Source organism: Roseofilum reptotaenium CS-1145 (genome assembly GCF_028330985.1).
Taxonomy (GTDB): domain Bacteria; phylum Cyanobacteriota; class Cyanobacteriia; order Cyanobacteriales; family Desertifilaceae; genus Roseofilum; species Roseofilum reptotaenium.
Window position 1 is genome coordinate 1 of record NZ_JAQMUE010000030.1, and the last position, 57,671, is coordinate 57,671.

Genomic DNA, 57,671 nt, shown 5'->3' on the forward strand with positions numbered 1-57,671 from the left:
CCTAAAGAAAACCACGTTTGATAGCGGACACGGTGTCCGAGGTTTATGCAACATCAATCGAAGCGTTTCCAACCTTGCCGTTTCAGATGCCGACGAACGTCGTGCCAAGAGTAAAAACTGGCGTGATAAATGTTCGGCTGATGAAACCGCCAAGATTGTCGTCGGAAACATGGTACACAAAAAGGCTGTTTCAGCAAGCCGCTAGAAAATCGGGAGAACCCATCCCCACAAGCGTGAAGCTCTTCAATTTCCAGGATTACTGTGAAGAGCAAATGAAGCTGGCTTTTAATTTGCAAGATGACGAAGCAACCATGAAAGAACTGGGCAAACGAGCCATCTTAGAAGCTCACTTGGCTCGTCAAGAAGGGGCGATCGCCCGAAAAAGTTTGGACGCAATTATTGAATGGCTGGGAATGGCATATAAGGAGAAAATGCATCTCCTTAGAGCTAATTTCAATATTCCTGGTATTGCTGACGAACTAGGTATTCCTGGGGCACTAAGCATAAGCGCTTGGGACAACATCATCGGTGACGAGAAAGACAAGGAATTCGAGAAATTTCTAGAGATTTCAGACATTCCCATCAAGACGAAGGAAGTTGACCGGTCTAAACCAGACTTAGCTTCATCTTTATTGCTTCTGCGAAAAATGTCCTCAATAATTCAACATGCGCACACCGTCTCTCTCGATTACAAAAACATTGAGGAAAATATTGACAAATACCTCAAAGATTTTGACACCAAAGCCAATAGAGGGGCTAGTGCCACTCGTGAATTGCTAAAAAAACAGGGCAAGAAAGTTAAAGGAGATGAAGCGGACACTAACGATAAAGACCCGGAACGTCTAAACAACCTGGAAAAATGGGTAGAATATGCGGAAGAGGGATATGTAGGCGACGATCCCAGTTTCAAAGAAGACAGGAGAATTTCGTCACGTCAAGAGAAGGAACCCTTTGGACGTACTTACCCCGAACGTCCCAAAATTGTAATTAAGAAAAATTCAAACACGGACACGGATAACAAATGACACAAAGACCAGGAACGGGGGTAATGCACTTCATACGGTGGTATACCCCGATCCAATATCAAAACCTCAAACTCTTAACAGGAGAATATAAGAAAGCAAAATTACTATTTCAAAAATTACAAAGGGAGGAAGGACTGATGGATGACAAAGAAGAAATGACGTTGCTTAAAGCGATCCTAGAATCACTGATGAAGCAGTTGCCTGTTGCAATAACTGAAGTGCAGCAAGCAGAAGGAGTGGAAAGGAGACTTCATCACAACCTTGAAAGCCTTTCCAATATAGTCAACGTATTTAAGCGAGACATCCTTAAAGAAGTAAATGAAAACAAAAGTTATATAAGAGGTCTAGTACAAGGAAATCAAAGTAAAATAAATTCTTTAGGTACTGACAATCAAAAATTATTAAATAAAGTAAACGAGCTGTCAGGACAGTTTGGGATATTTGAGACAGAAATAAAAACTAGAATTGACACTCTAATTAAAGTTGGAGATCTACTAGGGGGACTGATCAGCCTAGCCATTGCAGCCTTAGCTCTAATGAAATAGTAGGCTCCTTACCCCTCACTCTAAATTTAAGTCTAAAATTTAGACTTAATTTAAGTCTAAAATCCAGGGGTGGGGTAGAGGAGGGATAGAAGGTCTCATTTACTCACCCAGCACTTTTTGAATATTTTGGCTGAAACCAAGTCCCTGCAAGGCTTTAGCTGACCTAGGACTTCCCCGAAACATTTTTGTCACCCTCTAATATTGATTCTCTCGTAACGATTTAGCGATCGCCTCTGGTAATTCTCATGAACCCTCAGCTTGGGACATAAAATCTAACAGAGTCTGCAAAGCCTCAAATTTGGGCTGTAACGCCACAGAACAGTCCAACCATCCCTTCCCCTTAGATCCTTCCCAAAGCGTAAGAAGAGCGCAACATGCCTTGGCTAACTGAATGAACCGATTGTCTTGTCCTGGAGTCAACAAGAATACTCAATTACCGATCGCAAGGGAAGACAGCCACATAAAATTAATTTTTCCATCACTCTATTGACATATTACTATATATATATTAAACTGTGGGTGGCGGTGGGGTAGGGATGGTATATATAATATAATTAATCTTTGATAAACCCATGTTTATCAAAGTCTCTATAATAATTACTTTATTAATACTATTTTTTACAACTATTAAAGTTAAGTGAGTAAGTGAGATCGAAACAATCACTAAGACAACCCTGGGAGATTAAGCTTAAGCCTTGCGCTCAGTCAGTCAAGGGTTCCCTCCTGCGTCGGCACTTTGTGCCCCTGACAGCCTTCACTTGCAAGGCTTTCGCTAGAGTTGCCAGGGTTGTTTCAGGGGGATTGTGTGTGAAGAGAAACGCTATCGCTATTATCAATTAAATTAATAAAAATATTATATTAACGGTTAAGGTGTCTTTTCGTTAATAACGCTATTATTCTAGCGATAAATAAAATTATTTTCACTATCACTGTGAATGACATTATCCCTATTATTTTGATTATATTATCTGTTATACTTTTTATTTATTGGTTTATAATAATTTATTTGATGATTATAATTAAAGAAATAGAGTTCAAGTGCAATAGAATTTTATCCTTCCCTGAAATACCTGTTCTCCTTGTCATCCCATATGCCTCTTTCTTCAAATTGTTTAATCAAGGAGATTGCTACGTTTTTAGCGGATTTCACAGAATCCCTAGCCTCACTGTTTTTAGCTTGTAGACAAAATTTATTGCTACAACTGCTGTACATATGAAAACTAAATTTTCTTCCAATAGGATAGATGACTATTCTATAGTGTTTGTATTCAACAATAGTTCTTGTTGTAGACATGGCATTGTTGTATTATTAAAACTCCCCAGACTGGAATCGAACCAGTGACCTATCGGTTAACAGTCGATCGCTCTACCACTGAGCTACTGGGGAAAGTACTATCTTTTTCTATAAATTGTCATCAATGGGTTGAGCGATTACAATCAGTGTCTCTGAAGAAGAATCTTTGGGTGGATCTTCCATAAAGATATCTACAGAAGGAGCCTCAGTTGGAGGTCTCTTTTTTGATGAGGGGTTAGAGTTTTGCGGTTTGTTTTCTTGCATCTCCAATCACAAAGAAATGGGGGAATGTTCGATAGCCTCAAGTAGGTAGGATACTTACCCTCTTCTCGTAATTAAGTCTAAATTTTAGACTTAAATTTAGACTTAAATAGAAAGACCCCAATAGGGGTCATGGTTCTAGGGGTTGTGTGTGCTTCCTAATTATATTTCGCTACCGAATCTATTCTAGCCACTTCTTGGTAATTTGTCACTATATAATAAAAGCAGAAGATAATCCTAGTGGTTGAATAATATGATGAAGTTAAAATTAGAAGAAGCAATTAATGTTGCCAGAAATCGTCTTAATAAACTTGCTTTGTGGGAAGGAAGAGAGATAGAGGATATTAGGTTAGAAGAGCTTGAGTTTAGAGATATATGGAATAACTGGACTGTCACCTTAAGTTATCAACATGAGGTAACTGTGCGTCCCAATCCTTTACTACCCAATCATCCTGCTATTAAACTTGAAAGGTCTTATAAGCGATTTACTATTAATAGTATTGGAGAGGTGACAGCAATTAAGAATCCTTTCCTTCAAGAGAGAGAGAAGTAAAATGATTGTCCAGACAAAAGATTACGCGATTCGGTTGTCAAAGAATTGTAAACTTGAGGTTCGACGGCATGGATATAATCTTGCAACAGGTGAAGTGGATTATAGGGTTGTAGTCTACTTTTTTAAGAAGGGAGAAAAGATTCATGAAGAAGAAATCGCTCGTTACAATTCAGAAGAGGAGGCTCGGAAACTATTTTCCGAATTGGTAACAGCTTGGGCATCTGGAGAGAAGCTTTTTTCTGTCCCTGATATCGATTATGTAAACTAAGGGTTTGATTAAAAGTGAAGTTGGCAAGGTGGTGGCGGTAGCCGTCTTTTTTATAAACATTCCCCCTGCCGAACCACCCGTTAACGGAGCAATAATCGCTTCTAGCGAAAGGAGTCAAGGGCACGAAGTGCCGACGCAGGAGGGAACCCTTGACGGATGGAGCGAAGTGATTAGGGTGAAGTCCCAGGGTGGTGAGGTTGGATATGCTGAACTTTGACTGGTGTCTCTCTCCTACCCCTTGGAATTAAGTCTAAACTTTAGACTTAATTTTAGACTTAAATACAGATTGCAGAGTTTTATCAAGGCTATTGACCAATCCTAGGTAGATCGTCATTGCCACCAAGAAGTTCATTGAGTCTGGCATTTTCTCTCTTCAGAAAAAGGATGGTTTCTTCAAGAGAGTCAATCTTGGAATAGGCTTGAGTAAGTTTTTCTTTAAGCTGTTGGTTCTCTGATTTCTCGGAGATATCAGCCATCAGGAGATTAACTTGGTTCCTAGTCGTTTGGTGCTTGTCATAGCGATCGTTCATGGTTTGGGAGTGCCCCAATGATAGAGCGCGTTGATCGCGAGTCAAACCAGCAAGTTTGCCGTGATGGTTAGCCAGATGACGTAAGGCGTGAGTTTGGGTAAAGCCTATTCCTACTTGGTCAATGTAGCTAATAAGCATTTTTGCCATAGTACGGCTATAAATACTTTTCTTTGATTGGTCGTTACTTGATGCTCTTGGAGTGCAGTGAGGCATCTTTGTGGCACTATCTTTGATCTCTAGTAATTCAACCAAATTAGGATAATCAGGATGTACCATAGGACGTGCAATTCGCTTGCCTGTTTTGGTTGTAATCCAATGTTTTTGACCACTAGTATCAGTGACCCAAAACCCTTCATCAATTACCAAAATATTCTCATGATTACCTGGGTCATGGAGCGCCTTAAATACATAGCCATCAATGGTTACAGGTTCATCAAGATTAAGGATAGCCTTGAATTCGGAAGCACGAAAACCATAGAGTAAATTAATGCAAATTGCTTTCATCCAAGATTTGCGAGAACTTATATTATTCCATTGGTTTGCAGTTAATTCATAACCATTAAGCCCTAAAACTCTAGCTCTAAAGTCTAAAAAGGTCTCAAGGTCAATGGATTGCATTTTGGTTTTTTTAACTATTTTCAAGACTCCAAAATGATTAGTTACCTGTTCTAATTCTAAAAATAGTTTTGTATCCCTAAGAAGTTTTGTGACTCCTGTATAGGCATTCTTGAACCCCTTAGAACAAAGGGTTTGATTACCAGAAATAGAAAATAATTGAGACCAATTGCGAATAAGTTCAGAAATTATATTCTTTCCAGTAAGCTTAAGTTTTGGATTGAGTTTTTTGAAGTGCTTTCCATAAGTAGAGTGATAATTAGCTAAAGTATTTATTCTGGTTTTATCCTCACTCCTCTCTCTGCCACATTTATCATAGCCACCAAGGTAATTGTTTTTTACAATTTCAATGGCATTTTCAATGGTTATGATGTCATTTTCAAGGGAAACAGTGCCCTTTATTTGTGTCTCGTACCATACCCAAAACTCACTTTCTGTCTCACATTCATTGAGTTTGTGAGCCACAAACAGAGCCTTAGCCAGAGCATTGACGCAACCATCACGAGTGAAGCTCTCATTGCAAGAGTTATTAACCGTTGCTGGTTTGGTGGCTGTCTTGAACCGGAGATACAACCGGTTACCGCTACTGACAATCCGAATACCCTTGGGGGTACTCCTCTGAGAAGCCTTGAGGTAAGTCCTCGCCAATTCGTGGTCTACCTGCTTGGATGGGTCAATGGAGTTAGAGTGAAAATACTCATTCACTAAAAGCCATGCCTGTTTTATGTAGTTATCCACAACACATTTCCAACACATTTCTAAGGTTTAATGCGTTGAATGTATGCATGGTCAGGCTTTTAGCCTTTGAAGGGCGTTAGCCATCAAACAGGAATGCGGTTCGATTCCCCCTACCCGCTTGATCATATGAGTCTTATAGGTAAAGGGACTCTCATTAATAGCTTGGAAGGCTATACTCTACCTAAAATCATCCTACACCACTCCAAAACAGTGCAGGGCAAATAGCTCATAAAAATAGAGAAAACTTATTAATGGAAGCATTGCCATAGACTTTCACTAATAACCCAATCACATGACCATCACATAAGCACTATCTATGGATGAGTAGAGAACCATAAGGTGTGATAGAAAAGTATATACTTTTTGTCACCCCATGCCCCACAGGGTTGCTTCGATAAAATCGCTGATTGCTCTTATTAACAGATTGCGGCTGCCGAAGCTAAACCGCTAAGGGTGTATACACTATATACACCCTTTTGATAATCTCCTAGACTCTAATTTGCTCTTTTTTTCTGGCTGGTCGTCGCAAATTGGAGTGAGTTCATCTTCATGCAACAATCATCTTCATGGCGAGCCGAATCGTGATATCAAAAGCTAAAGGCTTCCCCACAATGACGTAACATTGGGTCAATCTTTACCCAATAAGAATACTCCTTTTTATCAGGACAGTAGTCTATCAGTTCAATGAGGTGAGTATGTTCTACATCTGCCGTAAAATGTTCCTCACTCTTGTGGCTTACTAATACGAAGTCATCACAGAATCGGACTTTATCGCCAATATTAAACCGGTTCAGTCCAGGTACTTCAGACTCTTCAAAATATTTGTAGTATTGCCCATCGTCAGAGTCAGACACTGTGCCTATATAGACGGGGACTAAAACCTGTGCCATTATAATTTTGCTCCAATTGTACTTGGTCTACAGTTGGGGAAGTCTTGGGAGAGTGCTGCTAACACTTTCTCAAGGCGTTAATATTCTTTCACTGATGAATAAAGCATAATCGGGGCGATCGCCCAAGGCAAGAGATAATCCATAGAAAGTTTCCATAGACAAGATAGGGAGCGATCGGAGGTTTTCTATTCAAGAGCGAAGAAGAACTCTTCCATTCTCTCTAGCTCTGGGGTCATAAAAAAATATGACCCTTCCATTCAGCATTGACTGGGTTACCTCTAACTGAAGGGCTGTGAAACCAATTCCCTGCAAAGCTTTTAGAGTTTTTCCATCCCTTCTGAAGGCTTGTTAGAGCAATAGCGTTCTTTTTCCCCACAATGGGCTTCAGGTATTGATCGGTACAGCGAAGAGCTAGCTCTCATGAACAGCCATCTAACGGGACTTAAACAAATATTAGCGCCAAACCCAACCTAAAGTCGCTTGGTGAGCAGTGAATACGTCCCGATTTTTCTCCAGGCAACCACACAAACGAAAAGAGATTGTTGTAGGAAAGGCCGACAAAGCTTCTGTAAATGTGTTTAATGGTCGGTTGGCCCATTGTCTTCGTAGCCCACCCGTTAACTTATGGTATTGATTATATAATAGTCAATGTCTGTTGCTTCTGAGACGTTCCTTGCATTCATGACGATCGCAAACCTTCTCGCTTCTTCCTGATTTAGTGCCTGAGCTGAAACTCGCTCCATCAATAGCTTGCCAAGCTATTACTTGCACCTGAATTACCCCCATATTGATCGCTTGATGGCCGCCTCCCCCCCCTCTTTTTACCCCTTGAGGTGTTGACCAAAGAGGTATACGGGGAGAGTGCCTGGATAATATACATAATCTCAGATTGGCTTGTCGTCATCCTCTCCTGAAATTAGCCCTTTCCCAGAATTGAGATTACGTTCTTCTAAACTCGATACCAATTGCTTGACGGTGTGTAGCTTCAGCCCTTCCTTGGAGATACCTTGACTCAATTGCATTCCTAAAGCAAGAATCAGCCGCTCTCTGCTGCTGAACTGATGGACTCCAGTCATTGCTGTCTCTAGGGAGGATAAAACACGCTTGAGTTCTGCTTCTTCTTCTACTGTTAATTGCTGATGGTCTTCTTGATGCTCTCTAGAAGTTGCTAACCCAGCGACAAAGCCACCTATAATCAGGCCTACCCACGCACCTGTAGTACTGCCTTGCAACCAAGCACTTGGCCCTGCCCAAAGTTGACACACTTTGCTAAATCCCCAAGAATGGTCTTGGCAAGCTTGCATTTTAGATTGAAATTGCAAGTTTCCACCCACAGCAAAACCAAAGCCACTACAGGCTAGGGCCATTAGGGTACACATTAAAATACGCTTGTTTTGACTCAACTGAAGTTATAGCGCTTTGCGCTGGTAATAGGGAATGGTCAAAAGTGAAGGCTGTAAGCTAGGGAGAGGTCATAGGCAAAACCGAGTTTGACTCGTTGCTGATCAAACAGTTTAGCAAAATTTTTTAGCGGTTTCAATCCAATCGAGCAACTCTTGAAACTGAAAGTTCTCCACCAAAGGTTGCAAATATTGGGCTATTTCTTCTTGTTCATAACTTAATTGTTTAATAGATTTATAGATTTCATCCTGCATTCCGATAATGACAGTTTGTTCAAATTCATCTAGCCAGATTAATGAGAGCTTTTTCAAGTCTTTTTCAGTCAATATATCAGGTGTAAATAGGGAGGTTTCTTGGGCGGTATTTAGGAAGGAAGCGAGTAAGAGTCCGTTAGCTGAATGATCGTCAACAACTAAACTGTGGTCAGTGGGTTGATCGTCAGCTAAGGCGATCGCCTGTTGGTCGCGCCTGAAGTCGTCATTTTGAGCATCTATCCCTTCCTGGGATTCTTCAATGTTGAGTTCAAACTGAAACTGAGTGCCCTTACCCAGCTCACTTTTCACCCTCAAGGTAGAGCCGAGCATCTGCACAAACTTTTGACTGATCGCTAGCCCTAAACCGGTTCCTTCTTGAGTGTGATGGGCATTTTCTGTGTGTGCAAAGGGTTGAAAGAGATGTTTCAATTCTTCTGGTGCAATTCCCTCACCAGTATCGGTTACCGTGAATTGTATGTGTTTATAGGCAAGCTGTTTTACTTCTAACATGACTTCCCCCAAGGATGTGAAGTTTAAGGCATTATTGAGCAGATTGCTTAAAATTTGTCGTAATTTTACACCGTCAGTTTGCATCAACTCGGGGACATCAGAGGCCAGGTCAATTGTTAAGGTAATTCCCTTGGCAGCGGTCTTCAAGTGGAATGATTGATTGATCTCTTCGAGTAAATACCGAAGATTAATCCAGCTTAAGTTAAGAGCTAAATGACCCGCTTCAATTTTAGAGAAATCGAGAATTTGATTAATTAAACTGAGTAAATAGGTTCCACTCTGGTTAATCAGATGCACATAGTGGCGCTCTTCTACACACAGATGAAGACTCTGTTCCAATAGGGTAGGATAACCGAGAATGGCATTGAGGGGAGTACGCAGTTCATGGCTCATATTAGCGATAAATTCGCTTTTGGCTTGATTGGCAATTTCGGCTGCATCTTTGGCTTTCGCGAGTTCGATATTGGTTTGATGCAGTTCTTGGGTATGTTCAATGACTTGTTGTTCGAGAGTCTGATTGTAGTTTTTGAGTAGAGCTTCGGCTTCTTTGCGATCGCTGATATCTTGAAAGAGATGAATGGCATAAATCACTTCTCCCTCTAGATTGCGAACAGGAGTGGCGTACACTTCTAGGGGAATTCACTGATCTTCTACCTGAAGTTCCAAGGCATCAGTGTAGGCCTGTTCTCCCTGGATAGCACAGACTAGAGGCAGTTGGTCTGAACGGTAGAGTGTTGAGGTTCCTGCTTGATACACTGGGTAGACTTGGCTGATTTGATCGAGCATACTCTCCGAAGTATGTCCTCTCAAGAGTTCTTCGGCTTTGGGGCTTACTAAAATCAGTTTACCCTGGGGATCGAACACCATAACCCCCAGGGGCAAACTGGAAATAATCAGGGTAAGTTCATGTTCTTTCTCGGCAATGGTTTGGAAAGAAGTTTGCAGTTGTACCTGCATCTGACTAAAGGTACAGCTTAAGTCGTGAACAATATCGATCCCACTGATGGTTACAGGAGTATTAAGATTACCAGAAGCGATTGCTTGGGCACTGTTCTTTAGGCGTACTAGGGGTTTAGAGATCCATTGAACGATGAGACCACCGATGAGACTCGAAGTGATTAAAGTCAGAAGACAGAGGGCGACTGTGCCTCGGACATTGGCTTGAATCTGGCTCATAAACTCCGATTGGGGAACTAAAATCGCCAGCTTCCAGCCTTCTGGAAATGCTGAAATAGAAGGGTGACCTTGAATGTGTAGATCTTTCTCGGAGACAGTTAGTTCTTCACAGTACAAACTATAGTGTTCTGTTTTACCGGTCTGTTCTTGAATGGCTAATTGAAAATACACGGGAGAATTGACTTCAATCTTGGGTTGTTCCTCTTCTAAGTAACGTCCTGTGGCAGCCACAATCGGATCTTGACTCCCCCTGGGAGGGATCTGTTTAAAACTTCTGGGAATAACCTGTCCTTGGGAGTCAAAGGCTAATGTAAATGGGGGATCTTCGGTAGAACTAGCAACCATTTGTCCTTGGCGATCAATAATCGCAATCCGACAGCCTTCACACAGATTCAGGGATTGCAGAAACATTTGGATACGTTTTAAATCCAAATTCACTGAAAAAATACCCTTAAGTTGTTGGTTTTGATCGTAGAACAGAGCATAAGTATTAATAGCTAATAAAGGTTCTCTGCCAATTTGAAAGGGTTCTGACCAACCCGGGGCGCGATCGCGCTCTGCTGCTTTGTACCACGGTCGCTCCTTAACGATAAAAGGAGAAATCACCCTCGAATGTACCTGGAATTTCCCCTCCTCATCCACAAAATCAATGGTGAGTTTATCTTCTTTGCTCAAACTGTAAGTCTTTTCAATTTGTCCAGGTATATAGCCACTCCGGTGCATAACCCGAAAGGTTCCGTCGGGCAAGGCCAACATCACACTCGTTGACGATTTAAAGAGTTTGAGTTGTCCCAACAGATGGCGATCAATTTCTTCTAGGTTATCCAAATTCAGTTGCCCTTGTTGCACGACCTGGATATTAATTTGGTTAATTTGTAAGAGGTTAGAAAATTCACTAATTAAGTAGAGTTTGACTCTTGCGGATCGTTCCTCTATAAAGTGTTGCGCTAAATCATTAATGCTCTTTTTCCCACTCTGATAGGAGAAGTAGCCTACCAAACCCACCGTACCTACCAGTTGTAGGACAAAAGGGACAATTAAAACGGTTCGTAAAGGCAGATATTTGAGGAGTCTCTTCCAATTGGATAACAGTGATTTCATTGATGCAAACTCATGGTTTTATCACAAAAGAAACGAGAGGGACTAATTCTCCACTATTTTAGCAATAACTTTTAGCTTCTTCAACCCAATCCAGAATCTTTTGAAAATCAAAGTTATCCACTAACTCTTGCAAATAGTTAGCGATTTTCTGCTGTTCATTTCCTAATTGGTTGATTGCTTCATCCATCTCATCAGGCATCCCCATCATTACTGCATATTCTAACTTTTCCAGCCATTGGATCGAAAGGGTGGCTACATCTTGCTTGGTTAAAACATCTGGATGATATGGGATGAATTCTTGTGGTTCCTGATAAATGAATTGAACGCCCAAATACTGTTCTAAAATTTTGCTAATCTCAACAGGCAGGAACGGTTTAGCAATGATATGATCGCAGCCAGCAACCAGGACCGCTTCTCTCTGATGATCGAAGGCACTAGCCGTGATGGCAACGATCAGAGGAGGATTATCTTGTGCCTGTTCTTTAATAACCTTGGTCGCTTGTTCTCCGTTCATATTGGGCATCCGAATATCCATAAAAATGAGATGAGGTTGCCAAGTTTTCCATCGGTTTATTGCATCTTCTCCATCCAGAGCTTCCTGTACTTCAAACCCCCAATCTTCTAGGAGAGAAACTAACAAAAGTCGATTGCTTTGATGATCATCAGCGACTAAAATCCGGAATTTAGACTGATCGGCAGCTAACTGTATAACCTGCGTTGAGGAGAGGGAATCAGGCGTTGGCAGATCGACTATGTCCTGAAGATTGAGTTCAAACTGAAACTGAGCGCCCTTACCGAGATCGCTTTCAACTGTTAACGTTGAGCCAAGCATCTGTACAAATTTTTGACTGAGGGCTAACCCTAAACCTGTTCCTTCTTGACTATGACGACCACTTTCTGTTTGCACAAAGGGTTGAAACAGGTGTTCGAGTTCCTCAGGGGCAATTCCCACGCCTGTATCAGTAACGGTGAATTGAATTTGTTGAGCAGAGATTTTGTTTACGGTCAAACTCACTAACCCCATAGAAGTGAATTTGATGGCATTATTGAGCAGATTCACTAAAATTTGCTTTAATTTTATCCCATCCGTTTGAATCACTACAGGAACATCGGGGGCTAGATTAATAGAGAAGTGTAAGTTTTTGGATGTGGCTTTCAAGTCAAACAGAATACGGATTTCTTCAATGAGGTGATGAAGATTGACAGAACTCATGTCTAAGGTTAAACGTCCAGCTTCAATTTTGGAGAAATCGAGAATTTGATTAATCAGACTGAGTAAATAGGTTCCACTTTGGTTAATCAGGTGCAGATAGTGGCGGTCTTCTTTGCTGAGGTGGGGGCTATTTTGTAAGAGGGCAGGATAACCAAGAATGGCGTTGAGGGGGGTACGCAATTCGTGACTCATATTGGCAATGAATTCACTTTTGGCTTGGTTTGCTTTTTCGGCTGCTTGTTTGGCGTTTTCGAGTTCTTTATTGGTGTGATGGAGTTCTCTGGTGCGATCGCTCACTTGTTGTTCTAGGATTTGGTTATAATGTTTGAGCAGGTCTTCGGCTTGTTTGCGATCGCTGATATCTTGAAAGAGGTTAATCGCATAGATCACCTCTCCCTCTAGGTTATGAATGGGAGCAGCGTGGACTTCTAGGGGAACTCTCACCCCATCGATTCTCAATTCTAGGTCGTCGGCGTGGGCTTGTTCTCCCTGAATGGCAAGCACTAGAGGCAGTTGCTCTAAAGGATAGAGCATTGAGGTTCCTACTTGATAAACCTGGTAGGCTTGGTTGATCTGATCGAGGGAAGCCTCTGGAGTCTTTCCTCGTAAAATCTCTTCGCCTTTGGGATTAATTAAAATCAGTTTTCCTTGGGGATTAAAGACCACCACACCCAAGGGTAAGCTGTTAATAATCAGGGTAAGTTCATGTTCTTTTTCAGCAATAGTACGAAAAGAAGTTTTCAGTTGCTGCTGCATCTGACTAAAGCTATCCGTCAAGCGATGAACTACACCAATACCTGTTATCATCACAGGAGTCTCTAGATTTCCGGAGGCAATTTGTTGGCTACTGTTGTGTAAGCGAACGAGAGGATAGATAATCCAATGGGCGGTGACTAAACCGAAACCAACGGATAGAACGAGAGCTAAGATACATAGGGCAATAGTTCGGTTAATATTCGCTTGAATTTGGCCCATAAATTCAGTTTCAGGCACAATCATCCCAAACTGCCAATCCTTGGGCAGTTCGAGACTAAAGAGATTACCTTGAATATTTTTCTCTTGCTCTGAAATCGTCAGTTCTGCGAGGTAAACGATATACTTTTGTGGGTTTTCTCCTGATGGGGTGAGGGTTAAGTGACGATAGATAGACTGTCCCGGCTGAATCGGACTATGCTGTTCCAAATCTGCTCCCACAGCCGCTACAATCGGATCGCTACTCTGGCTGGGAGCGACTCGCTTAAAGATTTGCGTCGGTTTTGATTCGGTCGTATCTACGGTGACTTGAAAGGGGGGATCGGGGGTGGAACTGGCGATCAGATTTCCTTGGCGATCAAGGATGATCATCCGACACCCCTCACAGATGGGTAGAGATTGAAGAAATTGTTGCAGGCCTTTTAAACTTAAGTTAACGGAAAATACACCCCTGAGTGCTTGGTTTTCGCTGTAGAAGGGGGCATAAGCATTAATGGCAAGTACGGGATCTTTTCCGATCTGAAAGGGTTCTGTCCAACCGGGGGCGCGATCGCTCTGTGCTGCTTTGTACCACGGTCGCTCCTGTACAGGGAAAGGATACAATACTTCTAGGTTTTCTTGGCGATCGCCTTCCTCACTAATAAAATCGACAATAAATTCATTCAGTTTCTCTGGGTTAGAATATCCCAATTCCACCCTTCCTGGTTGAATCGTGCTGCGGTGAACCACACGAAACTGTCCTTCGGGTAACCCTAACATTAAGGTGGTGACTGAGGGAAATTGGTTTAATTGCACCAAGAAGTGTTGCACAATCTCTTCTAGGTTATCGAGATCGAGTTGATTGTGCTTGAGAGCATCTCTATTGATTCGGTTAATTTGGAATAAGGTCGAGAGTTCACTTAAGAGATAGAGCTTAACTTTAGAGGCTCGATCTTCCATTAATTCTTCAGCCAGATGATCGATACTCTTTTGGGCACTCTGATAGGATAAATAACCCACTAATCCAACGGTAACTACCAATTGCAGAACAAACGGCAAAATTAACACCGCTCGTAAAGGCAGCCGTTGCAGCAATTGAGACCAGCGATTATACGGGAACATCATAAACTAAGGTTAGATATTTTGCTATCAATGCAGATGAGTAAGCTGGTAATCTATATCGACCAATATACAGACAGATAACCTAGCTTCCTATCTGCAATCGATGTAATTATCTTATCATTTCGTCCTAGAGCTATTGGAGAACTTTTCTTAAAGCTTCTTTCGGATTTGGATGTTGAAATTTAAACCCAGAATCTAAGGTTTTTTTCGGCAATACCTTTTGTCCTTCTAGTACTACTTGTGCCCCATCTCCCAAGAGAGCATCTAAAACAAAACTGGGTACAGGTAACCAACTGGGTCGATTCAGGATATTGCCCATGATTGAGGCCAGATCGTTCATACGGACTGGGTTGGGAGCAGTGGCATTAAATGTACCTTGCATTTGCGGTTGACGCAGGGCAAACAGGATTAAATTAACCAGATCGTCAATATGTATCCACGAGAACCACTGTTGGCCGCTACCAATGGGCCCCCCCGCAAACATTTTAAAGGGGGGAATCATTTTGGCGATCGCCCCCCCATCTCCCATCACAATCCCAAATCGTAAGATGACAGACCTTACTCCATACTCACTTACCGCTTGGGCACTCTGTTCCCATTCCACACACAATTGTGCTAAAAAATCATCTCCAGCAGGGGAACTTTCATCAAACTCGGCGGTTTCACTCGTTCCGTAATATCCGATTGCTGAAGTATTCACCAATACTTGAGGTTTCGGGTCAGCCGCAGCGATCGCTTCGATAATTTTTTCAGTTCCCAGAATCCGACTATCGCGCAAGATTTGCTTACGTTCTGCTGTCCATCGTTCTTCAGCAATGGGTGCGCCGGCTAAATTAACGACTCCATTACATCCAGAGATTTGATGCTGCCATTCTCCCCCTGTGGTCACAGAATAACCGACGATTTCAACCCCAGAGGGCCATATGCGTTTTGCCTTATCCGGATTACGAGTCACAACTAAAACTTGCTCTTTTTCGGCAATTAACTGTTGTACTAAGGCTCGACCAACAAATCCGGTTGCCCCTGTAACTGCTATTTTCATGGGATTGAATGTACACTTAATAACATTTGATGATGTTCCAGTTTAGTTATTGTAGTTCAATCCGCGCGATTCTTGAAGGCATAGGCAGAATAAAGACCCCTAAAATTAAGTGATTTTCAGGCGATCAATTTAGGGATAAAGCGCTTGACGATGTTATGGAGTACAGTGTTGAATCCTCAAAGCCATGTACGACAACCCTATTCCCTATTCCCTATTCCCTATTCCCTAGCGCGAAGCGCTATAAGTTGGAAAGGCGGGCAAAAAGTTTGGGACTAAATTTAAAGAAGAGACAAAGTTGAGCAAAGGTTGAAAACCGTAAAATAGCGGAAGACAGAGGTACATCTAGCGCTTAAAATAGGTATTATTCAATCTAAATTCCTGAATCAATTTCAGTCAATTTCAGTTTGTACGAGAGGAGTGAGATATCAAAAATCTACAAATGCAGGGGACTCAACCTTATGAACTCTACACTTAAAATTCATCCAATTTCGATTTTATGTTTATTAACGGCGATCGCCGGACTCTGCTGGCTTGTGCCCATCGATCCGCCAGCAGTAGAGTCTAATTCTTCTTCTACTCCCATAACCTATTTATCATGGGGCCAGTGAGCTGGGGATAGGGAGATGGGGAGATACGGAGACACGGAGAAGCTTATTCCCTATTCCCTATTCCCTATTTTCCCTAAGCAGAGGCAACCTGACTAGAGGTAATGGCGCTCATCTGTCCAGCATCAACCAAAGCTTGATAAATCATGGCTGCGGTTTCAGCGCGGGTTGCTTCATCATTGGGTCGCAAGCGATTGACATTGGGATAATTCACCACTAATAGCTTTTGTAAGGCTCTGGAGATTGCCCCTTGTGCATAGCTAGGAATCTGATCGTGATCTTCAAAAATACCCAACATATTCGAGTCAGCAACTCCCAAATCTAAACCATTCACCAGAGAAACCAACACATCCGAGCGCTTAATGTTAGCGCTCGGATTAAACGTATCGGCAGAAACTCCCGATAAAAAGCCCGCTCGATAGGCCTGTTGAATGGCATCAGCAGCCCAAAAATCCGCTGGCACATCCTTAAAATTGACTCGATCGCGTTTGGGTTGGGGATTAAACACTTTCACCAATAAAGCTGCATATTGAGCGCGATTAATGGAACTATCGGGCCGGAATGTACCATCTTGAAATCCGCTAATTAAATCTTGCTCTAATAACCCGGTAACAAAAGGCCCTGACCAATGACCGACCAAATCGGCAAAGGCATCGGAGGTATTGGACGGACTGGCTGTTCCAGGAACGATATAACGAGAATTAATGGGATCGGCATCTCCAGTCGCCACTAAAGACTGATAGAGAATAGCTGCCATTTCTGCACGGGTGATATCTCGTCGAGGATTCAGTAATCCCAGATCGGGATAATTGACAATCATCCCTTTCACCGTCGCAGTGGTCACTTTGGTGATGGCATAATTGGGAATAGAGGTGCGATCGCGGAAAACGAACAAAGCGCTACTATCGCCACCGGTTAACTCTAAGCCACTAATTAACGCTACGATCGCTTCTGTGCGGGTTAAATTCCGGCTTGGCCGAAATGTACCATCCGGATAACCCGATAAAAAGCCCATTTGGGAGGTTTTGGCGATCGCTGCTGCCCCCCAAAACCGACTGGAAATATCCAAAAACCCGATCGCTGGTCGTTTCAAGGGCACATTAAATGCTTTCGCCAATAAAGCCGCATACTCTGCTCGAGTCAGATTATTATTGGGGCGGAATGTACCATCCGGGAATCCACTAATCACCCCTTTACTGACTAACGTTTCGATAAACTCTTGTGCCCAATGTCCCGCCACATCCCGTAGTTGTACGGGTGTAGGAGTCGGGGTGGGTGTAGGAGTCGGGGTGGGTGTTGGAGTCGGCCCGGGTGTTGGAGTAGGAGTAGGAGTCGGGGTCGGGGTAGGAGTTGGGGTCGGGCTTGGGGTCGGTGGCGGTGTAATCACCTCACTGGCAATAAAGTCAATTAACCCTTTCACCCGATTGGGATTGAGTTGATTTCCGGCAGAAACCAACGTCGTTGTTGTGGCATTTTGCACATCATATCCCCCATTCCCCTGAAAGGTATTACCCCCAGGATCTTGAGCGCTACCCAAATCAGGAACGGATTGGGAAATCACCGTTAAACCATCTTCACTATTATTTTCAATCACGTTTTGCCGCAAAACCGGACGCGATCGATTAGATGCTACAATCCCCGCCCGATTATTACTGAGGCGATTACTAATAATTACGGGGGCTGCATCATCACTGACCGCAATTCCATAACCCGTTTGGTCGCAGACATTACTGCGAATTTCTCCCTTAGAATTTTTTGCCATGGAAATGCCATTAGCATCATTCAATTGGAATACATTACCCTCAATTAAGGGGTTCGCGCTCCCTGTCGCAAAAACACCTTCGCGCTTAGAGCGAGTAAAGGTATTATTGGCAATAACTGGAGCGGCTGATTCAATCCACACAGCAGTCCCACGGCTAAGGGGATTCGTTACCGTCACCCCTCGTAATTGGGAATTGGTATTGAGTCTCAGGGTAATATTTTGTCCAGCAAATGTGGGGCTAATATAACTGCCGCCACCATCAATCGTCATTCCTTGCCCTTTATTGCTTTCACTACCAACAATAGTCACGCCAGAAGGAACAGTCAGAGGAAAAACTTCGCCACTCGATGTATTGTAAGTCCCCGTAGCCAGTTGAATCGTGGTGCCAGAGGGTACATTTTGCAGAGCGCGACTAATGGTTTTGAATGGAGCAGCAGTCGATGCACCAGAATTGCCATCATTGCCCGTTGCGGGATTGACATACAGAATGCTCATGGTGTCAGGTAAAAGAGTAGAGTTAAGGGATACAGACCACCCTATCCAGGGATGATCTAGGGTTAACATGGCCATTCTACAGGGGCGATCGCGCTTTAGGGTTGGGGAATGGCAATCCTAAAGCCAGTTGATGAATGTGAACCATCTAAACTGAAATTCAACATGGTAACTACCGTTATTTGTTTCAATTTACTGATTTCTGCTTTTTGTCTGTGGTTGGCTTGGCGCATTGGGCGACTGAGGAAGCGATTGGCGCGGATTGCGGATGTTTTGGTTATGGCAGAAAAGCGCACCGATCGCGTTCTCTTTCATGCCCCCAATCAAATTATCCGAGGACAACAGGGAAGTCGGTGGGTACGACAACGTTATGCTCTGGTTGCCCAACAATGGGCGCAGGTGGAAAAACTGTTAGCCATTTTAAGTTTAGTTCTAGGAGTTTGGCGAAGACGCTCTAGACATCAGCGCTAGTTTCGGTAAGATATGGGGTAAGAATGAGCATAACTCGGGCTTGCATCCCAAGTTATGCACAGTAATAGCTCGTGGAAAGCGGTGTAGTCTGATGAGGATACTGGCAAGGATATGTCTAAAAATCAATCAGGACAGTTTATTGGGGGTTTGTTGTTGGGAACAGCAGTGGGAGTTGTGACGGGAATTTTAATGGCTCCCCGTAGCGGACAACAGACTCGGAAGATTTTGAAAAAGTCGGTCGCGGCATTACCCGATTTAGCGGAGGATATCTCTACAAGCGTTCAATTTCAAGCGGATCGCCTAGGGGCATCGACTAAAGATACCTGGGAGGATACTCTGACTCGAGTGCGAGAGGCGATCGCTGCTGGAGTCGAAGCGGGTTTGCGCGAGCAAGAAAATCCCTCAATGGCTTCTCGTCCTTTGCACAGTGAAGAACAGAGTGTAGATCCCGATACAGATCAGTCTTTGACTGAGGAGTTTAATTCTTCAGAAGGCTCAACTTATAATAATTCTCTGGATTTACAATAGGTTGAGATTGATTTAAGTTGTTGTATAACAACCGCCAAGGGTAACACCTGGTGTTCTTCCATTGCCTGTTGCCTATCCCCTATTCCCTTTTGCTTTTTTTCTTTCATTCTCTATTCCCTTTTGCTTTTTTTTATTCGTGATCGACCCCCTATTTTGGTTAGGATTATCTATTCTTTTGGTCGCGGTTAGCTTAACCGCCGTGTTGGTTGTGCTAGTTCCCACAGTTAAAGAATTAGCTAGAGCCGCCCGTTCTGCGGAAAAATTGTTTGATACCCTGAGCCGGGAACTCCCACCAACCTTAGAATCCATCCGCTTAACCGGGATAGAAATTAGTGACCTGACGGATGATGTGTCCCAGGGCGTTCAACGAGCTTCACAAGTCGCGAAACAACTTGATCAGAGTATAGAGACCGCCCGCGAACAAGCTAAGGGGGTACAAGTTACGACCAAAAGTGTATTCACTGGCCTAAGAGTGGCTTGGAAACGATTTCAACAACCCAAAAGCTCTAGTAAAACAGATGCGATCGCTAACTCAGATCGCCCCTCTCTTCCCGTAACAGACAATCAACACTACGGAAGCACTCGACGCAAACTCCCCCGACGATCAGTCTCTCCTCTCATGCCCACAGACAAAGACAATTAACAATTAATAATTATTCTCATCTTCCTATCTCCTAGTCCCCTCACTCCCCACTCCTTTCTAAGATAAAAATCTAGTCAAAAATGTAAAGATTTGTTAAGATAATCTCACAAAACGTTCGGCTATTCCCACAACTGACCATTGCACGAGGGGTTAAGGATGAAAAAAACACATAAAAAAACATATTGGCAAACCTGTTTAGCTGGAATTCTAGCGCTTTTGGTTTGGGCGATCGCTCCAGCCGCCCATGCCTACAACAACCCAGAACTCTTACCCGACCTACCCACACCTATCATTGACCTAGGCCGCAACCTCACCGACACCCAAGAAAGCAACCTAGCTGACGACCTCACCCAATTTGAACAACAAACCGGCTGGAAACTGAGAGTCTTAACCCAATTCGATCAAACCCCTGGCCGCGCCGTCAAAGACTTCTGGGGACTCAACGATAAAAGCGTTCTCCTAATCGCCGATGCCAGAGGAGGAAACATCCTCAACTTCAGCGTTGGTGACGATGTCTATAGCCTGCTGCCCCGCACCTTCTGGATTGAACTCCAAACCCGCTACGGTAACCAATTCTTCGTCCGCGACAACGGCTCCGACCAATCCATCATTCAATCCCTCGAATCGATCAAAACCTGCCTTGTCCAAGGCGGATGCAACGTCGTTCCTGGACTTCCCAGAGAACAATGGATTCTCACCCTGATCACCTCCCTCGTTGGTGGAGTAATCTTTGGCTTTGCTGCCATTCCTCGCCAAAATGGGCAAATCTTTGCCTGGCAATGGGCCCTAATCTTCTCTCCCCTGTGGGGCATTCTATTTATTGCCTTCGGTATTGGCCCCGTTGTTTCTCGCACCAGTGAATGGTTACCCCTAGTTCGCAACATCATTGGATTTGCCCTAGGGGCCTTAGTTGCCTACCTCTCTCCCAGCTTTAACCAATCCGAAATCTCAGAAACCTAAACCAGAGTTGCCCAAACTGGTAAGCTAATACCGTAAGCATTCAGTGGTCAGTTCAGGGTAAACTCTACCCTACCCCTCTGAATACTCACTAGCTCACCTAAATCTTGGCTTGCTACTCGAATATGGAATGGCACATCACAGACGCTCTCAGTTTAGGAATCATTGACCGTGAAGTGGGTTCTCACCCTTTTTCACCAGCAGAATACGAAATTGTCCGTCGAGTGATCTACTCCACTGCCGATTTTGAGTACAAGTCCCTAATTCGCTTTTCTGACCAATCTCTTCAATCTGGGGCAGCGGCTTTAGCTGCCCGCACTACAATTGTGGTTGATGTTCCCATGGTACAAGTGGGCATTGCCAAATTAATTCAGGAGACTTTTGCCAATCCAGTCTATTGCAGCATGGAGACCCTCACCCGTCCCCAAAAGGAAAAAACCCAAGTGGCTTGGGGCGTGGAAACCTTAGCGAGACGATACCCAGAAGGGATATTTGTAATTGGTGAATCTCACACAGCTCTGGCTGCCTTAGTGGAATTAGTGGAAACAGAAGTGATTAAACCCGCTTTAATTGTGGGCGCACCAGCAGGTTTTGTGGAAGCAGATGTTACGAAGGGCCGCTTAAACGATTCTCAAGTTCCCCATATTCGCATTGAGGGACGTAAAGGGAGCGCGGTAGTTGCTTCAGCAATTATGAATGGGCTAGTAGACTTGGCGTGGCAAGCCTACGGGCAAGAGGTATAGTTGTTTTAATTTTGCGATTTGTTCTCGTCCAAGTTAATGTAGAGTCGGGCGGGTATAGATTTATTAAGTTGAAGATTTTTTATCAAGATCTAAACATTGTTATTGACATTTGAAAAGAAGGATTCACAGTGATCGCCACCTGTACAGATTAACAAAAGTTGCCAAGACCCACATTATGCTCTGAGATTTTAAGAGTTTTAGCAGATGTCTACTGAAAATAGAGCTAAAATGGAATGTTAAGGCGTGCCCTGACTCTTACAGCTTACATACTTCAGTACGAGAGGAACAGTAACACTGCCATGCAGTGGGTGGACAGGGAACCAGGATGCGAAGAACCCGACAGGTGGACATTAAAAGTAGTCATCCTTTAAAGAGTGTGTAATAACTCATCGGCGGAGTCCCTGGTGTCCCTGAGCAAACACATTATGCTGTAAGTAACTTGCACGCCTTTCACGATCGCAGGGTATGATAACGAAGATTTAACTCTTGTTGCTTCTCAACCATGCCGATTGATTTCCGTAATCTCAATATGCTCGCTGCTTCGATTTTGGTGGAAACCTTAGAGCGTTTGGGCTTAACTACGGTCATCATTTGTCCGGGATCTCGTTCAACTCCCTTAACGGTTGCGTTTGCTGCTCAAACTGGGATCGAAGCAATACCCATATTAGATGAGCGTTCGGCAGCGTTCTTTGCCTTGGGACAGGGGAAAAAATCAGGATTACCGACAGCTTTAGTCTGTACTTCGGGGACAGCAGCAGCTAATTTTTATCCGGCTGTCATTGAAGCAGCAGAAAGTCGAGTCCCTCTACTGTTGTTCACCAGCGATCGCCCTCCGGAATTGCGTCAAACCCATGCCGGGCAGACCATTGACCAAGTGAAGCTCTACGGAAATTATCCCACTTGGCAAACCGAATTGTGTTTACCACATGTGGATCATTTAACTTATCTGCGCCAGGCGATCGCCTATGGATGGGAACGTACCTTAAGTCCGATTCCTGGCCCCGTCCATGTTAATATTCCCTTTCGAGAACCCTTAGCGCCTACTCTGCAACTGGATTTAGGTATTCGTGAAGAACAATTCGATCGCGATAGCTTCTTTGGGTTTTTAAATCCCCATTCTCCCTCGGTATCGAGTATCGAAATCATGCCAGAAGTGGTGAAAACTTGGTGTAATTCTTTGTGCTCTTCCCGTGGCATCATTATTGCAGGAGTCGCTGCCCCCCACAAACCAGAAGCTTATGTAGAGGCGATCGCCCATTTAGCCAAAACCCTCAACTTTCCTGTCCTGGCAGAAGGATTATCCCCCGTTCGCAATTATGCCCATCTGAATCCTTATATTATCTCCACCTACGATCTGATACTACGCAATCCTGAAATTGCCCAAGAATTAGCCCCCGATGTGGTGATTCAAATTGGCGATTTCCCAACCAGTAAAGCATTAAGAAAATGGCTCAAGGGATGTAATCCGCGTCAGTGGATTATCGATCCAAGCTATCAGAATCTCGATCCGCTGCACAACAAAACTCAATTTTGGCGCTGTTCTATTGAACAATTATCCCATTTTCTGCCAGAGCAACCCTCTGAAGCAAACCCCTATTTAGAGCGCTGGTGTGCCTTAGAGCATTGGGGGCGATCGCACTTAGATCGACTCTTAGACAATATTGAAGATTTATTTGAACCCAAAGCCGCTTGGTTACTTTCTCAAATTCTGCCCGAACAGACTCCTATTTTCATTTCTAACAGTATGCCGGTGCGAGATGTGGAATGGTTTTGGACTCCCAACTCCTTAAAAGGGCATCCCTATTTTAATCGTGGAGCCAATGGCATTGATGGCATTCTCTCCACTGCCTTAGGAATTGCCCATCGCCATCAGCAACCCAGCGTTTTACTCACAGGAGATTTAGCCCTCTTGCATGATACCAATGGCTTCCTGGTGCGTCGCCATTTCCAAGGTCATTTAACGATTATTGTCATGAACAACAATGGGGGCGGAATTTTTGAGAATTTACCGATTTCCCAATATAATCCCCCCTTTGAAGAATTCTTTGGTACGCCTCAATCCATTAACTTTGCCCACTTATGCCAGACTTACGAGATTGAGCATCATCGAGTTGAAACTTGGGATGGGTTTGAGTATTATGTATCCCGATTACCAGCTCAGGGCATTCGTGTCTTGGAAATTGCTTGCGATCGCCATTTGGATGCTCAATGGCGTAAGCAAATATTCACAGATTTACACCTTCAAGCTTAGGGGAAACTCAAAACTGGGTTTTTTAAATATTGCGATCGCTCTATTCCTCTACAGGCAGTTTAAACTTAGAGTATTGATCCACCCAATTTCAGCTCCTAGAGTAGACCTGAACGCATACAGGGTCTAAACCATTAGCTTCCCTTCAACAAGATTATGCTCAATCGGAATTCTTCATCTCCCAAGGTTTATCATAATGTGATCGAATTATTAGTCACTGAAGAGGTTCAAGAACAACTCAAGAAAGTTCCTCATAATTTGCAGCCCTACATTGAGCCAGTTGAGGTGGCAACTTATGCTCTCAATCGTTTACCTGCATTATACGCTTCGAGTGAAGAGGGCCAAAAGCGGCAATTAAAATATGCTCGCCAACAGTTACAGGAGCAAATTACCCTCGCTGTGCGCCAAGGTATTATGGCGGTTCAACGCGATCCGATTAGGAATTCTACCCCCCTTTCTTGGATCAGTGACGATCGCTTGGAAGCGGCTCAACGGGCATTGGAGGCGTTACGATTAGTTTTAAATCGCCCTGATTTGTCTTGGGAGACCTTAGTTCCTGTCGTGCGTCAGGCTTTGTATAAGGCGGCTCGGAAACAGAAACACTAATGGGTTAGAAAAAAATGGGGGAGAGGTGCAAAAGCGAGATTAGGGTATGGAGAGATCGCTGAAGCGATCGGTTCGATTATCGCCCTGGGTCACACTCAGGTTAAGATCGGTTTGGCTCAAAAGTAGCAAATCATGACTGAACAACAAACGGTTCCTTACGGCTATTATGCGGCGAAGGAAGCCTACAGTACCTTAGACTGGCGACTGGGCAATGTTCTTGAAGAGGTTCCCGTTGCTCCTTCGACCTTTTGGGATCGCCAAATTCAATATAATCAGCTCGATCTGCATCCGATGTCCTGCACTCTATTTGCGGCCACTGGGGCAATTTCGGATTTAACCGGGTATCGATTTAGTCTGGCTGAGTTTGGGCAATTGATTCAAGAAGCCCGACGCTACGGGTTTTCGGATACTCAGGGATGGTATATTAATCAGGCGGTGGACTTGTTGCGTCGATGGTGGAATAACCGTCGAGAAGCCCTTGTTTCTTATCGAGTCGATATGACCGGCGTGCAACTGGGTTCAGTTCTGGGTAAAGGCTATAGTGTGGTCACTGGTTATCGAGGGAGTGCCCAATATAATGCGGATTTTAATGCCGATGGATTTTTGGATCAAACCTCATTTAGCGATCGCACCTATGGCCATGCAGTGCGGATGACCCAAGACCGCAAAAATCCCAGTTATGCCAGGGTGATGATCGATAATTATTATGGAGTCCAACGGTTTAATAACTATCGTGTCAGAGTTGCCGATATCGGCCCTCTGGTAGAAAACGGTGTGTTTTATTATTCTGGCTATATGTTTGCAACGGAGAAGAAGCGTATGTTTAGAGATGTATTTCCGGATGGTAGAAGTCGATGGTACTATGACGCTTTGGAATGGGCAGTCAAAGAAAACCTGATTAGTGGTTACCAAGATGGAACCTTTCGACCCAATCAATTGGTCACCCGAGCAGAAATGGTGGTGATGCTCAAGCGACTCTATGACAAAATTTCCAGAGAGCAATAGACGCACTGGTCAAAAGCCAAAAGGCAATGGAAGACAACCCAGTTAATCCATGAACCTGATGCTAGTCATTTCTATACCTAGAACCAAAATTCTTAAAATAAGCTGAAGCTAGGGTTTGAAGATCGAACCCTTTTTTGATCCAGAAAGAAATAGTATTATTGCCAACGTTTATCGCGAAAAAAACTACGGAAAGACATTAAAAAAAAACGGGGATCATTGCCAGGATAGGGTTTGCAGTTTTTGAAAAAATCGGTTATGGTGTCAACAATGGAACCCAATTTAGCTAGAGTCTGTAGGACTTAAACCTGTTATGGCAGAAGTCTTGACCAATTGTGAGGAGATATAATGCATATTTTTTGGAGAGCTATTCAAATAACGGGTATAAGTCTGACTACTGTCCTAGTCATAGTGGGCTTACTCCAGTGGGAGAAGTGGGCATGGTCTGCCAGCGACACAAAAACCATGGCCCAACATCAACCCCAAGAAGAAGATCGAGCTTCCAGTTATACAACTTCCAGTAATATAAGTAGTTCAGTAGAGTCTAAATCAACAGCGAATTGGGTAGCTACCAACACCAATCCCCAAACGGGGTCGCTCCTTCCTCCCCATTTACATGAAAACTGGAGTGAGGTAGCGTTAAATCCCTCTAAGGAAACTCAAGTTCGAGACTTGGAATACTGTGTGATTAGTATGGCCCAATTGTCTACAAACAAGTCTCCATTATATGTGCTATCTAGTCCAAGAAAAGATGGGGCGATCGTGGGAGAATTAGAAACCGGAAGATGGCTCAGTATTATGAATGCGACTGACCAATGGTTTGAAATTATTGATCCCACCAAAGGCTGGGTACACCGATCGGATGTTGATAGTAGTTGTAATGAAAAAGTAGAGCGGGTAAACCTAGGGTCACATCAATCTTCAATACGGATTAAAGACCGTATGGTTGGAGTAGGAGTCCACCGCTATATCGTCCATCTGCCCCCTGGAAAAACTTTAAATTTGAAAAACTTAGAAGGGACGATCCCCAGAGTAGTCGATCCTCGTGGGGAACTTTTGACTCAATCATGGGAGACCTCTGAGGAGGGTTTTCCAGAGTGGATCGTACAGCCGATGGAATCGGCAGACTACACGATCGAAGTGGTCTCCCATGATTCTGAGTTAGAGTATTCCTTCTCGGTGGAAATCACTCCCCTTCAGGAATATGCTCAGATACTCAGTCGTTGATAGACTTGATCCAGGTTTCTCAGATGCTGATGGGGGTCGAAGCAAGCGTTAATCTCTTCTGGAGAAAGGGATTGAGTGACCTGGGGATGTTGACTAATCAGAGTCCGAAAGTCTCCCTCTGGATTATTCCAGGCTTGGTGGGCACTTTCTTGGACAATTTTATAGGCTTCTTCGCGCTGTAGACCTTTTTCTACGAGGGCTAAGAGGACTCGTTGGGAGAAGATCACCCCGCCATAAACGTTCATGTTACGCTTCATGTTTTCAGGGTAGACTAAGAGACCTTTCACCAGGTTGATGATTTCACGCATCATAAAGTGAGTCAAAATACAAGCATCTGGGAGAACAACTCGCTCTACGGAACTGTGGGAAATATCGCGCTCGTGCCACAGGGCCACGTTTTCTAAGCTGGCGATCGCATGGCCTCGGATAATTCTGGCTAAACCGGTGAGCCGTTCTGAGCGAATGGGATTGCGTTTATGGGGCATGGCAGAAGACCCCTTTTGCCCTTTCGCAAAGTATTCTTCTACTTCTAGAACATCGGTGCGCTGGAGGTTGCGAATTTCGACGGCAAACCGTTCAATGGAGGCGGTCAGCAGGGCCAGGGTTTGCAGATATTCCGCATGGCGATCGCGGGAAATGACTTGAGTTGAGGCACAATCGGGTTGTAATCCCAACTTTTGACACGCTAACTCTTCTACTTTGGGGTCAATATTGGCATAAGTTCCCACTGCGCCAGAAATTTTACCAACGGCAATTTGGGACTGGAGACGACAAAGGCGATCGCGATGACGCAGAACTTCCGCTAACCATCCCGCTAACTTAAAGCCAAATGTCATGGGTTCGGCATGAATTCCATGCGATCGCCCCACCATTACCGTATCTCGATGTTGGCCGGCTTGATAGCGAATTGCTTGCACCAATTCTTCTACCTGATGTTGGATCAAATCCAAACTAGCCACCATTTGCAGGGCCAAAGCCGTATCCAAGACATCTGAACTGGTTAATCCCAAATGGATATAGCGCCCAGCATCCCCTACATACTCATTGACATTGGTCAAAAAGGCAATCACATCATGACGGACTTCGGCTTCTATTTCTAGCACTCTGTTGAGATCAAATTTGGCTTTCGCTTTGATCTCTTCCACGGCCTGGGCTGGAATATAACCGAGTTCAGCTTGCGCTTCGCAGACCGCAATTTCAACTTGTAACCAAGTCTTTAGCTTAAAGTCATCCGTCCAAATTTCGCCCATTTCGGGCAGAGTATAACGCTCAATCACAGCTTGTGTAGCAGAAGTACAACCGACCTATTTTACCCTTGAAGGGCCGTTTGTGATGATCCGGTTGAATGGATGTGCTAACTTTAAGGACAAGATTGATCCATCTGTCAACCTTGTGGCTTTATTTCTCCTTCTCTACTTCTCCCCAATCCTCTAAATGGTTTGGCAAGCAACGTCTCAATATCTCAAACGCCTTCCCTTACGCCTGGTTTTAGTCGTTCCTTTTGTCGTGCAAATCTGTGCCACTGTGGGATTAGTCGGTTATCTGTCCTATCGCACTGGACAAGAAGCGGTACAAGATTTAGCCGATCAATTAATGACGGAAATTGGCGATCGCGTCGATAGTCATTTGCGCGTCCATCTTGAGTTACCCCATCTGATCAATCAAACCAATGCCGAAGCCATTCGTTTAAACATTCTCAATCTCAATTTCCCCAGACTCCTAGAACGGCAATTTTGGCAACAAACTCAAGTCTTTAATTCCGTCACTTTTATCTATTTTGGCAATCCTAGAGGCGGTCTAATCTTTTCCGGGAAAGGAGACAATGGTCAGTCGATTATCCGCGTAACCGAAAACTTGGTTAGCGGGAATTATTATAAATATTCTGTCGATAGCAAAGGCGATCGAAAAGAACTTTTAGAGACCACAACTTATGATGCTAGAGAGCGTCCTTGGTTTAAGGCTGCACAACTGGCTAAAGAGCCAGTTTGGAGTGACATTTATCTGTTTTTCTCGACCCAAAGTTTAGGGTTAACAGCCAGTCAGCCGGTTTATGATAACCAAGGTGACTTTCAAGGCGTTTTAGGCGTTGATTTATCCTTATCTACTATTAGTCAATTCCTGCAAGACTTAAATATCGGTCAATCGGGGCAAATTTTTATCATGGAGCGCAATGGAGAATTGGTCGCTTCGTCCAATCCAGGGCAAGTCCTTTTCGTCTCCCAATCTAAAGAACAAATTAGAGCCAAGGAAAGTGAGGACATAATCATCAAAAATACCGCACTTTTTCTGGAAGAGGAATTTGGCAATCTTTACAACATTGACCGGCCTCAGAAGCTCGAATTCGATCGAGACAATAATCCCAAATTTCTACAGGTTTCCCCCCTTAAAGATGCCTATGGCTTAGATTGGCTGATTGTAGTCGTTGTGCCAGAATCTGATTTCATGGGCCAGATTCACGACAATACAAAAAATACGGTTGTTTTATGCGCGATCGCTTTACTGATAGCCGTTATTATTGGCATATTAACTGCTCGCTGGGTCACCTATCCCATTTTTGCCTTAAATCGTTCCGCCCAAGCCCTTGCTGCTGGCAATTGGGACTCTCCAGAATTACCCGATCGCTCTGATGAATTAGGACAACTCGCTCTTTCTTTTCATACCATGGCTGAGGAGCTAATTAAAACCTTCTCTATTCTAGACCAAAGTAATAAGGAATTAGAACAGCGTGTTGAAGAAAGAACGGTATCATTAACCACCGCCGAAGCCGAGTTAAGAGGCTTATTTGAAGCGATGACTGAACTTATTTTAGTCTTTAATCGCCAGGGAGATTATGAAAAAATAATTTCCGGCAGTGATGATTTTTTGATACATAGTAGGGAGGTTTTACTCAACCAAAATATTCGGGAGTTTATGGAGCCAGAATTAGTCAATTGGCACTTAGAAAAAATTTCTAAAGTCCTGGAAACAGGAAAAACCCATCGAGTGGAATATCAGATGGTCGTTCGAGGAAAGCAACGCTGGTTTGCGGCTAATGTTTCTCCAGTTTCCGATCAATCTGTGATCTGGGTTGTTCGAGACATAACTCCCCAAAAAGAAGCTCAAGTAGCCTTGGAAAATGCTCTAGCTTTGCAGAAAGCAGTCTTAGAATCTATTGCTGATGGCGTGATAGCGGTTGATCAGTCGGATCGAATTATTGCTTATAATAATCAATTTATCAAAATGTGGAAAATCCCCCCGGAACTTTTAGCCTCTCAAAATGTGCAAGAACAACGCAATTTTTTGGCGCAGCAAGTGGAAGATCCGGTGGCATTCCTCAAACGTCAACGAGAAATGGTTGAGAATCCAAAAGCCGAAGGTACGGGCATTATTCCGTTTAAGGATGGTCGAGTTTTTGAGCAATTTTCTCGTCCTCAGAAAGTTGGCAATCAAATTATGGGACGGGTGTGGGGGTTTCGAGATGTTACGGAGCGCAAGCAAGCAGAAGAAGCCCTCAGACAGGAAAAAGAGCGGTCAGAAAAGCTACTATTGAATATTTTACCCGAGGCGATCGCCGATCAGTTAAAACAAGATCAAAGCTCTTTAGCGGAAGATTTTGAATCGGTGACGATTTTATTTGCTGATATTGTTGGATTTACACCTTTAGCTGCTCAAGTTCAACCCATTCAACTGGTGGATATGCTCAATCAAGTCTTTTCAACTTTTGACCAACTGACGGAAACCTATGGGCTGGAAAAAATTAAAACCATTGGTGATGCGTATATGGTAGCGGGAGGATTGCCCGATCCCATGCCCAATCACTTGGATGTTATGGCTAGGATGGCCTTATCCATGCAAGCGTATATGGGTCAATTTTACACGCCCATGGGGGATAATTTCCAAATCCGGATTGGGATGCATACGGGTTCGGTGATTGCGGGGGTGATTGGGAAAAAGAAATTTATCTATGATTTATGGGGAGATACGGTGAATGTGGCTTCCCGTATGGAGTCGTCTGGAGAACCTGGTAAAATCCAAGTGACTGAAGTGGTTTATGAAGTTTTAAAAGAGCAATATATTTTAGAGAAACGGGGTAAAATCCGGGTTAAAGGAAAAGGGGAAATGGATACTTACTGGTTGGTTTCGCGTAAACCGACGTTCAGATAATGAAGTCGTACTCTTAAGAAAAGCGTCTCATTCCCTTTGTAAAATAGGCTAAACAAAAAGTAGTGAGTCCAGCCATCCCCATAACGTTGAAGGGTCTATTCAATAATAAAAGGATCATGCCGAGTAGTAGAATGCTACTGAATATATATCGACGTTTGAGGAACATGGTTAAACTCACCTTAATTTAATGGACTAACCGAGTAAAGCATCAAATTCAGCTTTTAAGGCTTTGACATCCGCTAGTCTAGCTACCAGTAGGTTATCATTGCCTGCCCGATCTAAGCGCTCTTTCCAATGCTGAATCCCTTCCGCGTTGTTCATCCAGTAATGGATAACGGTATCGACAACTTCATCCAATTCCCAACCCCTAGAGGGAGGAACGGGTTCGACAGATTGCAGAAATGCGTCCAGGGTACATTCATAAGTGGCAACATACTCAGCGCCTTTGCGAGGATCTTCTATAGCTCTCTCTTGTTGATGATTGAAGAAATGTAAGATGGGTGAAACCCCCAAAATGTTAAAGGTATAATTCACCGACTCTCCTCCTGAATCTTAGGGTGCGATCGCGCTTCAATAGCGGATAGACTTGACTATAATCGGCGATCGCCTGCTTTTAAGTAACTAATTGTACGAATTTTGGATCGATCTTGCCACTTTATGTTAAGATCCATAAAATGTAACCTTTGGAGAGGTGGCAGAGTGGTTGAATGCGGCACACTCGAAATGTGTTAACAGTTAATAGCTGTTCGGGGGTTCGAATCCCTTCCTCTCCGTCTTCTTTCTCATAACCATTGTCGATCCCTTAGAGCTAGGCGCTATGATTGGTTCGTTACTTTATGAACTGAATCCTTCCCGTGTCGTCAAAATTGACACACAATTCAAGCAGAGCTAAACGCTCCAACGAGTCTGTTGTTTGCTCTCCTTATCTCCCCATAACAGGCTTGGCGCTGTAAAACGCACCCCACATCAGAAAAACTAACTCACAGCAAATCCATTATAGGGACGCATAGACGGTGCATGATAAGCCAAAACAATGCGATCTTTTCGGATTCCCCGTTCTGTCAGTTCATTGGCAACTCCCACTTCAGTTCCATCATACTCAATCCAAATTTTTCCATCTTTAATATCAATATGAATCAAAGCACCATAAACGCGCCGTTTGTTCATCCATCCCGTCCGCACGACTTGATAGCGATCGCGCTCTAGATCAAAGACAACGCCAATTTCTACCTCCCCAAAGATCGGTTGAACTTGACTATGACAAAGTAAAATCTCTTGAACAATTTGACGATAGGTTTCTATTTTATCCATTGCAGAATACCTGTATTTTCAACATCGTAAATGAGCAAATGTAGTTGATATTCCCGGACTCCTTCTTCAATAAATCTGAGACGAAAGAATTCATCATAGGTTTGATGGGGTACGGCCAAATACAGGGTACGTGATGGATCTTGTACTCTCAGAGCGCGTCGATAATTGAGATATTGACCGACGGCTGTGTGAAATTCAGAAATGGCAGAGGGGTTAATGAAACTCTTCACCTCTACAGCAATTTTCTCGCGATCTCGTTCAGCCGCCAAGAGGAGTTCAGCACCCAAGTCAATTTGCATTTGTACCTCTCCATAATCAAGAGGAAATGGATCGTGGGTAATCAGCCACCCTTGAGCAACCAAGGCATCTTTGACCACAGAGTGGAAAATATCTCTAGCCATAGCATGATACAAGCCTTATTCTTGGAGCTTCCTCTATTTTAGAGTGATTTGCCCTAAATCGAGCCGCTCACTTCATCCAATGAAGTCCATTCCAGGGTATCCCCCAATTGTTCCCCCGTGTGGTAGGCAGCCAGGAGAATTTCTGAAGTTTTTCCCCAAGCAATTTGACCAGTTTTATCAATACCGATCGCACCTAAATCCCGTTTATTAGCTTTGGATTCGGTCATGGTTTTTTCAAAAGCAGCCCCTAAAGACAGTCCATCAGTGACGCGCACTACAATGCGAGCCGCAATACATTCATTAATAATATCTTCGCCAATACCTGTACAACTAATTCCAGCATCAGAGGTGGCATAATTGCCGGCAGGCATGGCAGAATCACTAACACGCCCAATATATTCAAATCCTTTGCCACCGGTGGAGGTTCCAGCGGCAATTTTTCCTTGGTTATCGAGGGCAACTACACCAATCGTTCCAGTCCCCGGAGCAGGACTAGCCAGCACATTCGCCATACTACGGCTAAAGTTATCTTTACGGTCTTGTAACCATTCATTTAAGCGCAAATCCGTTAGGGGATTATGAATGGGGAGTTGTAATTCTCGCACCAATTCCATGGCTCCGACATCGGAGAGAATGCGATCGCTTTTGTCTTGCAGAACTTTAGCTAAATCAACGGGATTTTTGACCCGCGAAACGTTGATTACACCGCTAAAGGTTTGCGTTTCTCCCTCCATCAGGGAGGCACTCATGCGAATTTGACCATCTGATTGCAAGACGGAACCCGTTCCAGCATTGTAACGAGGATCGTCTTCGAGCAGACGACAACCTTGAATCACGGCTTCTAAGGCAGGCGTGCCCGCTTCTAAAGTGGCGTATACTTGTTTGAGAATTTCATAAAGGGATTGGCGGACGGCTTCAACGCCTCCTTTTCCTTGTAGGGAACTGCCTGCACCTCCATGAATGATCAGTTTGGGTTGGTGAGTGGAATTAGTCATAAGTCAATGAGGATAGTATAGGGAGATAGAGGGATGGGGAGATAGGGGGATGGGGAAATAGGGGGAATAACATTCAGAGTTCTTTAATTTTGTCCGTCCCCGCTTCTGTGTGTCTCCGCGTCTGGAGCATTTCTCCATTCCCCACTCTACCGCTTAACACTCTGGCGATCGCGGCGACAGCGTTCGGAACAGTATTTGACCTCATCCCAACATTTAGCCCATTTCTTGCGCCAAGTAAAGGGGCGATGACAAACTGGGCAGATTTTGGTTGGCAGATCGGATTTTAATCGTTGGCGAGCCATGGTAAGTTGACAGTAAAGTTTTTTTTATTCATTGTAGGGATAACTTAGCCTTGTGTATTAACGGATGAACGATCGCCCCAAGCTCTCAGCGATTAAAATTGTTTTAGTCGAGCCATCTGGCCCCTTAAATGTGGGATCGATCGCCCGTATCATGAAAAATATGGGCTTAAGTCAATTGGTATTAGTTAATCCTCAATGCGATCTTCAGAGTCCAGAAGCCAAACAAATGGCAGTTCATGCTCAGGAAATCTTGAGTTCTGCCCAGGTGGTGGATTCTCTACCCGAAGCCTTGCAGAATTGTCAAAAAGTAGCAGCGACGATGGGACGCACCATCAGTTTACCAACAGCACTGGAAACCCCCAATACTTTAGTTCCTTGGCTTCTTAGTGGTGAAAGCGCCCTCATATTTGGCCGAGAAGACCGGGGGTTAACGAATGAAGAGCTGAATTTAGCACAACGTTTTGTGCAAATTCCCTCTCATCCCGTCTATCCTTCTCTGAATTTAGCTCAATCGGTCGCCATTTGCTGCTATGAACTGTATCGGTGTACCCTGGAAACGCAGACAGAAGAGGTTAATTCTAGCGCGTCCAATCTTGCCTCACGGCAGGTTCTAGAAGCCTATTACGATCACTTAGAATCTCTGTTATTGGAGATTGGTTATTTGTATCCCCATACCGCTAATCGACGGATGGAAAAACTGAAACGGTTTTATAATCGTGCTTATCCGACAGAAGCAGACGTGGCGATGCTCCGGGGAATACTCTCTCAGGTACAATGGGCGATCTCCAACGCTTCCCCATCCAAGGGTTCATCGTAGAATAATCAAAGCACAGAAATCTTGCGATCGGAGGCGAAACTAACCCACTCGATGCGAGGTCTGAGTCAGTAAAGTCTGCAACAATCTAATGGATATTTTGGTGGGTTCATTTACAGTTATGATCCGTGTGATAAGGAGTCGTTGATGGCGAAATCAGGAGCAAGAAAGGGAGTGGACCGCACTCAACGTCTCGGATCTGGTCAAGGGAAAACTCATTTACCAAAACAGGGATCGAGTCGGTATCACGGGAGAATGTCTTTGCCAAAGCAAGGAAAACCGACGTTGAAACGGAGGCGGCGATCGCCACTGCAACAGGTACTGTTATCGGTATTAGATAAAATTTTACCCGGAGGCAAGCGTGATTCTACTGCTCCAGTGAAGCGTTCGAGGGAAACAGGGCGATCGCCACAATCCCATGCTGCACAACCGATTCCCCCCTTGAAAGTCGAGAGCGATCCCTTAATCTCCCCTGTGCGTTGGGGTTCCCAGAAACCGCAACGGAAATCGCCCCTGAGAAAGGGAGAAGCCTCTTCAGCCCAGATCCCCAAGGCTCTTTCTCGTCAGCGTTCGCCCGATCCCAAAAGTTTGAGTGGGATCAAGGCAGAGCAAGGTAAGAAGGATAAGGTGCGATCGCACCGCAACCGTCGGAATCGCACCTTAAACCGCCCAAAACCTACTCCAGTCTCGCCTTTGATGTATGCAACGCGATTTTTAATTTTGGGGGTGGGGATCTGTGCGATCGCGGGAACTCTACTCTCAGCCTCCGATCCCGAAAGTATGACGTTTTGGGGACTGAAGTTAGCCTCTACCGATACCCTCTTGAATCATGCTGGAGAAAACACGGATGCCGATGTGAGTGATACCACAGATGCCTTGTTGCGGGAAAATCTTTCTCGTCAATATCCCTCACCAACGAATCCCCAAGCACTCTATTTAGAAACGGAGTTGACAGCGCTCAAAAATCAGATTCAAGCCTTAGCCAGTCAAAGCCCTGAGTTTAAACCTGGAGTATTTGTTTTAGATTTAGATACGGCCGGTTATGTTGATATGCAGGGGACACTGGCTTTTTCCTCTGCAAGTACCATTAAACTCCCCATTTTATTAGCCTTCTTTCAAGCTGTAGATGCCGGTACCATTCGACTCGATGAAACCTTAACCCTCAAAGAAGTCCATCGTGCTGGAGGATCGGGGAGTTTGCAATACGATCCCGTAGGCAGTGAATATACAGCCCTAGAAGTGGCAACTTGGATGATGACTATTAGTGATAACACTGCTACAAATATCATTATTGAGCGCTTAGGAGGGATGGTACAGGTTAATCAGAGCTTTAGCCGTTGGGGACTTCAGCAAACAGTTCTGCGGGATTGGTTACCGGATTTAGACGGTAAAAATACCACATCACCCCGTGAGTTGGCCCAGGTGATGGCGATGATACATCAGGGGGATGTCGTGTCTTTGAAATCCCGCGATCGCATGATTGATATTATGCGCCAAACCGAAACCAGCGTTCTCCTCGAACAAGGCTTAGGAGCAGGAGCCACGATTGCCCATAAAACCGGTGATATTGGTAAACTCTTAGGCGATGTCGGTCTCATCGATCTACCCAGTGGCAAACGGTACATTGCCGCCGTTTTAGTCGAACGCCCCCATAATGATTATGGTGCAGCCAATCTGATTGGTGACATTTCCCACCTAGCCTACGAACACATGCAAGCGCCCCCCGTAACCCCCAGTGTTAACCCTGGGACATTAGAAGAACTCCCCGTTGAGTTTCCCGAAGCCACGGCTCGGCGCTATCGGTAATCTTCCTGCTATATTGCCTATTCCCTAGGGCGAAGCGCTATAACTGGGAATCACACAATGTAGGGGCAAAAAATCTTTCGCCCCTCCAAATACCTAATCTTCTTTAGGAATAAAGTTCAAAGCTGCTGAATTCATACAATAGCGTAACCCAGTTGGCGCAGGGCCATCGGGAAAGACATGGCCAAGATGGGCATCACAAGCAGCACACAGAACTTCAGTACGCTTCATGAACAAGCTCCAATCCGCTTTGGTGGCAATATGTTCTTCCTGACTAGGGGCCCAAAAACTAGGCCAACCCGTACCCGAATCATATTTAGTCTCTGAGGTAAACAATTCTGTCCCGCAACAGATGCATTGGTAGGTTCCGGGTTTTTTGTTGTCATGGTAAGCACCGGTAAATGCCCGTTCTGTACCCTTCTTGCGGGTGACCTTGAATTGCTCAGGACTCAATTGGGCCATCCATTCGGCTTCGGATTTAGAGATTTTTTCCACTGGCTTCACCATACAGGATAATAGGGTTAAGATTCCATTTTGATCCTAATCACTTTTGCCTGATTGCACTAGGTGAGGATTACCCGATCGCACCCCATTCGTCAACCGTTCTGTAAAACTTATAGTCATTTTTGGTGATCGCTCAAAGCTAGATTTAGTCTGTTGTTCACTCCTCCATTCCCCCAAGGAGAGCGCAAAGCGCTGTAAGTTTAAGTTCCGATGGTAATAGCCAAGACCAATTGGTCAACTGTCCTGAGGGCGATCGCCTCAACCCGTCTTTACAGAACCTTTTACCTCCGGTTGGCTTGAACCTGCGTTAAAAGTGGCACGGTCTGAACCCCATTGAATACGCAATTAGGCGAGAGTACAGATATCAACTCAGACCGGAGCATCAGGGTTATGCAACGCCAACTTCTATCCATCACCACTCTATTGTTCAGTTTAACCACCTGCCTGCCTCTCAAGGCTCAAACTCTGCCCTCAGAACAGCAATTTTCTCCACAAACCATCCGCGCTCGACTGGAAACGATTGATACTACCCCCAAAACGGCTGAATACTATGAAGGCTTTAATGAAGGCTTCAATGAAGGATTTGAAGCTGGTTTAGCTGCCAAAAAAGCCAATCAACCTAACCAAAATAATTATCAGATGTTGATGAATTCTAATCCTCGCCCCCTGATCCAAGGATGGGCAGAAGGCTATGTTAAGGGCTACGAAGAAGGCTATGAATATGGCGATCCGATACGCTAGGGAGTAGGGAGTGAGAACACAGTTGACGGTTGAGAGTTGATCGTTAATAATTGAGTGTTAACGCTCTCCCATCTTCCTCGTCCTCCCCATCTGCGCGTCCCCATTCTCCAATTTCCTATGACCTCTGTGTTACCTTCCAACTCAACCTGGTATCACCACAACCGACGGGTCTTAATGGAAGGAATCGAACGCATCCAAACGATTCTAGAATATTTTCAAGAAAACCAACACACCCTCTTACTAGAACCGGTAATGTGGCCCATCGATTCTAGTCTGGATTCCCTACAAAATCACTTTGGTCTCTCTAGTTTTGAGCTAGATATTCTGCTCTTATGTGCGGGATGCGAACTCAATTCTGCCATCAGTCAAATCTGTGCAGAAATCCGGGGAAATGCTAATCTCAATTCTCCCAGCTTAATGTTAGCTTTGGCTGCTTTACCCGACTCAAACTTAAATGTGGTCTCCCCCGATCGCCCTTTGCTCGGTTGGCAACTCATTACTCTAGACTCCCATGTTACTCTCACCCAAGCGTCGCTCAAACTCGACCCTCGTATTCTCTGCTATCTTCTGGGAGAACAACCCATCGATTCCGCTTTGCAAGGGATAGTTAGATCCGGGTTCAATTCTCAGAGAATGGTTTTAGCAGATTCTCATAACGCTATTGTTGAAAAAATCCTCAGTTCTTGGATCAATCACGACGGGAGATTAGACCTTCCTGTATGGCAACTGTATGGTTCAGATATCCAAACCATTTATCAAATTGCTGGGGCGATCGCCGAACAAGCCAATTTTGATTTACAAGTGCTATCCGTCCAGAGTTTACCCTCCGAAATCAGAGAGCTGGATCGGTTACAACTCCTTTGGGAACGGGAGAGCTTGTTAGGAGAGCGTATTTTATTCATTGATGCCTATGATTTTTCTTCAGACAATCCAGCCCGCTATCAGGCGCTCAAGCATTGTATAGAATCAATTAAAACCCCCTTAATTATTGGCTCTCAAGACCGCTATTCCAGTCAACGACGCACCCTAATTACCTATCCCATCCCCCCCCTCACCTATGACGAACGCAAACACCTTTGGCAAGAACATCTAGGGGATCTCGCTCCCCAACTGAATGGTCAATTAGAGCGCCTAGCCGGTCAATTTTATGTCAACGTGAATACCATTCAAGCAGCTACCCAACAGATTTTGCATAGCGCCCCCACGGAACCCGATCGCCTCAGTCAAGCCTTATGGAATATTTGTCGGTTGCAAGCACGACCTCGTTTAGAAGAAGTCGCGCAGTATATTCACCCCAAAGCCTCTTGGGAAGATCTCGTGTTACCGGAGGGTCTGAAATCGATGTTACAAGAAATGGCCGCCCACTTGCGCCAACGGGTGAAGGTACAGGAAGAATGGGGCTTTCGAGCCAAAAATAGTCGCGGTTTGGGCTTGAGTGCCTTATTTGCTGGGGGGAGTGGAACCGGTAAAACCATGGCGGCGGAGGTGTTGGGCCATGAGTTAGAATTGGATATCTTTCGCATTGATATTAGTGCAGTTACGAGTAAATATATCGGTGAAACTGAAAAGAATTTACAGCAAATTTTTGATGCGGCGGAAGTGGGCGGGACAATTTTACTCTTTGATGAGGCAGATGCATTGTTTGGCAAACGGACTGAAGTTAAGGATAGCCGCGATCGCTACGCCAATATCGAAGTCAGTTATCTCCTGCAACGGATGGAAGCCTATCAAGGACTAGCCATCCTCACCACCAACCTCAAAGATTCCATCGATCAGGCCTTTTTACGTCGCATTCCCTTTGTTCTCAACTTCCCCTTTCCCAACAAAGAAGCACGAGCCGAAATCTGGCGGCGAGTCTTTCCCCAAAAAACGCCCACAGACGGCTTAAACTACGAACGCCTCGCCCAACTCAACGTCACCGGAGGCAACATTCGCAGCATTGCCCTCAATGCCGCAGTTCTTGCTGCCGATGCAGACGAACCCGTACGCATGGAACATATTTTCAGCGCTACCCAAACCGAATACATTAAATTAGGTGCATTGCTCACCAGTTCCGAAACCAGAGGTTGGTTTAAGTCCAGTTAACGGCAGCGCCAGCAAAGAAATGGCATCATTAAGAAAGACCCTAAATGAATTGTGGATACTCAAATCCTGAGTACGACAAGTAGGGGCGAAAAATTTTTCGCCCCTACTGCCTTTTGCCTAGTCCGTTCATGTCCGCCATAGCAGAAAGCGCCATCATTTTTATACGCGATCATCATCAACCCCTATGCCTACCTATACCGGAATCTCTAGCGAAGCCTTCCGTCATCCCCTAGACTGGGAAGCTGAACAAACCTTACGCAGTTTCCCTGGATTTGATTTACTCGCTCGTAAGTTTGTAGAATTTCTTGCTGAACGTCCGCAGTATATTTACTCGATGGGTAACTACGTCCAAGTCGGGCCGCGCCAGTATTCAACGATTTACCAACTGTTTCGGGAAGCGGTCCGCGATCTAGATGTTTCCCCTGAACCGGGTTTATTTGTCTCTCAAAATGCTCAAGTCAATAGTTATGCTTTAGGCCAGGATAATCCGTTTATTGTGATTAATACAGGTTTATTAGATTTGATGACTGAAGGGGAGATTAAAACTGTCCTTGCCCACGAACTCGGTCATATTAAGTGCGGCCACACCATTTTAATTCAGATGGCCATTTGGGTAATGAGTGCAGCAGAGGCGATCGGCCAAATGACCTTTGGCTTAAGCAATGTAGTCATTAGTATCAGTCTGCTCTATGCCTTTTATGAATGGCGACGCAAAGCTGAATTATCCTCAGATCGTGCGGCTCTGTTAGTAACTGACGACTTACCCCTTGTCATGAATACCATGATGAAAATGGCAGGCGGATCGAGTAAATACGGGCATGAAGTTAACCTGCAAGAATTTATTCGCCAATCTCAAAGCTATCAAGACCTCGATCGCGATAATCTCAATCAAGTTTATAAATTTCTTCTGTACAATGGGGGTCAGGGAACCTTCTTAAGTCATCCTTTCCCCGTTGACCGGCTCCACTATCTGCAAGCCTGGTATGATTCTCCAGAGTATGCCCAGATTCGTCAAGGGAATTATCGCCAACAAACTGCCGAAGGATCTGTCAATGTAGACTCCCAAGAACCCCAGTCTAGCCAAACTGAAGCTGAAGAGCTACGTCATCAACTTGAAGAGTTACAACAAGAAATTGAGCGACTCAAAACCCAAAAACAGAATAACTCTAGCAACCGTCAAGGCGGTTAGGACTTTCTTAAATGCTCAAGTCTAGCACCCATAAACGATTGCCGATTCGATTGCCATGTCACTGGTGATTCTGGTTGTTGAAGATGATTTGGGAACACGCCTCGCTATTCAAGACTATTTAGAACAGGGGGGCTATTCGGTGATCCTAGCGGCACATGGAAAAGAAGCCCTGCAACAGGTTGAACAATATCATCCCTATTTAATCGTCACAGATATTGCCATGCCCTTGATGGATGGCTATGAATTGGTGCGACAAATCCGTAAAAAACCTGAATTTCGTCTTTTACCTGTAGTTTTCTTGACGGCTCGCACTGCCATGGAAGACCGCATTCGCGGCTATCAGCTAGGATGTGATGTTTATTTACCTAAACCCTTTGAACTCGAAGAGCTAGGGGCAGTGGTGCGGAATTTAATCGAACGCTATTCGTTAATGATGCAGGCAACGTCTAAAGCCCCTAATCTAGCACTTCCTTCTCCTCCAGAACCAGCGATCCAAAAGGTTATGTCTTCCGATCTGGCTCTGACAGAACGAGAATGGGATGTGTTGCATTTACTCACCAGTGGCTTATCCAATGTACAAATTGGCCAGAGTTTACACCTGAGTCCACGAACGATTGAAAAATATGTGAGTAGCTTATTGCGCAAAACCTTAACCAATAACCGAGCGGAATTGGTTCACTATGCCATGCAACACCGGTTGATTGAATAGGGGGTACTTTGCGCTAGGGAGTAGTGAGGATGGGGAGACACTCCAGACATGGAGAATTAGGGATTACCCATAATTTTTAATTATTGATTCAGATAACAATCCCTCACAAGCATCCATAAGCAAATCAATCACTTGATTAAACCCTTCTGGACCACCATAATAGGGGTCTGGAACTTCAGAAATATTGGGGTGACGAGTGCAGAACTCACACATTAAGCGCACTTTATCTTTGTAGCGATCGCCCTCGTCTAAATACAGAATATTACGATAGTTTTCCTTGTCCATTGCCAGGATCAAGTCAAATTCTTCAAAGTCTTCCTTCTTGAACTGACGCGCTCTTCCCTTAAGCTCAATGCCTTGTTCCGCTGCTGCGGCTGCCATTCTTCGGTCTGGATAGCTGCCAATATGATAGGCACTTGTGCCAGCCGAATCACAAACCATTTTCTCTTCTAAACCCTGTTGGGCGATCAAATGATTCATGATATTCTCGGCAGAAGGCGATCGACAAATATTGCCTAGACAAACAAATAACAGCTTATACGGCATTCTCTTTACAGCAGTTCTATCGAGTAACGACAAAAGGGGGTTATGGCGATCTGTTCCCTCGAAGATCCCAGAGCCATCAACCCCTAATGGAAAATTATCACATGCCCGGCAGATTTAAACCTTCCGTCAAAGCTTCCATCCTTTCTTTCATAGTCGTTGTAGACTTATTGTAAGCATCCTTCATCGCTGCGGTAACCAAGTCTGAGACCACATCCGCCCCTTCTCCCAAAACTTCAGGGGCAATGGTTACGCGCTGGGGATTTTGGTTGCCATTCATGACAACTTTGACAAGTCCACCGCCCGCTTCACCCTCAACTTCGAGTTGCTCTAGCTCTTCTTGGAGTTGCTTTGCGCCCTCTTGAACCTGTTGAGCTTTCTTGAATGCTTCGGTCAGCTCTTTCATTTTTCCTAAACCGAAGCCAAATCCCTGTCCTTTTGACATAATTGATTACTCTAATGGTGGTTGTTCTGCTTTCCTACGCTATTCTACCCACAGTTGGCTCAGGCATAACCAAAACCGACCTAAAAAACTTGAGTTTGGCCGAGTTGGAACCTAAACCCCTGGGGGCTTTCCATTACTGGTTAAAATTTCCTACAATTTTCACTTCGGGTTTCAATCGGATCGACCATCGCCGATCTACTTGTTCCTGAACATAGTGAATCAACTGATAAATATCACTGGCTGTTGCCCGGCCACAGTTGAGGATAAAGTTGGCATGGAGTTCAGAAACTTGTGCATCTCCAATTTTATAGCCCTTCAACCCAGCTTGTTCAATCAGTCGAGCTGCTTTTTGGGGTTCAGGATTGCGGAATACACTACCACAACTGGGTAGGTGATAGGGTTGGGTGGCGTGACGTTGATGGAGATGGGTATTGGTGGTTGTGATGATGGCTTGGGGATCGTGGGTGGGCTTGAGTTGAAATCGAGCCTGAGTTACGGTGTAGTTAGATCCTTGTAGGATAGAGCTGCGGTAACTATATTCCAGGTCAGCTTTCATCAAGGTTTGGTGAACTCCATTACCAGCGATCACTTGAATATCCGTGAGGATATCGGCCATACAGCTTTTGTGGGCCCCAGCATTCATGACTACCGCGCCACCGACAGTTCCTGGAATCCCGATCGCCCATTCAAGTCCAGACCACCCTCGACGAGCCACTTGTCGAGCTAGATAGGCTAAGGATACTCCCGCATCTACCCTCACTTGGGCGTTTTGGTCATCATACTCAATATTCCGCAGGTTGCGAGTCCCGATTACCAGTCCAGGTAATCCATCATCACTGATTAATAGGTTTGATCCTGCCCCAATTGTAGTTACAGGTAGGGATTTGCTTTTCGCCCAAGCTAAACTCGTGAGTAATTCTGATTCTGATTGAGGAGCTACATACCATTGAGCTGGCCCACCCACGCGAAATGAGGTTAACCCAGCTAGGGACACATGGCTTTGAATCATACTCGGTTGAGCAATCATAACCTCTGTCGGTTTAAGTTTCATGCCTTCAGGAGAAATCTGAGTGAGGCCACAAGCACTTTTGAGTTTAGGGGGATCGTAGGAAATTGTCATTGGTTTTCATCAATGGTGTATGGGCAGGTGGAGGAAGTGAAGAGAATGTGAAGCTTTACGCTGAATGAGTGATGAGTTTGGGAATGATTTGGTTTAAGTTCCCGGCTCCGAGAAAAACAGCATAATCTCCAGGTTGTAAGTGGGCGACCAAATAGTTTTCAACGTCTTTGAGGGTGGGTTGATAGGAGACTCGATCGTGATATTCACCGATGACCTGAGCTACAGTTTCACCCTGGAAGCGGTCTAAATTGGCTTCTCCTGCACTATAGACATCTGTTACCACCACTTGATTGGCTTGTCCGAAGGATTGGGCAAATTCAGTCAGAAACATTTGGGTTCGACTGTAGCGGTGGGGTTGGAAGATAGCGATGACGCGTTGGTCTTTGGCTCTTAGACTAGCTGCGGCTAAAGTGGCTTGAATTTCACTTGGATGGTGAGCATAGTCATCAATGAGCATACTGCCCTTAAATTCTCCTCGGTATTCAAAGCGCCGTTTTGCTCCCTCAAAAGAGGACAGGGCCTCCTGAAGGGTGGAAAATGGGATTCCTAAATAACGAGCTACGGCGATCGCCGCCAGTGCGTTGCTAAGATTGTGCTGGCCCAATAGGGGAATTTCAATCTCCCCTAACAACTGACCTCGCTCCCATACCCTCGCCTGGGTTCCTTGGGAGGTATAGATAATTCGATCGACGCTGTACGCTGCCCCTGACTCTAAATTTAAGCTATAGCTAATGGTTGGATGGATGCGATCGCGCACAATTGGACAATCGATGCATCCCACTAATGTTTTACACTGTTTCTTGAATCTTTCAAAGGTTTCAATGACCTGATCGAGACTTTGGTAATGATCTGGGTGATCCAATTCTATATTGGTAACGACTCCAATTTCTGCTGCAATTTTAACCAGAGAACCATCGGATTCATCCGCTTCTGCGACTAAAAATTCTCCTTGGCCAAATCGTGCATTGCCTTCCCAGGCCTTTACTTCTCCGCCAATGATAATGGTAGGATCTAACGCGGCTCGAAGTAAGAGATAACCGATTAAACTACTGGTGGTGGTTTTACCATGGGTTCCGGCAACGGCTACACTGCGATAGTCTTGGATGAGGGCGGCAAGAACATCAGATCGATGAAAAATGGGACAGCCTAATTCTAGGGCTGCTTTATATTCTGCGTTATTGGTATTGATGGCAGTTGAGCAAATGACTTGGGGTAGGTGCCCGTTCCTGTTGTCGCTCGAATTTCTCTCTTTCAGAGCTGTGGCGATCGCTTTTCCTTGCTCTGAGGAGCGATCGGTCACAGAATGATAGATCTCCAAGTTTTTGCCTTCTTGAGAGCCAAAAATCTGAGTTCCTATTTCCTGTAACCTTTCGGTAATATGGGATAAGCGGATGTCTGAACCCGACACTGGTAGGTTCCGTTTAGCTAGTATATACGCTAAAGCTGACATTCCAATCCCCCCTATTCCTATAAAATGGAACGGTTTGCCGCCAAAGTCTATCGAACTTAGCATTTTTTTCCTCACACACCACACCAATAACACGCGATATCATATTTCAGTATTTGCTTTCATGGCAATACTATGCCACAAAATCTCCAATCAGTTCTTGAGAATGACCTTGGGTTTCTCATACCGGGTTGATTTCTCTACAAAAGATAGACTTGTTTCGGTTTTCATGACTTTTGTGATATGATGATAGGCTTTTATCTTGTTTTTCTCTAGCGGTTCATCAAGTTCCGGAAATTAAACCTCATCTTCTCAAGAACTCGGTGCCCTTTTATGGTATCTTCAGATCGAACAGGCTTCCTTATGCTCAGGAAGCTCACTCAATTCTGGAAGGTTTTCTAGAGTAGAGGATCAATACCAGAAGCTGGCTCAGGTTAGCAATGCTCCATTGGACTTAAGTTTGGGATCGCTTAAGTAGATTTCCTTCATCGGTGGGTGGCGATCTCCAGCGATCGCCCCAAAGTTGAGTAGTGTTTTCTACTGAGTTTCGGGGGTCAATCCGGAAAAAAAATATCCATTACGATCCCAAATCCGGATCTCCTGATTAAGGAAAATGAGAGCAAATTCTGTAGAGCAATCAAACTTGATGGGCCTTGTTCCTGTCGGTTTAACGTCAAAATAAACATTCAGCAATTCGCTTAAAAATACTTGGTTGAAGAAATAGAGGGCAAGACGAAGTGATTAGAGTAGCAATTAACGGTTTTGGTCGGATTGGACGGAACTTCATGCGGTGCTGGGCAGGCAGAGAAAACAGCAACTTGGAAGTTGTGGGTATTAATGATACTTCCGATCCGAGAACAAACGCCCATTTGCTCAAATATGACTCCATGTTGGGCACGTTTGATGCAGATATATCGGCGGACGAAAATTCCTTAACGGTCAATGGAAAAACAGTAAAATGTGTTTCCGATCGCAACCCCCTAAACTTACCCTGGGCAGAATGGGGAGTGGATTTAATTATTGAATCCACAGGTGTATTTGTGACGGAAGAAGGAGCATCTAAGCATTTACAAGCGGGTGCGAAAAAAGTTCTGATTACGGCTCCCGGAAAAGGAGGACATATCGGAACTTTTGTCGTGGGAGTTAACGATGCACAATATCGGCATGAAGACTATAAAGTTGTGAGTAATGCCAGTTGTACCACCAACTGTTTAGCTCCGTTTGCCAAGGTTCTCCATGAGAAATTTAGCATTATCAAGGGAACCATGACCACCACCCATAGTTATACGGGTGACCAACGCCTGCTAGATGCCTCTCACCGGGATGTGCGTCGCGCTAGAGCTGCTGCTCTGAATATTGTTCCCACCTCTACCGGAGCAGCTAAAGCGGTAGCTCTGGTCATTCCTGAATTAAAAGGAAAGCTCAATGGAATTGCTATGCGGGTTCCCACTCCCAACGTATCTGTTGTAGATTTAGTGGTTCAAGTAGAGAAAAAGACCTTTGTAGAAGAGGTCAACGAAGTGCTGCAAGAAGCGGCTGAAGGCCCCCTGAAAGGCATTCTCGAATATAGCGATCTACCCTTAGTCTCCTGTGATTATCGCGGTCATGATGCATCTTCTATTGTGGATGCCAGCTTAACCATGGTCATGGATGGCGATATGGTCAAAGTAATTGCTTGGTATGACAATGAGTGGGGCTATTCTCAGCGAGTTGTAGATTTAGCTGAAGTGGTAGCTAAGAATTGGCAAGCCTAGAGTACTAGAGAGTCGGGTTGTACTAGCTCAAAGGCAATAGATTAAGATTGATACCATCATGATTGGTCTATTGTAGTGGTGGGTTTGAAATCCACCACTACAACCCGGTCTCATTGTTCATTGAATCCACGATATTACCAAAGTGGATCGCTCTCAAGATTGACGGTGATTTCGTCTGTGCCTGCGGGAACGCCACTAATACAGGCACAGAGATTAGGACCCCCTAAAATTTCCACTTCGCAAGCATGACAAGACCCCATTAAACACCCTGTGGGAATCGTCACCCCAGCCCGTCGAGCCACTTCTAACAAGGGTTCTCCCACTTCAGCTTTAACGGTAACCTCATCGGGCAAAAACCGAACGGCGATCGCCTTACCCATTATTTTCTCCTCAACTGTAAACCGGACAAATTATGAAAGAAGCGGCCGAATATTCAAATATTCTGCCACTTGATCGCTGAGAATATCTAACACGAATTCTCGCTGTTCCCGATAATTGGGAACCCCTGTAGGCAATGCTAACAAACCTCGCTGCTTGCGCAACCGATTTAACCACATCCTTCGCCAGGGACCATTATCAAAAATGCCATGTAAATAGGTTCCCCAAATGCCTTGATTCCGATCGACCATCCCCAAGGATTGATCGTCAAACAAATAATAGTAACCGTCATCAGAGAGTACACTGGTGCGTCCTTGATGAATTTCAAATCCAGTAATGGGTAATCCTTCTTCAGGATAGTGGGAAGTCACGGATCGCTGGCGAGCAACTTTTTTGCCGAAAAGTACGGTTTGAATAGGCAATAAATCCAAACCTAGATACCGACCTTCTTCCCCTTCAAAGCCTTCCGGATCGGCAATCATTTTACCTAGCATTTGAAAGCCACCACAAATGCCCAATAGGGTTCCACCACTAGCGGCATAATCCTGTAACTCTTGGGCCATACCACTTTTGCGCAACGCCATCAAATCAGAGATGGTTGTCTTAGAACCCGGAATAATCACTGCATCTGGATATCCCAAGGACTCATGGAGACTCACATATTTGATCTGCACACTGGCTTCTGAATCGAGGGGATCAAAATCGGTAAAATTAGCAATATGGGGTAAGCGTAGCACGGCGATTGTTAGATCGGCTGACCCTTTGGATTTTCCCCCATCTCGTTCGAGTAAACTAAGGGAATCTTCTGCTGGAAAGGCCATATCTAACCAAGGAATCACCCCTAAAACGGGAATTCCTGTATAGTTTTCTAACCATTCAACTCCTGATTGCAAAAGGGAGCGCTGACCGCGAAATTTATTGATGACAATTCCCTTAATTAAAGTGCGCTCTTCGGGTTCGAGTAATTCCAGGGTTCCCACGACATGGGCAAAGGCACCACCGCGATCGATATCGACGACCAAAATTGTAGAGGCGTTTAAATGTTTGGCCACTCGCATATTGGTTAAATCTCGATGTTTGAGATTAATTTCTGCTGGAGATCCAGCCCCTTCACAGACGACTAAATCAAACTCATAGGATAACTGTTCTAGGGATTCAGTAATCGCTTCCCATCCCCGATCAAAATAATCTTTATAGTAATTTTCGGCGCTCACTTGTCCCACGGCTTCTCCGAGTAAAATCACTTGGGAGGTCATGTTACCTTGGGGCTTAAGTAAGATCGGATTCATGGCCACTTGAGGGGGAACTCCAGCCGCCCAAGCTTGTACGGCTTGGGCATAACCAATTTCTCCCCCAGTGGGGGTAACATAAGCATTTAAGGCCATATTCTGTCCCTTAAAGGGGGCTAAGTGCCAACCTTGCCGCGTTAAAATCCGACACAGGGCTGTACATAACATGGATTTTCCTGCGTGGGAGGTTGTGCCCACTACCATAATTGCTTTCATAGAAGATTAAATGTATTGAATGGTTAAGGGTTCGTGAGGGTTATCGGAGAAACCAGGGAATCAGTTGATGCAGACGGTTGTAGAGGCGATCGCCGATCGAGACACTCGGAAGGGTTCCGGTTTGCCTCTCCCAGTATTCAATTAGTTGACGACCTAAAGGCGTGAGGCGAAAGCGATCCGTAATTCCTTGTCCGTCTACTTCTCGGCGTAAAATACCGACTTGAATGAGCCAGAGGAGGGCATCTTCAGCCGCAATTTCGGTGAGGGTGGCGCGGGTATAATGGGCTGTCAATCCGGTTTGAGTGGCGATCTCCGCTAGGGGAATACTGCGGATTTTCAGGTCAGTAAACAATTGTAGTTGAAATGGGGAACAGCGTAGGGCGAGATCGGCTCGCATCCAGGTTGGGCTATCTTGTTGAGGAACTGGTGAGGGAGAAGAATGAACCAATGACATAACGATAACAAAAGGTCGAGGAGGAAGGACAAGTAAGAACTCACGATCGCTTATTCTAATCTAGCATGCAGATTTGGCAGATTAGGGAAGAAGCGATCGCCAGCTCCGTCTCAAAACTTGCAGCAAGGTATTGTAAAATTACAAAAGCAGTTCTTAAGTTAACCCAAAACAATCTCTTATGTCTCTATCTGTCGGCACAACTGCCCCAGCATTTACCGCCAAAGATACGAATGGTAATTCGGTTTCCCTCTCTGATTTTTCTGGAAAAACCGTGGTTCTCTATTTCTATCCCAAGGATGATACTCCCGGATGTACCAAGGAAGCCCAAAGCTTTAAGGAAGCTTATGGAGAATATCAAGGCAAAGAAATTGTGGTCTTAGGGGTGAGCATGGATGATGAAGCCTCTCACCAGAAGTTTACCGAAAAATATGGTTTAAACTTTCCTCTCCTGGCTGATACGGATGGCGCACTGACTAAAGCTTACGATGTTGAAGGGGGTGGTTATTCTAAGCGGGTGACTTATGTGATTGATGGTTCCGGAAAAATCATCAAGGTGTTTGAAGGTGCTAACCTCAAAACCGCAACCCATGCCCAAGATATTTTAGCTGAATTGGGTCTTTAATTCTCTTAATTGTTCCTTCGTTGTTGAGCTTTAGCCCTAAAATATCCAGAGCGCTAAAGCTCAACAACAAGAGGTGAAGTCGGGAAAATGCTTACCCTCCTCTATGGTCTTAATAATCTTTAATTAATCTCCTCAAGTATGCAGTTTATCGATCAAGTTGAAGTACAAGTAAAGGCTGGAGATGGCGGAGATGGTTTAGTTGCCTTCCGTCGGGAAAAATATGTACCTGCGGGGGGGCCTTCTGGTGGAAATGGAGGCAAAGGGGGATCGATTATTGTCAGAGCGACCGAGCGGTTGCAAACTTTGTTGGATTTTCGCTACAAACATTTATTTAGAGCCGAAAATGGTAAGCGCGGTGGACCCAATAATCGGACGGGAGCTAATGGGGCAGATTTATTTTTAGAAGTTCCTTGTGGAACCGTGATTACGGATGCAGAAACAGGGGAATGGATTGGGGATTTAGTGGAAAAGGAACAAACATTAGCGATCGCCCAAGGGGGAAAAGGAGGGTTAGGAAATCAGCATTTCTTGAGTAATCGCAATCGCGCCCCCGATTATGCACTTCCGGGTTTAGAGGGTGAAGAGGGACGGTTTCGTTTTGAGTTAAAACTCTTAGCAGATGTGGGAATTATTGGTTTACCGAATGCAGGAAAATCGACCTTTATTTCAGTTGTTTCAGCCGCGCAACCGAAAATTGCTAATTATCCATTTACGACGTTAATTCCTAATTTGGGAGTCGTACGGAAACCGACGGGAGATGGAACCGTATTTGCAGATATTCCGGGGTTAATTGAAGGGGCAGCAGAAGGGATTGGTTTGGGTCATGATTTCCTACGACATATTGAACGGACGCGGGTTTTATTGCACCTGATTGATAGTACAGAACCGGATATTTTTGCGGTCTATAATACGATTCAACAAGAGTTAGTGGCTTATGGGAAAGGGTTGGAAAATCGCCCGCAAGTCATTGGTTTGAATAAGATGGATGTGGTGGATCAAAGCGAAGATTGGCAGGCGATCGCCCATTCTCTCCAAGAATTTACTGGTTCCCCCGTATTCCTTCTATCTGCTGCCACCCAAACTGGCATCCAAGAGATCTTACAAAGGATTTGGCAAATTCTCGAACAGCAACCCCATCCCCTGGAATAAATGAACGTCAGTTTTGGTTAAGGGCGTTTTGCGACTGATTTGAGGAAGCAATGGGGATTACAGCCAACGAGAGAACAAGGGTTTCAGCTTATCCAAAACTGATGTTATTTAGAGTGTGAGTAGTTCATCATCAATTCCTCAATCACAAACTCCAACATTTGTCCTTGGGAACTGCCAAACTTAATTTTTTCCCCTGATTGTAGGGGAATTTCTTGCTGGTGAATTTTTTGCCAATTCCCTGCTCGTAATACCAAGGTTCCAAAGCGGGAAAAATCCCGTAACCAATAGGTGGGTTGTCCCTGATTCGACTCTAAAGGTTCCCGGCGAATAATTTCTGCGTGCCGCTGAGATACCCAGCGTTCGCTAATGACAATATCATTCTCTTCCCGTCTGCCCACTCGCATAAGTCCGCCATGAATCTGCCAAACCTGTGTTGTTTCTTCTACTGAACGTAAGGAGGCAATTGTGCGGGTTTGTTGATGCAAATTGACTGCTGTATCTGGTAATTCAGTAATTCCTTCCGGAGCAGGGACTAATAACTGTCCATCAAAATCTGGATGCATATATAACACCGGAAGTGTCCAGGATGGTTGATTATACTTGTAGAGTGTAATTAAGCGTTGCCGAGCTATAGCGGTAGCTTCATCGATGGGGAAACGCTTGGATAGGGCTTCAGCAAAGGCTTCAATGAAACTGAGCGCTTCTCGATCGGCGATCGCCTCTCGCATTCCTAAAACTGCTGGTATCCCATGATGCAGTAGTACTTCCGCGAAACTACTACGAGGCAGGAGACGATGAGAGTCTCCATCTCTAGGATCATCTACTTCCGTATCTCCCTTCGCACTCCAACAAGTATTCAAAACTGCCAACGTCACTTGTCCTCGAACCAAAACATTGGCAAATTCCCGGCCACTCAGGGTTGTTTCTGGCTGTAAATACAACAGTCCCCCATCCGGAGCCGGGACAGCATGGCCTCCATAAAACACAATGTTGTAGGTCTTCGTTTCCAAAGCCGCAATTAACTGTGCAGGAGTCGGTTGGATCAAGGTATCTACTTTACAGGGAACCGATGAAGTCATTAAACTGGGTAGGGTTTGATGGGGATCGGTACAATTTTCCAGAATTCGAGCTAAGGTTTCTGCTTCTGCTTCCAATTGCAGATCGCTCGGTGTACCCTCAAGCCATTCAGAACCGAAAGTACCCTGACCAACCGTTGCGCCAAAGACTAATAAAATATTCAGTTCCTGATCCGTTCGTTGCGGAGGAAGAGGATCGACATCACTGGTGGTACGACTAAATAACAGGGTAGGAGAAACGGAAATGGCCTGTTTTCCCGCTTGAGATTGCATAATTTCCCAAGGTAAAGGAATTAGATCGGGGTCTCGGATATCGAGGCGGACTCGTAAGGGTTTATTCTGTCCTAAGGCAATGCCTTGACTTTGGGATAAACAGCTTTGAATGGGGCCATCAAAGACCCATTGCCACAAACTAATCCCCAATTGCTGCATTAACCGACTACTATAAGACCCTTTTTCCTCTGGAGAAAAGGGTAAAGTCTCGAATTCTGTTGGATTAGACTCTACAGCCGGAATGGAGAGAGAATAGGAGGGTTGGGAGGGAATTTTAAATAAATCCTGCCATCCTTCCCAAGTGAGGCTGAGAGTATAGGGCCAAATACGGTCATGATGAGTATATCCTCCGGGATAGGAAGCCCGAATTACCCAAATGGCAAAATGGGCGGATTGGTTTCTATCTGGAGAATGAGGTTTACCATTGCCATCAGATGGTGAACAAGCGACCAACCGGGTAATGGCAATACTGAGACAAGGGCAGTCAATTGAAGACATTTAAGAGCCTTGATATTACGGGTTGAGTGTATTCCCTTTCTTCTAGTTTATCGAATTGCTTGGACAGATGGGGGGATTGGGGGATGGGGAGACGGGGATATGGAGACAGGGGGACGCACAGATACGGAGATTACTGATGACCCATTCCCCATAATTTTACGGATTTATGGGACTGGGAGAGGGGGACAGTTGGACGGGTATAGCAGGAGAGTTTTGAAGGGTTGGCGATCGCCTCCAAGATGGTTCAAACAGATATAATGTCGCTCCCCCTAAAACCAATAAAATTGTCATTAAACTGACAATCCCCACTAATAATCGAGAAATAGAAACCGTTTGGGGCACAGAGTCTGGACTAGACTTCAAGTCCTTTTGGCCTTCTGGAGCGCCAACTGTGACCAATTGGGTTTTCATTGAGTTCTGGGCTGATTCTTTGGCGGGGAGATCGCCCGGAATAACGGGATTAAATAATCTAGTTAAGGGCTTCAAGGTCGCATTCTGGGGTTTGACTTGATAATGGATCAGGCCGATGGTGACATTATCATGGCCATTGAGGGTATTGGCTAATTCGACTAATTCAGCCGTGGCTGTGGCCAAATCTAATTTACCCTCCAAAATGGGTAAGAGTTTACTTTGCCAATGGTGTTCGACGCGATCGCCATCACTGAGTCCATCAGAGCAAAGCAACACAATGCCATCCTCATCTAAAATTAATCGCCCCACACTAGGATGCAGGAGATTAGACTCACTCATTCCCAAGGCTTGCACCAGGGCACCAGCAGCCCGATGTTGGAGAGCGCCACGATATAAGGTATAACCTAGGCGCACTTCACGAGAAGCTAAATCATCATCTAAGGTCACCTGATGACATCCATGCTGGGTGATCCAATAGATCCGGGAATCTCCCACATGGGCAATATAGAGTTCATGGGCCTGCTCTACAGGAGGGGGAACAACTGCCATGACGAGAGTCGTTCCCATGCGTTGTCGTTCGTGACGATGCTCTTGGTCATTGCGATCGCTAATAACGGTATTCGCATGACGAATCAACTGATCGAGAAGATCGGTGATCTGATCGACCCGATCTGGGGGACTCTTGGCAGCAGAAAGCTTCTCCCAATTCAAAGAGGCCAAAATACTTTCGATCGCCTGTTGAGAAGCCACTTCTCCCCCAGCATGACCACCAATACCATCACAGACAATCGCACAGAGAGGATCAGACCCCTGAAATGACGAAATGCTTTGACCTGGGGAGGTTTGTAGGGGGTAACAAGCATCTTCATTATGGGAGCGACTGGGGCCCTTATCACTGGCGGTACATAGGCTAAAGTGGGTAGTCTGGGACTGACGACAATAGTGTAAGGCTCGATCGAGTTCGGCGATCGCCCGAGCCATGGCGAAGATGTGTCCTTCAGTCAACCCTTGAGCTAAATGTTGTAAAAAGCGATTAATCAGAGGATTGGCCTGTTTAGCCAAGAGTAACCACATTTGCCCTAACTGGGATAACTCAACTGAAGATGAGGGATCGGCCCGCAATTCTCGAATCCGTACCACTGGCCCTTCAACTCGCAAGAAGTGATGATCGAGTAGGGAATTGGCTACTCCCAAAACTTTTAATGGTTGCCACAGATGGGCAATTTGCCATAACCAATGCAATTGACGCATGGGAGAAGCTTTAGCCCATTGATCTTTGAGCGTTGGCATCAGTGCGGGGTTCAGAGGCGCTTGCTCTAAAAGGGATGGGTTGATCGGCGCTCCTTCGAGCAGTAGCACAGGGGGTAAAGTCTGCTTTAGCGTTAAGAGTTCGTAGGGTTGGGGGACATGGAGTCGATAGGGAAAGAGTTTGAGATAGGTTTGCAGGGATGAGGAAATTTCTGAGGGGATATGGGGGGGAACCCCTGGTTTCAGATCGAGGAAAATGTGGTTACCTTTGTAGAGATAGCGATCGCCCATTCGTTGTCCCGCTTCTAGAAAGTCCAAGGCGTGGCCTAAAGGTCGCAGATCGGGAGACGTTGCCCACAGATACCGCTTGACTAACCGAGTGCCGCAACTGTGGCAATCTTGACGATTTTCTGAGTTGACTTTCTGACAACTGGGATTGGGACAGTTAAGGAATGCGGTTTCGGTTGGCATAGGAAATCCTCGCGCCTGTAAATGGAAAGGCAGTGTATTGCTCCACAACTGGGGTTCTGGCCCAATCCAGTTGTTCAGAGCATAGCAGACGGCTGCTTGGCTAGAGCGATAGATAGGAACACTACCTAATAAGCAAGCCGAAATAGATATAATTCTAGTTTAGTGAACGCACCCTTAGTTATTCATGTTTGGGGAAATAGCTGACAAGAACCGTGGGTTTGACTTATATTCTGCCCATACAATCTTGCACGCTTTTCCCAAATTATATGACTATTTCTGCGACTCAAAGGGCCAATGATCCGGCTGATCCTATGGAATATCCGATCTGGAACTGGCGCGGATTTCCCATCCGTTATCAGAAAATGGGTCAAATAGGGCCAACGGTGTTACTGATCCATGGATTTGGGGGATCGGTGGATCATTGGCGTAAAAATCTCCCGGTTATGGGTCAATGTTGTCGCTGTTATGCCTTAGATTTAATTGGCTTTGGGGGTTCGGCCAAACCGACTCCAGGGGTGGAGGTTGAGTATAGATTTGAAACCTGGAGCGAGCAAATTATCCAGTTTTGTCAAGAGGTGATTGGTGAGCCGACGGTATTGGTGGGGAATTCGATTGGCTGTATTGCTGTGATGCAAGCGGCTGTTGATGCTTCAGATTGGGTAGAGTCTGTCGTTTTGATCAATTGTTCTTTAAGGTTACTCCACGATCGCCGCCGAGAGAATTTACCCTTTTATAAACGGTATGGTGCGCCTATCGTACAACGGTTTTTGGGGATTCGGGCGATCGGTCATTGGTTTTTTGCCCAAATTGCTAAACCCAAGGTTGTACGACAGATTTTACAAGAAGCTTATGGGCGATCGGAAGCCGTCACCGATGAATTAGTCGATTTACTGATGGCTCCAGCACTCGATCCGGGGGCAGCAGATGTCTTTATCGCTTTTACTCGCTATTCCCAAGGCCCCCTACCGGAAGAGTTGTTAGAAAGTCTCCCTTGTCCAGCGCTCATGCTCTGGGGAACTGAAGACCCCTGGGAACCCATTGATGAGGGACGCAAGTTAGGCGAATTTCCAGCCATTAAACACTTTATTCCCCTAGAAGGAGTCGGTCATTGTCCCCAAGATGAAGCCCCAGAATTGGTCAATCCCCTCATCCTCGATTGGGTATTAGAGAACAGTGACCCGTTAAACTAAAGAGTGAATAACTCAGAAAAATGTCAACATATAGCAATAGCACAGGAATATATGTATCGGGTTTACGGAGATAGGCTCTCAGGTAACTGCTATAAGGTTAAGTTACTGATGAATCATCTAGATATAGATCATGAATGGATAGAGATCGATATCTTACAGGGAGAAACGAAAACGAATGAGTTTCTGAGCAAAAATTCCAATGGAAAAATTCCTCTTCTGGAACTCCCGTCAGGACAATATCTTTCTGAGTCTAATGCCATTCTCAATTATTTAGCCCATGGAACCCATTATTTATCGGATGACCCTTGGGAGCGAGCAAATATTTTGCAATGGCAGTTTTTTGAACAATATAGTCATGAGCCGTATATTGCCGTAGCCCGGTTTATCGCCAAGTATCTGGGACTACCAGAAGAGAGACGAGCAGAATATGAAGCGAAACAAGAAGGGGGGTATAAAGCACTCTCTGTTATGGAGCAGCAATTATCAAAAACGGATTTTCTCGTCAATGGTTCTCTAACGATCGCAGATATTTCGTTATACGCTTATACCCATGTAGCTGATGAAGGAGGATTTGATCTTTCTGAATATCCTGCTGTTCGAGCATGGCTCGATCGCGTGTCAAGTCATCCCCATCATCTTACAATGTCTTAATCGTCTCTATAGAAGGGAAAAGTCGCGATCGCTAAACTATCTGCGTAGATTGCATGGCAAGTGGGAAAATAAACCTTCAATTGGTACAACTGAGGCACTATGCACACTCGTCAGCTCAATTTATTTGACCGCCTCACCTTTCCAGATCATCAATCCTGGTTATGTTGGCTCCATAATCTATTACTAAAACCAGAAAAGCCACCTGATGGCCCAGTTATATTAGATTTATTTGCCGGTTGTGGAGGATTAGCCTTGGGATTTGAAGTCCAAGGATTTCGCACCTACGGTTTTGAGATCAAGCCCTACGCTGTAGCCAGTTACAATATGAACTTAGCTGGCCAATGTGTAGAAACGTGTCTATCAGTGGGTTTACCAGAAGTAGAAGCCGACGTAATTATAGGTGGCCCTCCTTGTCAACCCTTTAGCCAGATTGGTTATCAACGCGGTAAACGTGATATTAGAGATGGTTTTCCTATATTTCTGGATGCCATCCATCGAATTCAGCCTAAAATTGCAATTCTGGAAAATGTGAGAGGTTTACTCTATCGCAATAAGAGCTATTTGAGGCAAGTTCTGGCAGAATTAGAACGATTTGGCTATCAAGTTGATGTCAAGCTTTTGAATTCTCTTGAGTATGGTGTTCCGCAAAAACGGCAGAGAGTGATG

At 44.8% G+C, this 57,671-nt stretch carries 51 protein-coding genes, 2 tRNA genes and 1 pseudogene (1 of these 54 running past the window's edge); 28 read left to right on the forward strand and 26 right to left on the reverse strand.

Going from position 1 to position 57,671, the window contains the following annotated elements:
• From PN466_RS04085 to PN466_RS04095, 3 genes are all read left to right on the forward strand, one after another.
• Positions 1-205, forward strand: a 205-nt coding sequence (locus tag PN466_RS04085; RefSeq protein ID WP_271937193.1) for a hypothetical protein, incomplete at its 5' end; no start/stop codon positions are given.
• 67 nt (positions 206-272) lie between these two features.
• Positions 273-1,025: a hypothetical protein gene (locus PN466_RS04090; RefSeq protein WP_271937196.1), complete on the forward strand. Its 753-nt coding sequence runs from the start codon at positions 273-275 to the stop codon at positions 1,023-1,025.
• Complete coding sequence (locus PN466_RS04095; protein WP_271937199.1) at positions 1,022-1,570, forward strand: hypothetical protein; 549 nt, start codon at positions 1,022-1,024, stop codon at positions 1,568-1,570. Before PN466_RS04090 ends, PN466_RS04095 begins: the two co-directional genes overlap by 4 nt.
• Positions 1,571-2,885: 1,315 nt before the next feature.
• On the opposite strand, the gene PN466_RS04100 is transcribed toward PN466_RS04095, so the two are convergent.
• Positions 2,886-2,957, reverse strand: a tRNA-Asn gene (locus PN466_RS04100).
• Positions 2,958-3,378: 421 nt separating this feature from the next.
• Between PN466_RS04100 and PN466_RS04105 the strand changes: the two genes are divergently transcribed.
• Together PN466_RS04105 and PN466_RS04110 are read left to right on the forward strand one after the other, a co-directional pair.
• Positions 3,379-3,678, forward strand: a complete 300-nt coding sequence (locus tag PN466_RS04105; RefSeq protein WP_271937201.1) for a hypothetical protein — start codon at positions 3,379-3,381, stop codon at positions 3,676-3,678.
• A 1-nt stretch (position 3,679) separates the two neighbouring features.
• The gene (locus tag PN466_RS04110) at positions 3,680-3,946 is read left to right on the forward strand and encodes a hypothetical protein (protein ID WP_271937202.1); all 267 of its coding nucleotides are present in this window, start codon (positions 3,680-3,682) and stop codon (positions 3,944-3,946) included.
• A 305-nt stretch (positions 3,947-4,251) separates the two neighbouring features.
• Here PN466_RS04110 and PN466_RS04115 read toward each other — a convergent pair whose 3' ends face one another.
• From PN466_RS04115 to PN466_RS04155, 9 genes and pseudogenes are all read right to left on the reverse strand, one after another.
• A complete protein-coding gene (locus PN466_RS04115; protein WP_271937204.1) occupies positions 4,252-5,829 on the reverse strand; it encodes a hypothetical protein in 1,578 nt (525 codons plus the stop codon).
• Positions 5,830-6,416: 587 nt separating this feature from the next.
• Complete coding sequence (locus PN466_RS04120; RefSeq protein ID WP_271937206.1) at positions 6,417-6,719, reverse strand: hypothetical protein; 303 nt, start codon at positions 6,717-6,719, stop codon at positions 6,417-6,419.
• Positions 6,720-7,172: 453 nt separating this feature from the next.
• Positions 7,173-7,349: pseudogene (locus PN466_RS04125) on the reverse strand (IS701 family transposase); the annotation flags it as partial.
• A 254-nt stretch (positions 7,350-7,603) separates the two neighbouring features.
• A complete protein-coding gene (locus tag PN466_RS04130) occupies positions 7,604-8,098 on the reverse strand; it encodes a hypothetical protein (protein ID WP_271937208.1) in 495 nt (164 codons plus the stop codon).
• Between the two features lie 135 nt (positions 8,099-8,233).
• On the reverse strand, positions 8,234-9,511 hold the full coding sequence (locus tag PN466_RS04135; protein WP_271937209.1) for an ATP-binding protein: 1,278 nt from the start codon (positions 9,509-9,511) through the stop codon (positions 8,234-8,236).
• Positions 9,512-9,523: 12 nt separating this feature from the next.
• A complete protein-coding gene (locus tag PN466_RS04140) occupies positions 9,524-11,161 on the reverse strand; it encodes a HAMP domain-containing protein (RefSeq protein ID WP_271937211.1) in 1,638 nt (545 codons plus the stop codon).
• 58 nt (positions 11,162-11,219) lie between these two features.
• Positions 11,220-14,450, reverse strand: a complete 3,231-nt coding sequence (locus tag PN466_RS04145) for an ATP-binding protein (RefSeq protein ID WP_271937212.1) — start codon at positions 14,448-14,450, stop codon at positions 11,220-11,222.
• Positions 14,451-14,580: 130 nt separating this feature from the next.
• Entirely contained in the window at positions 14,581-15,489 is a 909-nt protein-coding gene (gene thyD / locus PN466_RS04150; protein WP_271937213.1) for a thylakoid membrane protein ThyD, read from the reverse strand.
• A 681-nt stretch (positions 15,490-16,170) separates the two neighbouring features.
• Positions 16,171-18,420 carry an S-layer homology domain-containing protein gene (locus tag PN466_RS04155; protein ID WP_271937215.1) on the reverse strand — a complete coding sequence of 750 codons (2,250 nt, stop codon included), beginning with the start codon at positions 18,418-18,420 and terminating at the stop codon, positions 16,171-16,173.
• A 93-nt stretch (positions 18,421-18,513) separates the two neighbouring features.
• Here PN466_RS04155 and PN466_RS04160 point away from each other — a divergent pair, with 93 nt between their 5' ends.
• The 9 genes from PN466_RS04160 (at position 18,514) to PN466_RS04200 (ending at position 26,773) form a co-directional block, all read left to right on the forward strand.
• Entirely contained in the window at positions 18,514-18,819 is a 306-nt protein-coding gene (locus PN466_RS04160) for a hypothetical protein (protein ID WP_271937217.1), read from the forward strand.
• Positions 18,820-18,930: 111 nt separating this feature from the next.
• On the forward strand, positions 18,931-19,347 hold the full coding sequence (locus tag PN466_RS04165) for a YtxH domain-containing protein (RefSeq protein WP_271937218.1): 417 nt from the start codon (positions 18,931-18,933) through the stop codon (positions 19,345-19,347).
• Between the two features lie 136 nt (positions 19,348-19,483).
• A complete protein-coding gene (locus tag PN466_RS04170; RefSeq protein ID WP_271937220.1) occupies positions 19,484-19,990 on the forward strand; it encodes a DUF948 domain-containing protein in 507 nt (168 codons plus the stop codon).
• Between the two features lie 156 nt (positions 19,991-20,146).
• Positions 20,147-20,950: a TPM domain-containing protein gene (locus tag PN466_RS04175; RefSeq protein ID WP_271937222.1), complete on the forward strand. Its 804-nt coding sequence runs from the start codon at positions 20,147-20,149 to the stop codon at positions 20,948-20,950.
• A gap of 122 nt (positions 20,951-21,072) precedes the next feature.
• Positions 21,073-21,690, forward strand: a complete 618-nt coding sequence (locus tag PN466_RS04180; RefSeq protein WP_271937224.1) for a precorrin-8X methylmutase — start codon at positions 21,073-21,075, stop codon at positions 21,688-21,690.
• A 502-nt stretch (positions 21,691-22,192) separates the two neighbouring features.
• Entirely contained in the window at positions 22,193-23,941 is a 1,749-nt protein-coding gene (gene menD, locus PN466_RS04185) for a 2-succinyl-5-enolpyruvyl-6-hydroxy-3-cyclohexene-1-carboxylic-acid synthase (protein WP_271937225.1), read from the forward strand.
• A gap of 153 nt (positions 23,942-24,094) precedes the next feature.
• On the forward strand, positions 24,095-24,544 hold the full coding sequence (locus PN466_RS04190; RefSeq protein WP_271937226.1) for a late competence development ComFB family protein: 450 nt from the start codon (positions 24,095-24,097) through the stop codon (positions 24,542-24,544).
• A 132-nt stretch (positions 24,545-24,676) separates the two neighbouring features.
• On the forward strand, positions 24,677-25,549 hold the full coding sequence (locus PN466_RS04195) for an S-layer homology domain-containing protein (protein WP_271937228.1): 873 nt from the start codon (positions 24,677-24,679) through the stop codon (positions 25,547-25,549).
• A 345-nt stretch (positions 25,550-25,894) separates the two neighbouring features.
• Positions 25,895-26,773, forward strand: a complete 879-nt coding sequence (locus PN466_RS04200; protein ID WP_271937229.1) for a hypothetical protein — start codon at positions 25,895-25,897, stop codon at positions 26,771-26,773.
• On the opposite strand, the gene purB is transcribed toward PN466_RS04200, so the two are convergent.
• Positions 26,755-28,050, reverse strand: a complete 1,296-nt coding sequence (gene purB / locus PN466_RS04205) for an adenylosuccinate lyase (protein WP_271937230.1) — start codon at positions 28,048-28,050, stop codon at positions 26,755-26,757. The two genes, PN466_RS04200 and purB, sit on opposite strands and share 19 nt — an antisense overlap.
• Before the next feature lie 157 nt (positions 28,051-28,207).
• Here purB and PN466_RS04210 point away from each other — a divergent pair, with 157 nt between their 5' ends.
• Positions 28,208-30,916: an adenylate/guanylate cyclase domain-containing protein gene (locus PN466_RS04210; RefSeq protein ID WP_271937232.1), complete on the forward strand. Its 2,709-nt coding sequence runs from the start codon at positions 28,208-28,210 to the stop codon at positions 30,914-30,916.
• Between the two features lie 192 nt (positions 30,917-31,108).
• Here PN466_RS04210 and PN466_RS04215 read toward each other — a convergent pair whose 3' ends face one another.
• A complete protein-coding gene (locus PN466_RS04215; protein WP_271937234.1) occupies positions 31,109-31,450 on the reverse strand; it encodes a hypothetical protein in 342 nt (113 codons plus the stop codon).
• A gap of 151 nt (positions 31,451-31,601) precedes the next feature.
• Here PN466_RS04215 and PN466_RS04220 point away from each other — a divergent pair.
• Positions 31,602-31,689, forward strand: a tRNA-Ser gene (locus PN466_RS04220).
• 202 nt (positions 31,690-31,891) lie between these two features.
• Here PN466_RS04220 and PN466_RS04225 read toward each other — a convergent pair.
• The 4 genes from PN466_RS04225 to PN466_RS04240 all read right to left on the reverse strand — a co-directional run bounded on the left by PN466_RS04225 (position 31,892) and on the right by PN466_RS04240 (position 33,925).
• Positions 31,892-32,227, reverse strand: coding sequence for a XisI protein (locus PN466_RS04225; RefSeq protein WP_271937235.1), 336 nt, complete (start codon positions 32,225-32,227; stop codon positions 31,892-31,894).
• Positions 32,215-32,628 (reverse strand): element excision factor XisH family protein, encoded by a 414-nt coding sequence (locus PN466_RS04230; protein WP_271937237.1) that lies wholly within the window; start codon positions 32,626-32,628, stop codon positions 32,215-32,217. Before PN466_RS04230 ends, PN466_RS04225 begins: the two co-directional genes overlap by 13 nt.
• 53 nt (positions 32,629-32,681) lie before the next feature.
• A complete protein-coding gene (locus PN466_RS04235) occupies positions 32,682-33,623 on the reverse strand; it encodes an isoaspartyl peptidase/L-asparaginase (RefSeq protein ID WP_271937239.1) in 942 nt (313 codons plus the stop codon).
• Positions 33,624-33,769: 146 nt separating this feature from the next.
• Positions 33,770-33,925, reverse strand: coding sequence for a DUF2256 domain-containing protein (locus PN466_RS04240; protein ID WP_271937241.1), 156 nt, complete (start codon positions 33,923-33,925; stop codon positions 33,770-33,772).
• Between the two features lie 64 nt (positions 33,926-33,989).
• On the opposite strand from PN466_RS04240, the gene PN466_RS04245 reads away from it, so the two are divergent.
• Complete coding sequence (locus PN466_RS04245) at positions 33,990-34,742, forward strand: RNA methyltransferase (protein ID WP_271937243.1); 753 nt, start codon at positions 33,990-33,992, stop codon at positions 34,740-34,742.
• A 252-nt stretch (positions 34,743-34,994) separates the two neighbouring features.
• Entirely contained in the window at positions 34,995-36,545 is a 1,551-nt protein-coding gene (locus tag PN466_RS04250; protein ID WP_271937245.1) for a serine hydrolase, read from the forward strand.
• A gap of 93 nt (positions 36,546-36,638) precedes the next feature.
• Here PN466_RS04250 and msrB read toward each other — a convergent pair whose 3' ends face one another.
• On the reverse strand, positions 36,639-37,049 hold the full coding sequence (msrB, locus tag PN466_RS04255; RefSeq protein ID WP_271937247.1) for a peptide-methionine (R)-S-oxide reductase MsrB: 411 nt from the start codon (positions 37,047-37,049) through the stop codon (positions 36,639-36,641).
• 387 nt (positions 37,050-37,436) lie between these two features.
• On the opposite strand from msrB, the gene PN466_RS04260 reads away from it, so the two are divergent.
• The 4 genes from PN466_RS04260 to PN466_RS04275 all read left to right on the forward strand — a co-directional run bounded on the left by PN466_RS04260 (position 37,437) and on the right by PN466_RS04275 (position 41,770).
• Positions 37,437-37,787, forward strand: a complete 351-nt coding sequence (locus PN466_RS04260; RefSeq protein WP_271937249.1) for a hypothetical protein — start codon at positions 37,437-37,439, stop codon at positions 37,785-37,787.
• A gap of 54 nt (positions 37,788-37,841) precedes the next feature.
• Positions 37,842-39,872: an ATP-binding protein gene (locus PN466_RS04265; protein ID WP_271937251.1), complete on the forward strand. Its 2,031-nt coding sequence runs from the start codon at positions 37,842-37,844 to the stop codon at positions 39,870-39,872.
• Between the two features lie 184 nt (positions 39,873-40,056).
• Positions 40,057-41,061: a M48 family metallopeptidase gene (locus tag PN466_RS04270; protein WP_271937252.1), complete on the forward strand. Its 1,005-nt coding sequence runs from the start codon at positions 40,057-40,059 to the stop codon at positions 41,059-41,061.
• Between the two features lie 55 nt (positions 41,062-41,116).
• On the forward strand, positions 41,117-41,770 hold the full coding sequence (locus PN466_RS04275; RefSeq protein ID WP_271937254.1) for a response regulator transcription factor: 654 nt from the start codon (positions 41,117-41,119) through the stop codon (positions 41,768-41,770).
• 63 nt (positions 41,771-41,833) lie between these two features.
• Here the strand turns inward: PN466_RS04275 and PN466_RS04280 are convergent, their stop codons facing one another.
• From PN466_RS04280 to murC, 4 genes are all read right to left on the reverse strand, one after another.
• Positions 41,834-42,316 (reverse strand): low molecular weight protein-tyrosine-phosphatase, encoded by a 483-nt coding sequence (locus PN466_RS04280; RefSeq protein WP_271937256.1) that lies wholly within the window; start codon positions 42,314-42,316, stop codon positions 41,834-41,836.
• Positions 42,317-42,413: 97 nt separating this feature from the next.
• The gene (locus PN466_RS04285) at positions 42,414-42,761 is read right to left on the reverse strand and encodes a YbaB/EbfC family nucleoid-associated protein (RefSeq protein WP_313898530.1); all 348 of its coding nucleotides are present in this window, start codon (positions 42,759-42,761) and stop codon (positions 42,414-42,416) included.
• 130 nt (positions 42,762-42,891) lie between these two features.
• Positions 42,892-43,878 carry a UDP-N-acetylmuramate dehydrogenase gene (gene murB, locus PN466_RS04290; protein WP_278002981.1) on the reverse strand — a complete coding sequence of 329 codons (987 nt, stop codon included), beginning with the start codon at positions 43,876-43,878 and terminating at the stop codon, positions 42,892-42,894.
• Between the two features lie 55 nt (positions 43,879-43,933).
• The gene (gene murC, locus PN466_RS04295; RefSeq protein WP_271937259.1) at positions 43,934-45,391 is read right to left on the reverse strand and encodes a UDP-N-acetylmuramate--L-alanine ligase; all 1,458 of its coding nucleotides are present in this window, start codon (positions 45,389-45,391) and stop codon (positions 43,934-43,936) included.
• 671 nt (positions 45,392-46,062) lie between these two features.
• Here murC and PN466_RS04300 point away from each other — a divergent pair.
• Positions 46,063-47,079, forward strand: a complete 1,017-nt coding sequence (locus tag PN466_RS04300; RefSeq protein ID WP_271937261.1) for a type I glyceraldehyde-3-phosphate dehydrogenase — start codon at positions 46,063-46,065, stop codon at positions 47,077-47,079.
• A gap of 134 nt (positions 47,080-47,213) precedes the next feature.
• Here the strand turns inward: PN466_RS04300 and PN466_RS04305 are convergent, their stop codons facing one another.
• The 3 genes from PN466_RS04305 to PN466_RS04315 are packed head-to-tail and all read right to left on the reverse strand — an operon-like array spanning position 47,214 to position 49,416.
• Complete coding sequence (locus tag PN466_RS04305) at positions 47,214-47,459, reverse strand: 2Fe-2S iron-sulfur cluster-binding protein (protein WP_271937262.1); 246 nt, start codon at positions 47,457-47,459, stop codon at positions 47,214-47,216.
• Positions 47,460-47,489: 30 nt separating this feature from the next.
• Positions 47,490-48,962 (reverse strand): cobyric acid synthase CobQ, encoded by a 1,473-nt coding sequence (gene cobQ / locus PN466_RS04310; protein WP_271937263.1) that lies wholly within the window; start codon positions 48,960-48,962, stop codon positions 47,490-47,492.
• Between the two features lie 40 nt (positions 48,963-49,002).
• Complete coding sequence (locus PN466_RS04315) at positions 49,003-49,416, reverse strand: Npun_F0494 family protein (RefSeq protein ID WP_271937264.1); 414 nt, start codon at positions 49,414-49,416, stop codon at positions 49,003-49,005.
• A gap of 178 nt (positions 49,417-49,594) precedes the next feature.
• Here PN466_RS04315 and PN466_RS04320 point away from each other — a divergent pair, with 178 nt between their 5' ends.
• Both PN466_RS04320 and obgE read left to right on the forward strand, forming a co-directional pair.
• On the forward strand, positions 49,595-50,038 hold the full coding sequence (locus PN466_RS04320; protein ID WP_271937265.1) for a peroxiredoxin: 444 nt from the start codon (positions 49,595-49,597) through the stop codon (positions 50,036-50,038).
• Positions 50,039-50,176: 138 nt separating this feature from the next.
• Positions 50,177-51,187 (forward strand): GTPase ObgE, encoded by a 1,011-nt coding sequence (gene obgE / locus PN466_RS04325; RefSeq protein ID WP_271937267.1) that lies wholly within the window; start codon positions 50,177-50,179, stop codon positions 51,185-51,187.
• A 104-nt stretch (positions 51,188-51,291) separates the two neighbouring features.
• Here obgE and PN466_RS04330 read toward each other — a convergent pair whose 3' ends face one another.
• Together PN466_RS04330 and PN466_RS04335 are read right to left on the reverse strand one after the other, a co-directional pair.
• Complete coding sequence (locus tag PN466_RS04330) at positions 51,292-53,034, reverse strand: CHAT domain-containing protein (protein ID WP_271937269.1); 1,743 nt, start codon at positions 53,032-53,034, stop codon at positions 51,292-51,294.
• A 156-nt stretch (positions 53,035-53,190) separates the two neighbouring features.
• Complete coding sequence (locus PN466_RS04335; protein WP_271937271.1) at positions 53,191-55,164, reverse strand: PP2C family protein-serine/threonine phosphatase; 1,974 nt, start codon at positions 55,162-55,164, stop codon at positions 53,191-53,193.
• A gap of 311 nt (positions 55,165-55,475) precedes the next feature.
• Between PN466_RS04335 and PN466_RS04340 the strand changes: the two genes are divergently transcribed.
• The 3 genes from PN466_RS04340 to PN466_RS04350 form a co-directional block, all read left to right on the forward strand.
• On the forward strand, positions 55,476-56,354 hold the full coding sequence (locus PN466_RS04340) for an alpha/beta fold hydrolase (RefSeq protein ID WP_271937272.1): 879 nt from the start codon (positions 55,476-55,478) through the stop codon (positions 56,352-56,354).
• Between the two features lie 51 nt (positions 56,355-56,405).
• Positions 56,406-57,005, forward strand: coding sequence for a glutathione S-transferase family protein (locus PN466_RS04345; protein ID WP_271937283.1), 600 nt, complete (start codon positions 56,406-56,408; stop codon positions 57,003-57,005).
• Between the two features lie 99 nt (positions 57,006-57,104).
• A protein-coding gene (locus PN466_RS04350) for a BsuBI/PstI family type II restriction endonuclease (protein WP_271937274.1) crosses the window boundary here: on the forward strand, positions 57,105-57,671 show its start. 1,446 nt of this gene lie beyond the right edge of the window; only the first 567 of its 2,013 coding nucleotides appear in the window; it begins with the start codon at positions 57,105-57,107; its stop codon lies beyond the right edge, outside the window.

Excerpts from the sequence above, each read along its gene's own strand:
- PN466_RS04090 (WP_271937196.1), top strand. The coding sequence starts at position 273 with ATGAAGCTGGCTTTTAATTTGCAAGATGACGAAGCAACCATGAAAGAA.
- PN466_RS04095 (WP_271937199.1), top strand. The coding sequence starts at position 1,022 with ATGACACAAAGACCAGGAACGGGGGTAATGCACTTCATACGGTGGTAT.
- PN466_RS04105 (WP_271937201.1), top strand. The coding sequence starts at position 3,379 with ATGATGAAGTTAAAATTAGAAGAAGCAATTAATGTTGCCAGAAATCGT.
- PN466_RS04110 (WP_271937202.1), top strand. The coding sequence starts at position 3,680 with ATGATTGTCCAGACAAAAGATTACGCGATTCGGTTGTCAAAGAATTGT.
- PN466_RS04120 (WP_271937206.1), bottom strand. The coding sequence starts at position 6,719 with ATGGCACAGGTTTTAGTCCCCGTCTATATAGGCACAGTGTCTGACTCT.
- PN466_RS04130 (WP_271937208.1), bottom strand. The coding sequence starts at position 8,098 with ATGTGTACCCTAATGGCCCTAGCCTGTAGTGGCTTTGGTTTTGCTGTG.
- PN466_RS04140 (WP_271937211.1), bottom strand. The coding sequence starts at position 11,161 with ATGAAATCACTGTTATCCAATTGGAAGAGACTCCTCAAATATCTGCCT.
- PN466_RS04145 (WP_271937212.1), bottom strand. The coding sequence starts at position 14,450 with ATGATGTTCCCGTATAATCGCTGGTCTCAATTGCTGCAACGGCTGCCT.
- thyD (WP_271937213.1), bottom strand. The coding sequence starts at position 15,489 with ATGAAAATAGCAGTTACAGGGGCAACCGGATTTGTTGGTCGAGCCTTA.
- PN466_RS04155 (WP_271937215.1), bottom strand. The coding sequence starts at position 18,420 with ATGTTAACCCTAGATCATCCCTGGATAGGGTGGTCTGTATCCCTTAAC.
- PN466_RS04160 (WP_271937217.1), top strand. The coding sequence starts at position 18,514 with ATGGTAACTACCGTTATTTGTTTCAATTTACTGATTTCTGCTTTTTGT.
- PN466_RS04165 (WP_271937218.1), top strand. The coding sequence starts at position 18,931 with ATGTCTAAAAATCAATCAGGACAGTTTATTGGGGGTTTGTTGTTGGGA.
- PN466_RS04175 (WP_271937222.1), top strand. The coding sequence starts at position 20,147 with ATGAAAAAAACACATAAAAAAACATATTGGCAAACCTGTTTAGCTGGA.
- PN466_RS04180 (WP_271937224.1), top strand. The coding sequence starts at position 21,073 with ATGGAATGGCACATCACAGACGCTCTCAGTTTAGGAATCATTGACCGT.
- menD (WP_271937225.1), top strand. The coding sequence starts at position 22,193 with ATGCCGATTGATTTCCGTAATCTCAATATGCTCGCTGCTTCGATTTTG.
- PN466_RS04190 (WP_271937226.1), top strand. The coding sequence starts at position 24,095 with ATGCTCAATCGGAATTCTTCATCTCCCAAGGTTTATCATAATGTGATC.
- PN466_RS04195 (WP_271937228.1), top strand. The coding sequence starts at position 24,677 with ATGACTGAACAACAAACGGTTCCTTACGGCTATTATGCGGCGAAGGAA.
- PN466_RS04200 (WP_271937229.1), top strand. The coding sequence starts at position 25,895 with ATGCATATTTTTTGGAGAGCTATTCAAATAACGGGTATAAGTCTGACT.
- PN466_RS04210 (WP_271937232.1), top strand. The coding sequence starts at position 28,208 with ATGGTTTGGCAAGCAACGTCTCAATATCTCAAACGCCTTCCCTTACGC.
- PN466_RS04225 (WP_271937235.1), bottom strand. The coding sequence starts at position 32,227 with ATGGATAAAATAGAAACCTATCGTCAAATTGTTCAAGAGATTTTACTT.
- PN466_RS04230 (WP_271937237.1), bottom strand. The coding sequence starts at position 32,628 with ATGGCTAGAGATATTTTCCACTCTGTGGTCAAAGATGCCTTGGTTGCT.
- PN466_RS04235 (WP_271937239.1), bottom strand. The coding sequence starts at position 33,623 with ATGACTAATTCCACTCACCAACCCAAACTGATCATTCATGGAGGTGCA.
- PN466_RS04240 (WP_271937241.1), bottom strand. The coding sequence starts at position 33,925 with ATGGCTCGCCAACGATTAAAATCCGATCTGCCAACCAAAATCTGCCCA.
- PN466_RS04245 (WP_271937243.1), top strand. The coding sequence starts at position 33,990 with ATGAACGATCGCCCCAAGCTCTCAGCGATTAAAATTGTTTTAGTCGAG.
- PN466_RS04250 (WP_271937245.1), top strand. The coding sequence starts at position 34,995 with ATGTCTTTGCCAAAGCAAGGAAAACCGACGTTGAAACGGAGGCGGCGA.
- msrB (WP_271937247.1), bottom strand. The coding sequence starts at position 37,049 with ATGGTGAAGCCAGTGGAAAAAATCTCTAAATCCGAAGCCGAATGGATG.
- PN466_RS04260 (WP_271937249.1), top strand. The coding sequence starts at position 37,437 with ATGCAACGCCAACTTCTATCCATCACCACTCTATTGTTCAGTTTAACC.
- PN466_RS04270 (WP_271937252.1), top strand. The coding sequence starts at position 40,057 with ATGCCTACCTATACCGGAATCTCTAGCGAAGCCTTCCGTCATCCCCTA.
- PN466_RS04275 (WP_271937254.1), top strand. The coding sequence starts at position 41,117 with ATGTCACTGGTGATTCTGGTTGTTGAAGATGATTTGGGAACACGCCTC.
- PN466_RS04280 (WP_271937256.1), bottom strand. The coding sequence starts at position 42,316 with ATGCCGTATAAGCTGTTATTTGTTTGTCTAGGCAATATTTGTCGATCG.
- murB (WP_278002981.1), bottom strand. The coding sequence starts at position 43,878 with ATGACAATTTCCTACGATCCCCCTAAACTCAAAAGTGCTTGTGGCCTC.
- murC (WP_271937259.1), bottom strand. The coding sequence starts at position 45,391 with ATGCTAAGTTCGATAGACTTTGGCGGCAAACCGTTCCATTTTATAGGA.
- PN466_RS04305 (WP_271937262.1), bottom strand. The coding sequence starts at position 47,459 with ATGGGTAAGGCGATCGCCGTTCGGTTTTTGCCCGATGAGGTTACCGTT.
- cobQ (WP_271937263.1), bottom strand. The coding sequence starts at position 48,962 with ATGAAAGCAATTATGGTAGTGGGCACAACCTCCCACGCAGGAAAATCC.
- PN466_RS04315 (WP_271937264.1), bottom strand. The coding sequence starts at position 49,416 with ATGTCATTGGTTCATTCTTCTCCCTCACCAGTTCCTCAACAAGATAGC.
- PN466_RS04320 (WP_271937265.1), top strand. The coding sequence starts at position 49,595 with ATGTCTCTATCTGTCGGCACAACTGCCCCAGCATTTACCGCCAAAGAT.
- obgE (WP_271937267.1), top strand. The coding sequence starts at position 50,177 with ATGCAGTTTATCGATCAAGTTGAAGTACAAGTAAAGGCTGGAGATGGC.
- PN466_RS04330 (WP_271937269.1), bottom strand. The coding sequence starts at position 53,034 with ATGTCTTCAATTGACTGCCCTTGTCTCAGTATTGCCATTACCCGGTTG.
- PN466_RS04335 (WP_271937271.1), bottom strand. The coding sequence starts at position 55,164 with ATGCCAACCGAAACCGCATTCCTTAACTGTCCCAATCCCAGTTGTCAG.
- PN466_RS04340 (WP_271937272.1), top strand. The coding sequence starts at position 55,476 with ATGGAATATCCGATCTGGAACTGGCGCGGATTTCCCATCCGTTATCAG.
- PN466_RS04345 (WP_271937283.1), top strand. The coding sequence starts at position 56,406 with ATGTATCGGGTTTACGGAGATAGGCTCTCAGGTAACTGCTATAAGGTT.